Source organism: Dyadobacter sp. OTU695 (genome assembly GCF_038440355.1).
GTDB lineage: Bacteria > Bacteroidota > Bacteroidia > Cytophagales > Spirosomataceae > Dyadobacter.
The window spans coordinates 461,372-518,359 of record NZ_JASATN010000002.1 but is presented as its reverse complement, the minus strand read 5'-3'; the positions used below and the strand labels follow the sequence as shown (position 1 = coordinate 518,359).

Genomic DNA, 56,988 nt, shown 5'->3' with positions numbered 1-56,988 from the left:
CCCTGGCGGCGGGCCGGGGGGCCGCCAGACTGTCGGAAAAAATCAATTCCTTCCAGCGCCGGTGGGCAAACCGCCTGAATGCTGCCGCAGCTCATATGCCGGCCGCAAAGCTTAAAGCGCTGCTTATCCTGATTGGTGTGCTGGCCTGCGTGGCGGCAGCAGGCCTTCTTTATGGTGGCCTAAGTCCCCAAAAGCTGACCATACACCGCTTTGAGCTAAGCCTGCCCCGCCTATTGGAGCCCATTTCAGTACCTGAAAGCCCTGCCAAACAACAGGCCCTGGACCAGTATCTGGACAGCCTGGAAAAGGCCTTCATTTTAGATAGTCTCCAAAATTCTAAACCACAGATCAGCCATGACACATCCTGCCCACACTGAACAGTTTTTAAGACAGCGCAGGTTCTACCTGGTCTTACCGCTGCTTGCCCTGCCGTTTCTGACATTGATCTACTGGAAGCTGGTTGTGAAAAATCTGGAAAGACATCCAGGCCAGCACGATCAGGCCACCGGATTACAATTAAGTCTTCCCTCTGCGGAGCTAGAAGGCGAGCAAAAGATGGACAAGCTTGCTTACTACCGAAAAGCAGACCAGGATTCTGCCAGCTGGGCGCAGCAAATCAAAAAAGACCCCTACCGGCAGAATCAACAGCAGCCGGCAATGGCCTCTGCGGGCCCGGCTTTAATGGGCCTTGGCGCACCTGAGGGAGCGCTCAGAGCCGGCGGGGGGACGCCAGTCAAAACCGAAGACAGGACTTCTGCGGAAAAAAAAATCCATCAAAGGCTACGGGCGCTCGACAAAGCTTTGAGCTCGGCGCACACCCCATCCTCTGACAGCCGGCTCGACGGGGATGATCTGTCCGCCGAAGAGGATCCCCAGATTGCCCGACTCGAAAAGATGATGACCCAGATGCAAACCGATACAGTAGTGCAGGATCCTGAAATGGTTCAGCTCGAGGGCATGCTCGATAAGCTTTTGCAGCTGCAGGAAAGCGAAAAAAACATCCCGGAGAAAACCGAAGGGACAGCTACCGCGCCGGCCCTGGCTGTAAGTGCCGGCGCGCCTGAGGAGCAGATCACCCTTCTTGCGGCCAGCGCGGATTCAGCAGCTTTAAAACTGCCTGACAGCCGACAGGTAGCATTCTTTGGGTTGGATCAGGATTCAGCCGCCCAACCCGCCGCCCCTCTGACGGCTGTTATCGAGCGCACCCAGCAGCTGGTCTCAGGCGCTACCGTGCAGCTCAGGCTGACTAGCCCCTTATCGGTGGCTGGCATCAGGATCGCTGAAAACACGCTCATTTATGGCACAGCGGCCCTTTCAGGGGAGCGGCTCAAAATTAAAATCAGCTCCCTGCGCTCCGGCCAGCAGATCCTTACAGTCAGCCTTTCGGTCTATGATCTGGACGGCATCGAAGGAATCTACATCCCCGGCGCGCTACCGCGCTCGGTGGTCAAGCAGCAACTGGCAAGCCAAATCCAGGGCTATGATCTGAATACGAGCCCCCTTTCAGTCGGCGCGCAGGCAGCCGCCGCCGGCATGCAGATGGGCCAAATGCTGCTGAGTAAAAAAAGCAGGCTCACCCAGGTCACACTCAGGCAAGGCCACAAAGTGCTTCTCCATCAGACCAATACCACCCATCCATAACCAGCCGACCATGCATTCAACCATCCAAAAGGCATTGTATCTGCTCTGCCTGACCCAGCCACTGGCCGCCTTCACCACACTTTACGGGCAAGACCTGAAAATCTATGCAGTCGAGTCTTTGCCCTTAGAGGTCAGCGCCGGTCAGACCCTGTCTTTGAGCTTTGCAGCTCCGGTTAAAAGCGTCGACCGCGGCAGCGCCGAGCTTTTGGCGCAAGTAGCGAAGGGCACAGAAAACGTGGTGCTGCTCAAAGCAGCGCGTAAAGACATTCAACCCACGAGCCTGATTGTGATCACAGCCGACGGGGAGCTGCACGCCTTCCAGGTCTGCTACCAACAGCAGCCTTCCAGCATTGGGCTGCAGGTCATGCCCAGGCCACAGCAGCCGTCCGCAGCCCAGATACCAAAGACGATCCAGCTCAATCAAATCCAGCAAGGCCTAAGTCTTGCCACAGACCAGCCGCCGAACCTAAGGCGCAAAAGCACGGCAGGCGGCTTTTCGCTTGCCGTTGAGGGTCTTTACATCCGGGGGCCTGTGATGTATGTAAGATTGAGCCTTGAAAACCGCTCGGTGATCGACTACCAGATCGAAACGCTCCGGTTTTTCACTAGCGACAATAAGCAGATCAAACGCGCGGCCAGCCAGCAAAACGAACTGCCACTGCTCGGAGGCTCAATTCCGAGCGGTCAAATCAGGGCCTCAGAGCAAAAAACGCTCGTAGTGGCCCTTGCCAAAACGACGCTTCCAAAGAGCAAGAGCCTGCTTATCGAGCTCACAGAAGGCGGCGGCTCCCGGCATCTTACCGTGCGCCTAAAAGCCAGGCACCTGGCGAAACTAGCGCAGCTTCCCGCAGCGTCAAACCTTTAAAGACATTCAGATGAACCAGAAAAACTTCGAATACCTGACCGAGCAGCTCAAATACCACGGCTTTGGGCAAGGACTCAATCAACAGTTACTGGCCAGTATACAAAAACAGCTCCCCGAGTTCTCTTTGCAGCACAGGATGCGTTTTGGCAACGATGAGCTAACCGCTTCGTTGAACTTTCAAAGATCTGCCCTGCAAGATCTGTATTTCTTTCAAAGCTACCTGGCCAGCCTGAAAAACTACGACCAATCCCTGAGGATCAATCAGCTTTTTTACATGCAGGGCCCTGGTAGCATAACCCTAAAAGAAGCCTTCAACCTTTTACAGGGCAGAGCCGTCGAAAAACAGCTCGTCAACCGGCAGGGAGATCCCTACCAGGCATGGGTTCAGCTCGACTTTAAAAACACCGATCAGCAGGGCAATTTTAAGATCAGGCAGTTCCACCAGAATTATGGATTTGATCTGCCAGAGGTTCTTTCCAGGCTTTCGCTTAAAGAACTCGATCACCAACAAAGCAAGGCCAGCCTGCTTGCCTCGCTTCGAAAGGGAAACCGTCAGCAGGTCACCCTTGTTGACCAGGGTGTTGAGCATAAGTTCTTTATCGAGGCAAGCCCGCAGTTCAAGGGTATCATCGCCTACGACCACAACTCGGTCCGCCGCCACATCCACGCCCTGACCGGCTCGCAGCAGCTTCTCTCCCAGAAGAGCCCCCACCAGGCTTTACAGGCCGGCGATACCGACCGGCTGGCCCAGCAGCAGCACGGCCTTTCGGCCAACTAGCCATATGGCCGCGATGGCGGCCTGATACTGTCAAAAGCCATGGACAATTCTGTTTTCCAAGATTACATGCATAGGGTTCGTCAGACGGATATGGTCACCTACCTGTCCAGACTGGGGATAGAGCCCGCCAGGATCAGTGGCACAAACTACTGGTACCACAGCCCGTTTCGCAATGAGAAAACGCCTTCCTTCAAAGTGAACCGGGGTCTGAACCGCTGGTATGATTTCGGGGAAGGCGCCGGCGGTAACCTGATTGATTTCGGAATCCGCTACCACCAATGCTCGGTCGGTGATTTTGTAAGCGCTTTCAGGGAAGATATGCTGCTGCTGCCGGCCGCGCCCCCGGCCGAAAGAGCCCGGCCCGAGCAAAACAAAATCAGGATCCTTCAAGAATCCCAGCTGCAAAAACCCGCGCTGCTCTCATATTTGGCCCAGCGCTGTATTGATATCGAGATCGCCCGTCAGCATTGCCGGCAAATAGACTATGAGCTGTCCGGAAAAACCTACTATGCGATCGGTTTTGGCAACGACTCAGGCGGCTATGAGCTTCGCAATGCGTATAGCAAAATCAGCACCTCGCCCAAAGACATCACCACCCTTGGCCATACGGGTAGCATTCTGGCTGTCTTTGAAGGTTTTTTTGACTTTCTTTCCTACCGCTCGATGCATCGCAATGCCGGCATAGAAACCGAAAATTACCTGGTTCTTAACTCGGTGGCATTTTTCCCCAGGGCCAGGGGAGCAATCGAAGCTCACCGCCGGGTAGACCTTTACCTGGATCTGGATCAGACCGGAAAAAACCTGACCAGCCGGGCGCTGGCAGAGAACGGTCATCTGACAGACAAAAGCGGGCTCTATCAGGGCTTCAAGGATTTAAACGAGTTTCTGGTGGCCGCCCACAATCAGGCCCAAAAGAGCCGGTTCCGCGCGCCAGGACTCGATCTGTCAATATGAGGTGTCTAGACGGATTTGCCCCTAACCGATCTTGTTTACCAAAAGATTTCTCAACAAACCAATGAAAAAGTCAGCTTCCCAGCAAAGCCGCGCCATCTACTTCACCGTGGATCAAGCCCAATACCAGCGGATCAAAGACAGATGCGCTCAGACGAGCTGCCGCAGCCTGGCAGAGTATCTCAGGCGGCAAACGCTCGGCGAGCCGCTCACCGTAAATCACCGCAACGCTTCCCTGGATGATCTGATCACAGAGCTTTCACTTACCCGAAGGCAGCTATCGGAAGCCCTGCGGGCCTTTGAGCAGTCCGGTCAAAAGGTCTCTGAGATCCATGGCAACCACCAGGTGGCCATCTGGCTTGCAGAACATCAAAAAGACAGAGCTGTTATCGTTGGGCTGATCGATCAAATTCATCATTACTGCAAAAAGACCGCGCTTGTATGGTTGCAATAATCAGATCCTCAGCCTCGGTAAAGCGCTGCTGCCGCTACAATGAAAACAAGGTAGAGGCCGGACTAGCCAGCTGCATTTTGGCCGGCAATTATCCTTGTGAGGCCAGCGAGCTGACAGCCAGTCAACGTATGCTTGCGCTTCAAAAGCGGCTTGAGCTCAATGAAAGGTGTCGAAAAGCTTGTCTTCATATTGTACTTTCCTTTCTGCCTGAGGATCGGCTCACCCTGGGCCAGCTCAAAGAAATCTCACAGTTCTACATGGATCAAATCGGTCTTGGGGATCATCCATTTCTGGTTTATCAGCATCGGGACACGCTTCATCCGCATCTGCACCTTGTCACCGTAATGATAAAGGCCGATGGTTCGCGCGACACGGTCTTTCTCAGCAGGCAGGCAGCTGCCAAGAACTTGATCAAACAAATCGAGAAAGACTATCAGCTTACCCCATCGCAGGGAAGAATGATGCCGGCCAGCACGCTTGAAAGCGCTCAAAAACTGCGATACGGCAAAATTCCTCTTACCGCTGCGATCTCACAGGTACTTTCGGTGGTGCTTCCCAATTTCAAGTACAGTTCTCTTACCGAGCTCAACGCGGTGCTGCGGCACTATAACCTGGTGGCCAAGACTGGTCAGCCAGGCTCAAAAATCCGGCTTCACCAAGGACTGGTCTATCAGATGCTAGACGATCAGGGTAGAAAAATCGGAGTACCGCTTAAAGCCAGTCGCCTGCTGGGTAAACCTACGCTGAGGTATTTGCATGAGCGATTCGAGGCAAACAGGGTGGCTGCGCTGCCCCAGCAGCAGCGCGTGAAAACCCTGGTGGATCTGGCCCTTATCGCCCCTGGCACCCGCTCTTTGGCCGGTCTGGGTCAGCATCTTTCCCAGGAGGGGGTCAAAGCCGTATACGCCTTAGGACCCACCGGAAAGCTCTGTGAGATTATCTTCGTTGATTTTCGGACGCGGTCAGTCTTTTCGGCCAGTCAGCTTGGCGGGCGCTACACGCCTGCCCAGTTAGTGGAACATTTTGCCGCAGCCGGAAACAGATTCGAAAAGGGCGAGCGCATTTACCAACAGCCTCTGGTCACCGCTCCCCCAGGCAACGCTGCCCTTCAATCAGAGCCGGCCGGCGGCAAGGGAAAACAACTGGGTGACCCGCCAGCCGATGAGAGCCTATTGAAGCTGCTGCTTGATCCGGTGCCCCAGGCCGATCACCTGCCACGGGAGCTGAAAAGGCGCCTTGCCAAAAAACGCAAACAGATCTCATTACAACTTTAAATCGCTCCAACGATGAGCTCAGCTACGGCAGAAAATCAGCAGGCACTACAGCGGATCATGGACATGAGCCGGATGATCAGCCTTGCCATGCTGGCGCTTCACTACTACTATTACTGCTACGGTGCCTTTGAATCCTGGCAACTGACAACACCCTGGACTGACAAGGTGCTCGAACAGATCATCAAAACAAGCCTTTTCAGCCATTTTTATAAGACCAAGCTGGCTGCACTTTTATTTCTATTTATCTCACTGCTGGGAGCGAAAGGCAAAAAAGATGAAAAACTTTCCATGCGCTCGCCGGTCCTGTGGGCATTTACCGGCCTGGTCTGCTTTCATTTTTCTTTTCTGCCGCTTAGCCTGGGCTCAGGCGATCCGTTTGCGGCCGCAGTCTACATGTTTTGCTGCTCTGGCGGCTATCTGACCATCCTTTGGGGTGGGGTTCGCCTCTCGCGGGTGATCCGTCAAAAGATCTCCGTAGATATCTTCAATGCCGATAACGAGACCTTTCCCCAGCAAGAACAGCTTTTGGAAAATCCATATTCGATCAATCTGAAAGCACGCTACCGGCACGCCGGCAGAAGCCGCGAGAGCTGGGTGAATTTTATCAACCCGTTCCGGGGCATTCTGGTGGTCGGATCACCCGGCTCAGGAAAAACCTACTACGTGATCCGTCACATCATCACCCAGCACATCAAAAAGGGCTTTGCGATGTTCCTCTACGATTTTAAGTTTGATGATCTGACGCGCATTGCCTACAACACCTGGCTGAATATGCCTGAGAGCGAAAGGGGTGCCCAGGCGTTTTATTATGTGAACTTTGATGATCTTTCAAGATCGCACCGCTGTAACCCACTAGACCCCGGCTCGATGCATGACATTTCCGATGCGGCCGAATCCGCGCGCACGATCCTGATGGGGCTGAACCGGGAATGGATCCGCCGCCAGGGCGACTTTTTTGTCGAATCCCCCATCAACTTTTTAACGGCCATTATATGGTTTCTAAAAAAGTATCAAAACGGCACCTTCTGCACGCTGCCTCACGTGGTGGAGCTGATGCAGACTGAGCACGCCAAACTTTTTTCTGTGCTTAGAACCCAGAAGGAGATCCAGGTACTGATCAATCCATTTATATCCGCTTTCATTCACCACGCCAACCAGCAGCTGGAAGGGCAGATCGCCTCAGCGCAGATTTCGATGGCCCGCCTCTCTTCGCCGGCCCTGTACTATGTGCTTTCCGGCAATGACTTTTCACTGGATATCAATAACCCTTCTGAGCCCAAGATCGTCTGCATGGGCAATAATCCGGGCAAGCTAATGACGCTCGGAGCAGTGGTTTCGCTTTATATCTCGCGGCTGATAAAGGCGGTCAATCAAAAGGGCAAACAAAAGTCCAGCCTTGTCTTTGATGAATTCCCCACTGTCTATCTGAACCATATCGATTCGCTGATTGCTACCGCCCGGCAAAACAAAGTGGCAACCACCCTGGGTATTCAGGATCTGAGCCAGCTGCGAAAGGACTATGGAAGAGAGCTGGCCGACGTGGTCATGAACATCACGGGCAATATCATCTGTGGGCAGGTCACCGGCGAGACGGCCAAACAGCTCTCTGACCGGTTTGGAAGGATCAATCAGGACCGAAGCAGCCTTACGATCAACCGCACTGACACCTCCATCAACCGCTCCAAACAGCTGGACGCTGCCATCCCCCCATCACGCATCGCCGCTTTAAGCGCCGGCGAATTCGTCGGCATGTGCGCTGATAACCCTGACCAGCCCCTGGACCTGAAAACATTTCACTGCACACTGGTCAACGACCATCAGGCCCTGCAACGCCAGCAGGCATCCCAAAAGCCACTACCTGTCGTGCGGCAGGTCAACCCGGATGTAATCCAGGCCAACTACCGGCAAATTAAGGAAGATGTGGAAACGATTATTTTCTCGGAAATGGAAAGAATGCTCTCTGATCCGGAGCTGGCCCATCTGATCATCAGCAGATAAAGCCTTAACCCCTTCCACGGCAGGCCTGCGATCAGTGTCACTTTGAAACGATCCGGTCACAAACAGCCCGGGCCATAGGCTAAGCCAAACTTTCACGATCTTCGCCGGGCTGCTGCCTTATCAAAAGCTGCTCCTAGATCAGCTCTGCCGGGGGCTGATCTACAACTTCGGAGGCTGCTATTTTGGCCCGCTTTTTTGAGAGTTTCTCGCCTGGGGTAAATTCTCCGTGTATCCACCTTACAAAATTGCTAGCATGCGTCTGATAAACAGCAACTGAAAGGGAACTAAGACCAGATTGCCTCAGGTGAGCGAGGTAGTCTGTGAGCAGCCGGGAGACTTCCTGGCTCAAAGCGCTATTGATGTTCATGTTGATCTTGAAGGTTTATGAAGCTGTCTGCCAAAGCTAATGCTGGATGGAATAACTACCTTACCATCTACCGCTTAACGGCCTCAAGTCTTGGCAGTCAGCGCTAGTAAATTCTCACAAGCCGCTTTGAGCACTCATAGCAATGCCAGTAAAAAATTCGGCGGTTAACACTGTAAGTCCTTCCGGTGCTGCTAGAACCCATTTTGGGCCCGCCAGGCAAATGGCGCCGGTGAAAAACCCTGGGAGGAAAAATCAGCGGTGCTCCCAAACGTCGGCACCGGCCGTATGCCGAAATTTTCCACCTAAAACGGCACTTTATTCTTTGACACTCCGCCGAGAAGATACGCTGCATGGGAATGCTGATAGTTTTCCCAGACCCTTTTTGCAATATCGCCCTGACGCTTCCCACAGCAGATTTGATACTTCTGAGTAACAATAGGCCGTAAAACACCGCGCAGGTCCCACCCCGCCTGCACAGGTTAATTTGTCGCCAAACCGCCGCCCAGATCACTGCGATGATCACAATAAATGGATTTAGTAAAGCGGCAATAGCACAAAGCAGTTAGGGTGACCCCAAACTGCTCTTGCCCAAGGGGAGTAAGCAAATGACGGCATGGCACAACTCACTCGTGGGCGTGGGTCGCGATTTCTCACTGGTAACGGCAGGTCAAGCTCGATTTGAAGAGCGATTGAGAACGGGAGTTGATTTATCCAGGTAGTTGCGGGCATAGGGCCTGCAACTACCTGGCACCCAAGATGATCGCCTTTAGCCGATAAGAGTATATCCCAGGCGCGCTGGCCGCGCTGCTACGGTGGACTATGTGGCTACTTGCCAAACAGCCGAATCACCTACCGGCATCATTCTCCAAAATTGCACAATGACTGCTTCAAAGAAAAGCTAATGATGTATCTTCACAGCATGATGCGTTTCACGCAGCTTCCCTTCTCTGTTCGTTTTCGACCCTTGACAATTATCATCGCAACAACCAGTGACCAGCATCCATTACCTCCGCTTTTTTTTAGTCTGTGCGGTGAGCGCTATTTTTATCATTTTCCCTTCCACTGCCCAGACCGTCTCATCAGAGACGGTTCCGGGATACAATATCACCCATTTTACCGACGAAAACGGCCTGCCGCAAAACAGCGTCAAGTCCATTGTCAAAGATGAAAGGGGCTACATTTGGATGTCAACCGAACGGGGACTGGTACGCTATGATGGCCACCGGCTGGTTAAGTTCGACCAGTTTGGTGATTCCTATGCAAGCAGAAATATTTATGGCTTCCAACTGCACCCGGCAAATCCCAACAACGATCTGCTTGCGATGACCCACGAGGGCAAATGGATCAGAATTGCCCGTGGGGAAGCGCGAATTGATCCGAATTACCAGGGATATCCCGCCTACGAGCCCTCCAAAGATCCCGCCGCCCGCGAAGATCCGGTCATACAGAGCCTGCCATTCGTATTTGAAGACCAGTATACTAACATACTTTCCAGATTTATATCCATATACCCCTTCCCGGCAGGTGCACATTACATTCACTATCAAGACCGTGTAAGCTACTACCAAAAGAACAAATTGGTCAAACGGTTCGCTTTTCCCCAAAAAAATGTTTTCAATTTTTTCAGGCTGGATAATGACCTGTATTTCCTGGACAAGGGATTAAGTCTTTCCAAGTTTACTTCCGCCGGAAGCGACTCTTCGGTCCGCCAAATCCGCATTGAAGGAGAAATCCTGAGGCATAAAGCGGCCGGAGGCCAGAATGATTTTATGCTTTTCTGGAATAATGTATCCGAGCAGGCTTTCGTATTGTTAGATAAAAGTCTGTACCTGCTCAGCAGGAGCAAGTCTGGCGCTATCAGCGGGAAGCTGGTTCTGGATGGTTTTGATCTACGGGCGCACTCAGTAAAAGCAGTTTACTACGATGCTCTCTTCCAACGCCTCTATCTGGGAAGCCCCCTTGAAGGTCTTTACATTACCGACAAGCAGCCATTCTCTGTCGTTAGCGACTTGAATTTGAAAGCAAACAGTTTTTATGGCCAGACACTGTTAGCCGGCAATCAAATCCTTATTCCTGACGGGCTGACTTTTAAGAAAAATTCAGCTTCGGGTACAGTAGTTTCCGAACGTATTGAATCCATCTCAAAGCTGGTAAATTGGGATCGCATAAGCGTGCTGAAAAGCAAAACCGGGCATATCTGGACCAAACAAGGAGAAGAAATTTTTCAATTTGACAGTACGGCAAACCGCCTGATTTCGAAATGGCTGATAAAAGGAGGAGTCACCAACCTGTATGAAGGGTACAATGGCCGGATTTGGATCGGTACCACCACCAAAGGATTGTATTACCTGGACCCCGGCCGGCCGAAAGCCAACCCTTTGCCTTTCCCATGCAAACTTTTGCCACGCATCTCCTGGATAGAGCACCAGACTGCGGATTTTCTCTGGATCGGCACCGGCAGGGGATTATACGGCTTACACCTGCCGACAGGCAGGCTTTCCCCTATCAGAGGACTTGAAAACATCTACATCCGCAGCTTGCACATCCCCAAGGGTTTAGGAGAAGTATGGGTAACTACTTATACGAGCGGCTTCTTTCTTTTAAAAGAGAACAAGCTGACAAGATTTCCGCTGGATAAGCAGCAGCACCTGGCTAGCGCTCACTGCATCTTCCAAGACAAAAAAGGCTTTTTCTGGATACCTACCAACCGGGGCTTATTTCAAATCAAAAAAAGTGATTTGCTCACCTACGTTAAGAAGCCGTTTGCGCCCTATTATCACTACTACGCAAAAAGCGCGGGGTTCAAAACCAATGAATTTAATGGCGGATGCCAACCCTGCGCGGTCAGAATGCGCGATGGCACAGTCTCCTTTCCTTCTATAAACGGACTTGTCTGGTTTATACCCGAGCATATAGAACCCGAGCTGCCCAGCGCGCAGCTATTCATCGACAATTTGGATATCGACGGCAAGGCCTTGGCCTCTGATGTGAAACATATATCCGTTCCGGCCGGCGCTTCCGGCGCTGATCTGAAAATAAGCACTCCATACTTTGCCGATCGGTACAACCTTAAAATGTCTTACAGGGCTTTCAGGGATGGAGAAGCCCTATCAAACTGGAAGGAATTTGATGAAAACACGCCTGTATCAATCCCTTTTGCATCCGGAGGTAAATACACGGTCAGTGTCCGAAAATTGAATGGATTCGGACCTAATAATTATGGTTACAGTCATTTAGAGATTTTCGTAGACAAACAGTGGTTTGAAACCTGGTGGTTTAAAGCAATTTTAATCCTGGCCGTGTTGACTCTGTTTTATATTACTTTAAGACTAAGGGTCAGGGCAATAAAAAAGCGAAACCAGTTGCTGGAAACCAAAGTCAGCGAACGTACCCTTGACTTGGAGCAGACATTGAGGGTTCTCAATCATTCCGAAAAGCAACTTGAAGAGCAGCTAAGACTCCATATCCATATGATCGCCTCCATCTCACATGACGTGCGCACCCCAATCCGGCATATGTCCTATGCGTTGGATCACACCTATGCGTTGATGGAAAAGGATCAAATTAATGCTGCAAAAACCTTTGTAACAGAGCTAAAACAAGGGGTGGAAAGAATTTATTCAATGGTCGATAATATCGTTAACTTCATCCGTCCAGAAATTAGTGGCCCGGAAATTGGGCTCACCGCAGTCAGCCTAAGGGATGTGGTGGAAGAAAAAGTTTTACTCTTCAAGCAGATCGCAGGCCGCCATTACGGGCATATCGCCATGGGCATCCCGCCTGGCGCAACAGTCATGACCGATGCCAAACTTCTTGGCATCATCATTCACAACCTGATCGACAATGCGATCAAAATTCAATATAAGAACAAAATCAGAATCTATACCGAACGCATTAACGGGCAGCTGCATCTGATTTTTGAAGATCATGGTCCGGGCATGCCAGCAGAGCTGACCCAATGGCTGAATAGCAACGAATTCTTTAACCAACGCAACTTACAATCTCAATACGAGGGCATAGGTCTGCTGATGGTCAAGCAGATAACACAGAGTCTGAACCTGGACTTGCTTGTTGAAAACAAGCCCGGGGCCTGCATTCATCTCATTTTTAACGAAAAGACGGAATATCAAGCCCAGACTTCAACTGCGGGCTGAACCCTTTTTGGATCCTGAAACCCGCTGGCAAGTTCTTTCATTTTCCCCGGCATTGAGTTGATCGCGGCCCTTGCATTCATGTCCGTTTTGGCACGCCTGGCGTTCGAAAGCGGACATTTTCGTCATTGGGTTTTTCACAAAAAAGTGGCCATTATCTCCTTACAAGGCATTTCCCAAAACTGGCACAGCATTTGATCGGCATTACCATAGGAAATCCTTAACAGCATGAAACGAACGTTTTTAGGAGAGTTTGAAGAATTGGTCCTGCTCACTGTGGCTGTCCTCGAAGAGGATGCATACGGTGTTTCTGTGACCCAGGCGCTTGAAGACAAGACCGGCCGGACCGTCGGGTTCAGCACAGTCCATTCTACCCTTCAACGCCTGGAAGAAAAAGGTTACGTCTCTTCACGCATGGGCGGCGCGACAGCAGAACGCGGGGGGCGCCGCAAACGCTTTTTTACCGTCACAGCTTTTGGCCGAAAGGCTTTGCGTGAGGTAAAACAAGTTCGTGAGGATTTGTGGAGTGCACTCTCCCCTGCCGCGATGCAATTGATGGGAAGCTGAATGAAGCATTTAAGCAACTACCCGAAAACACAGCCACCGCAATGGCCTGCCAGACTGCTCAGGCTCTTTGCCGATCCGGTGACTGCCGAAGAAATTGAAGGCGACTTGCTTGAACTGCATGCCCGCTGGCTAAAAACCGGCAGCCGTACGCGCGCCGACCGGCGTTATATCTGCAATATCTTAAAGCTGATCCGGCCTTTTGCAAAACACAGACAACCAGCTGATTTTCATAAACCCCAAACTTTGAGCACAGCCATGATCCGAAACCATTTCAGGATTGCATTCCGAAACCTTTTTAAAAGCAAAGGATATTCCTTTATCAACGTCTCAGGGCTAGCCGTAGGCATGTGCTGCGCCACGCTGATATTTCTGATGGTGCTGCACGAGACCAGTTATGACCTGCACCAATCGCGCATCGGGCAGATATACCGGGTTGAAACCAAAAATATCCAGGAAAACCACACTTACCCGGGCACCTATACCGGCATGGCTAATGCCCTTCGGACCGATATGCACCAGGCCGAAAGGGTGGTACCAATTTTAAAGGTAAGCGGCACCGTGGCAGCAGCCGACAAGCTATTTAAGGAAGCTGTGGTTTTCGCGGATGCAAACTTATTTGAAACATTTGACTACCAATGGATTTCCGGCAGGCCAGTCAATGCATTCTCACAACCCAACACGGTCATACTTACCCGCAAATATGCCGAAAAGTATTTTGGCGGGACCGACGTGGTGGGCAAAACGATCAGGCTCGACAACAAACAGGATTTGACCGTTGCCGGCGTGCTGGAAGATTATCCTTCCACCACAAGTTTCCCGTTCGATATTCTGGTTTCTTTCCCGACGATCAAAAACGTCAATCCGGATTATGATCTGAACCGTTGGAATGGCTGGAATGACAACTTTCAGGTATTTGTTCTGCTCCAAAAAGGGATGAGTCCGGAGCAGCTCACCGGCCCCTTCAACGGAATCATCCGAAAGTATATGGGCAACGACCAGGTGGCAAATAAGCGATTTAAAGTCAGCCACTTGTCCACCATTCATTATTCGGGTAACCTCGGCGGGCGAAGTGCAAACGTGAGCATGCTCAAAACGCTCTCGCTGATAGGGCTGCTGGTTTTACTGATCGCCTGTTTCAACTTCATCAATCTAAGCACGGCCCAGGCTTTCAAACGGGCAAAGGAGGTTGGCATACGCAAGGCGATCGGAAGCAACCGGAGGCTACTGGTCTACCAGTTTCTGACCGAAGCCGGGCTCATTACCCTGCTTGCGGCCCTGTTCTCAGTCGCACTTAGCCTGCTTGCGCTGCCCGTGATGGCAAATGCGCTTGCGATTCCGCTCACCACAGCGGACCTGTTTACCTGGCAAAACCTGCTGTTCTCGGGCGTGCTGCTGATATTGACCACGCTGCTGGCGGGTGTTTATCCGGCGATGCGGTTATCGGGAATGGCCCCGATCTGGGCCCTGAAAACCAACCTGATAAAACCGGCAAATCAATGGTTCTCCATGCGCCAGGGACTGGTTGTAGTGCAGTTTACCGTGTCGCTGGTGCTTATCAGCTGCGCGATACTCATCAACCGCCAGCTGGACTTTTTCCGAAAAGCTGACCTGGGTTTCAATAAATCAGCCATTATCACCGTAGGGTTGCCCGACAATAAGCCGGAAAAACTGCAAATGCTCCGCCAAGAGTTGCTCCGCTCGCCGCAGATCAGGGATGCGAGCTTTTCGTTCAACAGTGCATCGGCCGAAAGTAACTGGATGCAGGGGATCGAGTACCGGACGGGCCCGGAGGTTATCCAGGTTAAAACCCAAATGAAAATGGCCGACTCGCATTACCTTAATACCTACGGCATCAAGCTTCTGGCAGGTGAGCCGCTTAGCGACAGCGACACGACGGATTTCAAGGTGCTTGTCAACGAAGTACTCCTGGGGCGTATCGGCATCAAGCGTCCCGCGCAGGCGATCGGTGAACGCCTGTATTTTGGTGACGGAAACGAGTTTGCCACCATCAAAGGTGTTGTCAAAAACTTCAACGTTAACTCGCTGCACCAGAAAATCGATCCTACGATCATTCAGGTCGTCCCTAACAACTTCTATCAGGCTGGTTTGAAACTGCAAGACGAGCATCCGAGCGCCGAATCGGTGCAGGCAGCGTTGGGTCATATCGAAAAAACCTGGACGGCCGCCTTCCCCGACCAGCTGTTCGAATACAGCTTTCTGGACGAAACGCTCGCTCAGGCATACAAGGCCGAAACACGCACAGCCTCGCTGATCGAGACGGCCACGTTTTTGGCTGTATTGATCGCCTGCATGGGCCTTTTCGGGCAGGCGACCTTCTCGGCCGAGCAGCGTACGAAGGAAATCGGTGTGCGAAAGGTGATGGGCGCATCGGTCAGAAGCATTGTCAGTCTTTTGTCCAAAGATTTCTTAAAGCTTGTCATGATTGCTTTCCTGGTCGCCTCCCCCATTGCATGGTATGCAATGCGCCTTTGGTTACAGAATTTTGAGTTCCACATTCAAATGGCGTGGTGGATATTTGTGGCTTCGGGTGTGCTGATGGCCCTGATCGCTTTGCTGACAGTCAGCTTTCAAAGTGTGAGGGCGGCGCGGCTGGATCCGGTCAAAAGTCTGCGCGTTGAATAAAGCATCGATTTAACCAATACAAAACAATGGGCGACCTTGGTTACGGTAAGTTTTCAGGCGATCCGGGCCGCATTGCCCGATCCTGTGCGCTCACTCAGGTCGGAATGATATAAAAACGCCCGGTGTTAACTTTCTGCCAGGTATTTTTACATTTACCCCACATGGGCACCCGACAGTATTAGCGGTTGAACAGTAGCAGACCTTTGGCCTGCCACTGTTCATAACTTTGACTTGAGCCATCGTCGGAGCCGTATTGGCTTTCGAGACCGGTTAAGCCGTTAATTATAGCCCTGATTTTGGACCAACTGCTTATTGACATCCATTTCACGCTGGGGAATGGGCAGGATAAGCTTGGGGGAATTATACGGCAAAGCACCTACATTCTGCCGCGTACGCCTGAGGTCGTGCAGCGTATGGCCCTCGAATGCCAGTTCCAAATGCCGTTCTTTGAGCACAGACTCGATCGTGGCCGCAGTAGCTGCTTGCAGGCCGGCGCGGGCGCGGATCAGGTTCAAGTCAGCGAGTGGCGCGGCGCCTGTCTGGCTATTGAGTCGCAGGTTTGCTTCGGCGCGGGTCAGATACATTTCCGCTAGTCGGAATTGCAGCACATTACCGAATTGATCCAGGTGTTTTTGGGTGAATGTGTTGTTGGTAGTCACAAAAAATGCACCCCGTTTGTCACCTGCTTCGTATAGGCTCCGGTGCTTGGCCAGCACGCGGATATCACCGCGGCCCCCAGTCCCCAAGATATCCTCAATGGCAGTTCCAAAGAAGGTATTCATGTCATTGGTACCATCCTGCTGGGTGACAATCATCGAAAAAATGTATTCCTTAGGATTGGCGCCACTATTGTCCAGGAATGTAAAAAAGAGCGATTCGAATGTAGAATTAAGAGAGAATTTACCGGAGTTGATCACTTGGTTAGCTTCGTCGCGCGCTGCGCCGTAATTGCCCTGCATCAGATACACGCGTGACAATTGCGCGGATGCGGCATATTTGGTCGCATAGATCGTATTGCTTTCGGGCAACAACGATTTGGCCGCCGTCAGGTCTTCCAGCACCTGGGCATATACTTCGGCCACCGGGTTCCTGGGTATTTTGTCGGCATCGGTAAGGACACGTGTAGGCTTCAATACCAATGGAACGCCCGGGTTGGAGGCATTGTCTCCGTCCCCCCAGGTCTTGGCATACAATCTTACCAAATCAAAGTAGATCGATCCGCGAATGAACCGGGCCTCGCCCTCTATGCGCGCACGCTTGTCTTCATCGACAATCGACAGTGCCGAGAGCACATTGTTGCAGCGGTTAATGGCCACATACGAGTCGCGCCAGGTAGCTGTGGCAGTCGCGTTGTTGGTGGTCATTTCTTTGTTATTCATTTCAAGAAGGTTCTGAAACGTACCTCCGAAACCCAGCTCGCCGGAGTTCCCAAGAAGCTCGGAAGCGTATTGGAACGCGCCGCCGTACACGTCCACGTCCTGCAAGCCGTCGTAGCATCCGATCAGGGTCACCTCGACGTCGCGGGAAGTGCTAAGGGCAACACTTTCATCGATACTTTGAGTCGGCTGCACGTCCAACTTGCTGTCGCAACCGGCGATGGTCAGCATGGCCGAAAGCAATGCCGCCTGGATGATATATCTGTTCTTTTTCATGATTTCTGCTCAAATATTAAAATCCGATATTAATACCCACCAGCAATGTGCGCGGCTGAGGCGCCGTGTAAAAGTCGTTACCCAGCGCGAACTTGCTGTCCTTTTCGCTCAGATCGTCGGTGTTGACCTCTGGATCCCAGCCTTTGTATTTGGTAAAAGTAGCCAGGTTGAGTGCCGAGACATAGATTCTTACCTTTTCCATCTTAATGCGGCGCACCAGTTCTGCTGGCAGGTTATAGCCCAGTGTCATCGAACGAAGCCGGAGATATGAGCCGTTGAAGATATAGCGCGTGGATGCCTGGTTGCCGTTGCCGCGGTAGAAACGGGCCTCGGGAACGTCGGTATCCGGATTTTCGGGCGTCCACGCATTCATCTGGTCGGCAGTCTGGTTGTCTTCGTAGATGCCATTGGCGGACGAATATTGTCCTACCCCGTAGAAGTTGATCTTGTTGCCTGAAACGCCGTTGAAAAAGACGCTTAAATCGAGCCCTTTGTAGGAAAAAGTATTGGTGATGCCACCCACGAACTTAGGGTTCGGGTTACCCGCAACTACCCGTTGCGCGCTGTTATAGCCACTGTTAGTGACAGTGGAGCGGTCTACTGTTCCGTCAGGGTTAGGCGTATTTTTATAGAACAACGCGTCTCCATTGGAGCGGTCCACTCCTGCGTATTCCACTGTATAGAACACGCCCACCGGCTGACCTTCCATAACGCGGCTCATGCTGCGGATACCGCCTTCGATCACCTGGCCTTGGATGTCGGTTACCTTGTTTTTGTTGTTAGCGATATTCAGCGAGGTCGTCCAGCGGAAGGCGCCCACCGTGTTTTGGGTATTCAACACAAACTCGAAGCCCTTGTTTTCCAGCTTACCCACATTGGCATACTGAACCGAAAAGCCGGAAGTGGCCGGCACATTCACTTCCAACAGAAGCCCGTTCGTCTTTTTGACATAATAATCGATCTCTCCATTGATCCGGTTATTGAACAGACCGAAATCAACACCGAAATCGGCCTGCCGGGTAGTCTCCCATTTCAGGTCGGGATTGCCGATCTGCGACGGACGTTGCCCGGCAGACCCCGCATAACCCGCATCGCCGGCAAAAAGTCCGAGCTGTGGGAAATCTCCGATCTCAGAGTTACCGGTCGATCCGTAGCTTCCGCGGAGTTTCAGGAAGCTGAGAATGTTGTTGTTCTTAAGAAAAGCTTCTTCGGTAAGCACCCAACCCAATGAGGCTGACGGGAAGAAACCGTAACGTGAGTTGGCCCCAAAACGCGACGAGCCATCGATACGCGCGCTGGCAGACAACAGGTATCTATCGGCAAACTTGTAGTTCATGCGAAGGAAATAAGACAGAAAACGGAAATTGGTTTCCGTAGTGCTTCCATCCGACTTGGTAGCAGCGCTGGCGATTTTTTTATAGGAATCCGATGGAAACTGAGTGCCTTCCACAAAGCTCATCTTTCGTTGCGATTGTTGGTAGGACATCCCCAGCGTAGCCCCGATGCTGTGCAGGCCGAGCGTCTTGTCGTAGGAGAAAAAGTTGTTGGTGTTATAGTTGGTGACAAATGTGGCGTAGTTGTTACCCAACCCGCTGGTGGCCTCGGTCACATTCCGCACGTTCTGGCTTTGGTAATAACCCTCCTCATTCTGGTTCAAAAGGTCGATACCCAGTTCGCTGCGGAATTTCAGCTCGGGCAGAATATTGAACTGTGCATAAGCGTTGGTCAAGTTCCGAAATGAGGTCGCTTCGAATTTCGCGTAGTTGATCGAGATCATCGGGTTGAAATAGAGCGGCACATTCAAATCGCCGGGAGGCGTTCCAGTGGGCAGGCCCGTTTCGGGGTCGGTGAATGGCGTCAGCGGAGTCAATGCGGCCATTTGAAGGGGGTTAGAGAATGCATTGTCACCCGGCAAACGGTGGTTAACCGTACGCGCAAGGCCCATCGACAATCCCACCTGCAACCATTTGTAAGCCTGATGATCCAGGTTCATGCGCCCGGAAATGCGTTGGAGCTCGTTTCCCACCAAAGTGCCCGTCTGATCCAGGTATTGCCCCGAAAGAAAAAACTTCGTTTTCTCACTTCCACCGTTGACTTGCAGGTCGAGCTGCTGCATCGGGCCTTTCTGAAACGCCTGATCCTGCCAGGAATAGTTCTGCTGCTGAGGGGTATTGTAAGTGCCCAGGCTGTAATATTCCAGGAAACCACCCGGCCCGAGCATGTATTGAGTCTGGGAATCGGGATCCTGGGTATCGATACCGTTTATACGATCGCGGTTATTAGCCGCCATCGTGTAGAACTTTATGTACTGATCCGCATCGAGGAATTTCACACGACGTGTCGCTTCCGAGGAGCCCAGTTGGTAGTTCAGGCTCACGTTGGTCTTCCCGGCCTTTCCGCGTTTAGTCGTAATCAACACGACGCCGTTGGCCGCACGGGAGCCGTAAATAGCCCCGGCAGAAGCATCTTTGAGGATTTCGATAGACTCAATGTCGTTAGAGTTAATGTCCGACAATGGATTGGTTGCCCCGCCATTGTTGCTCAGATCCGCTGTGGTGACGGGCATCCCATCGACCACATACAACGGCTGGCTGCTGGCGCTGATGGAGGAATTCCCTCTCACCCTTACGTTGATCGCCTGTCCGAGCTTGCCCGTACCGCTATTGACGTACACCCCAGCTGCCCTTCCCTGGATGGCCGCATCGACGCTGGTCACAGGCATATTCTGGATTTCTGTCCCTTTCACCTGGGCGATATTGCCGGTAACGTCCCTTTTGATCTGCGAACCGTAGCCGGTCACGACCACCTCGCTAAGGCTGCGGGTGTCGCTTACGAGCTTGACATCAATAACGCTTTGGCTGGCTACGGTTATCTCCTGAGCAACCATCCCTACAAAGCTGAATACAAGAACGGCATTGGAGGAGGGCACCTCAATCGCATAAACTCCTTCCGCATCAGTCTGCGTGCCGATGTTGGTGCCCTTTAGCTGCACTGAGGCTCCCGGCAGGTTCGAAGCATCTTCGCTGGTAGTCACCCTTCCGGTAATCCTGATGCCCTGTGCTGCCACAGGTAGCCAGCCAGTCAGCCACGCCAGAAGCATTATTGGAAAAATCCTTTTCATAACAAGTTAGGTTTGGTTAATCGTTGGTTACTACTAGCAAATATATTTCCAGAGCCCAAATAACCAAATTTTATTATGATTTTCTTTTATTTCTATTATAATTTATTTTGATATTTTGCTAATAAAAAATATAAAATTTTGATTAATGAATTTTAAATACTGGCTATTTTCTCCTGGCAAACCGGGTAACCTAAACCACTATACGTGAGCAAAGCCTGGGCTGAGCGTCACCTCGCTGCATTGCTCTGAAAGACACCCTCTTTGGGAAAGCGTCTTTGCCTCACTTGTTCCGTATTTCGATATGCGTGACGAGCTGCCCTCAGAACTGGCAGACATTCGCTTTCAAAAAACAATAAGGGTACAGCCCGGCGACAGTATCTAAATAACCCCGGATTATCGGAAACATTCAGCAGGACTGCCATCCTAGCATCGTCATTTCAATCGTAAAAAGCCGCAATGCACCTGGACCGCCAATAGTTCACTGCTTTTCATCAAAGGCCAGCTTTTCATTAACGAAGGGAAGCAGCCGAGAATAAAAGCGACCATTATCTGTCCAGGTTTTATTGAAAGGGTTACCAGCATATTCTTCTGCCTCGTGCTCGATTCCCATATCCTCGAATATGCGACTGAGATCACGGTTCGAGCTTACATGCGCACGGGTTTCGTCAAAACGCCCCCAGTCAAAAAATATACCACGTAGTGATTGCAGATCCGCTAACGATTCTTCAACACTCGCATCCAGTAAGAGTCCCTTTTTTAATTTGGTAAGATTTTGAATGCTTAACCTGGGTTTTCCCTCTTCAAGCTCCATGAAAAAGTCACAATAGAAAGGAGACCGCATGGGATTTGGGAGATAAGCTTGACAAAAAGTGATAAAAAGTTTAGTTCTGCCATCAGTGACTTCACTTGCCGTTGTGGCGTTCAATATTTTGTTCCAATCAATGCCAACGTGCGTCCATGGTATATCCCCGGTGCCAGCCGCTACCGGGTTCAGGGCATAGACCGATCCAAAAACTTTGGCATTAGTCATGGCCAACCTGAGTGCTCCCCTGCCACCCATGAAATCGCCTGTAATCGCACGGCTGTCCCGGTGAGGGATGGTTCGAAACTTATTGTCGACAAATGCGACCAACTCATGAGCGGTGAAGTCGAGCCAACGCCCACTGGTTGTCGAATTTTCGTATATACTTCCCGTTGTCGGCGTGCTGTAGTCGGCCGCGACGAAGATGAATTCTTTGACCACACCGTTAACAAAACCACGTTCAATGAGCGTGGATAAGCGGCCATCATTAAATAGCTTTTCGGCGCTCCAAAAAATATTGTGACAATAATACACCACCGGGTATCGCTTGCCAGATGTTTCGTAGCCAGGAGGCAACAATACCCAAACATCTCGAATCGGGTCGATGTTGATCTTGTTTTCGCGAAGAACGGATGAATTGATTTTCTCGGTTACCACTCTGCAATGTTTTACAACCTGCGCTATGATTTCCACCGAAGAGGTAATGCTCAATACTACGCACAATCCCAATAATTTTGTTCGGCCCATTTTGATAACATTTTGGTGAGTCTCCAAGCTATGGAATCGGCAGATTTAACAAAAATTTGATTGATGATTGCATTACCGCAGTATATAAGCTACCGGTAATTATTGATCAGTAGTAGGCCATGATTGCTCAGGAGTAAGATCTAACCGGGTATTCGGACATATGAAAGTAGCATCTTCGATGTTTTTCAAATTTGGCTTTTTTAAGAATAATACATTATTGATAGAAGCCGACTTTGCTAAGTGGCTAAACAAGTTTTAACAGTACATTTATCAAAATGACAGGCCGGTTGGGCAACAGCAGCGACCCAATTTTCAAATCAAGCCCATTAATAGCGAATTACACAAACAAATTAAAGTTACCGGCTGTCGGCAGTTGGCTTCCGGCGTATCACGTATTCGTCCAGGGGCTGGTAAACCAGCGGGTATTTCTCATAAATAACATTGCTTTCATCAAGGCCAAAATTAGCCCCTTCCTGTACACCGATCATTTTCAGGTTGTAATAGGATTTGATCAGAAGGTTCTTCCAAAACGAAAGAGCGTTGTCATAGGAAAGGTAGGAACTACCTACAATGAAGCGGTAATCCCCCATGTCGCGTCTGTCGTATTTTTTTTCCTCTGCCTGCTCATACACCAGCTCTCCCGTTGCCAGCAGGTCCTGTACAATGCGGCGGAAAAATAAATCGACTTTGGGCTCTATGCGAAAACCAACATGTATGTTGATAAAGTAGGCATCGTTTTGCGAGATCGTTTTTACATCATATTGCAGCGTGTAGGGTTCATCGGCCACCTCGACGTGAATAAACCAATAGATATCCGCCCGCTTGGCAGGGCTGTTAAAAATGGAATCCAGCGCCCTGGTTTCGATCAAATCACTCTTACTACTTGAAGTCAGGTAGATAAGGTTGGTCGCGTAGCTTCTGATTGCATAATTCCTAGACAAATCGCTTAGCTTCTGTGCGACGATTGGCGTAACGGAGGAAAAAGCGACCAACTTCTCCTGCATCCGGCGCCCCTGTTGCCAGGTGAGCATGGTCAGAGAAAGGATAGCGCCGACCACCAGCATGATCCAGCCTCCTTCATGGAGCTTCTGCAGGTTGGCGGTCAGAAACGAGCATTCAACGGCCAGAAATACCGCCGTAATGAGCGCCACCAGACCCGTGTTTACCCTGCGAGTAACAAGGTACAGGGCCATTAAGAATGTGGTTATCAGCATCGTCAACGTCACGGAAAGGCCGAACGCTGCTTCCATGTTCTTGGATTCCCTAAAGTGCAAAACCATCAGAATGCAGGCGCACATCAAAAACCAGTTGAAGAATGGAATGTACATCTGCCCGCGGATCGTGCCTGGGAAGATCACGCGGTTTCGAGGCCATACCCCGAGCCGGATCGCCTCGTTTACCAGCGTGAAACAGCCCGATATAAGCGCCTGGCTGGCGATCACGGTCGCCATCGAAGCAAGGATGACAGAAGGAATGTAAATACCCTGAGGAATGATGTTATAGAAAGGGCTTAATGCATTGGCCTTTCCCACGCCCAGTAGCCACGCCGTCTGTCCGGCGTAGCTTAAGATCAGACAAATCTTTACATAGATCCAACTTAGACGAATATTATTCCGGCCGACGTGGCCCATGTCGCTGTAAAGCGCCTCCGCCCCTGTGGTACACAAAAATATGCCGCCCAAAAGCCAGAAACCAGCAGGATAATTTACCAACAACTCATACGCATACCAGGGATTGACCGCTCTGAGAACAGACCAGTCGGAAGAGAGCGCCATCAGGCCTATTATGCCAATGAAGGAAAACCAGAAAAGCATCACCGGGCCAAAGAACTTGCCGATTTGTTGGGTCCCCAGTTGCTGGATCAAAAACAAAACGATAATAATGGCGATGACAATCGGGACCGTATCCAGTTGGGGATCGAACTTTTGGAGACCTTCGATGGCCGAGGCCACAGAAATCGGCGGGGTAATGATCCCGTCCGCAATCAAAAATGCCCCTCCCAGGATCGCGGGCACAATCAGCCACTTGCCAAAATAGCGTCTAATCAAGGTATAAAGCGAGAAAATCCCCCCCTCTCCATGATTATCCGCCTGCAAGGTGATCAGAATGTATTTTAAAGTGGTTTGAAGGGTGAGCGTCCAGATAATGCAGCTGAGAATACCCAGGGCTTTGGTTTGGGAAACAACTTCACCTTCATGGAAAAGAGCGTTTAGTGTGTAAAGTGGAGAGGTCCCGATGTCCCCGAACACGATCCCGATGGCTATCAAAAGTCCTGCGGGCTTAATCTGTCTGTGAAATGCGTGATAGTCTGCGCTGTGTTCCAAAGTGAAAATAGTTTTCGATTTTTCTTGCGAAATAAATCAACTTTCAAAGGAATCCGCAAGATTTAAGATGTTTGAGCGCTCGAATAGGCACTTTTTCCGCCGATACCACAGCTTCTAAGCCAATAACAACCAGAAGTAGCATAAATACAACCAAGAGTAGTTGCTTTTTTGCAAGCCATAGAGCCTCTCCCATATAGTTTTGCGATGTCGAAAAACAAAAACGAAACACAACTCGCATGGACAGTAAAGTAATCGGCGAAAAGATCGCCAAAGCAAGAAAAGACAAAAGTATGTCGCAGGCGCAGCTCGCCCAACACATATTCATCAGCCCGCAGGCAGTCGGCAAATGGGAACGCGGAGAATCGATGCCCGACATTACCACATTTGATCGGCTGGCAGAAATTTTGGGGGTAGACCTCAATTATTTCTCCGAAAATGCACCGTCGGCAGCCGATAAAACAGCCAATGCTGGGGAAGCTATCACGCCGCCTGCGCATTCAAGTGAAAAGGTTGCCGGTCAGCAGGGCCGCCAGGTCTTGGTTAACCTAACTGCGGCCGATCTTCCGGAAAGTGATTTTGCAGGGGTTGTTTTGCATAAAGGCACATTTAAAGCCAGTTCGCTACGCGGGGCCGACTTCTCCAACGCCGATCTGACCAGCAGCTCTTTTGATGCAACAGATGCACGTGAAGCAAATTTTGACGGGGCGGACCTGACCGGATGCAACTTTTCGGCTACAGACCTTACAGGAGCGAGCTTTGGCAAATCCGTGCTTGTAGGCACTATCCTGAACATGTCGGGCCAGGGCGCAAAGTTTGTCGATGCAAAACTGGTGGATGTCAAGCTGATCAAAACAGACCTTAGAAAGGCGATCTTCGAAAACTGTACGTTCACTGGTGTAGATTTCAGCTATTGCGACCTGCGCGGAACCGACTTTGGCAGCCAAACCTTCGATGGTGTCCGATTTGACAAGTCCGCGCTCACTGACGTTTCTTTCCAGGGTGCGACACTCAGAAATGTGTCGTTTACCGTGCCTTTCTCGCTGACCAACAAAGCACACCTGTCCCTGAAAACCATACGCTTTGACGGAGCGAGGATGGACAAGCTTACCTACCTGGCGCTCAAAGGCCTCAGAGTCGTCGATTTGTCAAATGTTACGATCATCTAACCGCCAATAATCATGCAAAAGCTGGCAATACAAGTGGAAGGGCTGCAAAAGTCCTTCAAGGGACTTCATGTGCTTAAAGGTGTGGATTTCCAGGTGGAAAAGGGCAGTATTTTCGCCTTGCTAGGGACCAATGGGTCGGGAAAAACCACGATCGTCAAAATCCTGACCACCTTGCTTAAACCCGATGATGGAAAAGCAGTCGTCAATGGGTTTGAAGTTACGGCAAATCCCGATCAGGTGCGCCGGTCGATCAGCCTGACGGGCCAGTTTGCCGCCGTGGACGAAATGCTTACTGGGCGAGAGAACCTGATCCTGATAGCAAGGTTACGGCACCTTCCAAATCCGGGTCAAATCGCCGACGAACAATTAAAACGTTTTGGTCTTACCGAAGCGGCCGGCCGGCTGTCATCCACTTACTCAGGCGGTATGCGCCGAAGGCTCGACATTGCTATGAGCCTGGTCGGCAACGCTCCGCTCGTATTTCTGGACGAGCCTACCACCGGTCTGGATCCGGAGGCGCGTATCGAGGTGTGGAAGATCATCAAAGAACTGGCCGCCGGTGGCACCACCGTGTTTCTGACCACCCAGTACCTGGAAGAAGCCGAACAGCTGGCTGACAGGATCGCCATTCTTGACAAAGGTAAAATTATCATCAGCGGAACACTCGCGGAACTGAAAAAGCGCTTCCCGGTCGCAACAGTGGAATACATCGAAAAACAGCCAAGCCTGGAAGAAATCTTCCTGGCGATCGTCGGCGCTAACCAGGAAAAATGAAATGGAAACGACAAAAACCTATTTTTTTACAGACACCGCCGTCATGCTGGGCCGTTCGTTACGGCACGTTTTCCGCAGCATGGATACGATCATCACCGTTACCATAATGCCTATTGCCATGATGCTGCTATTCGTCTACGTGCTGGGTGGCGCGATCCAAACCGGCACAGATAACTATGTGAATTACCTATTGCCAGGCATCCTGCTGATCGCCATCGCCAACAGCATCGGGTATACATCCTACCGACTATTTTTAGATATGCAGAAAGGGATATTTGAGCGGTTCCATTCCATGCCGATTGCACGTTCGGCTGCATTGTGGGGGCATGTGCTGACTTCTCTCGTTTCCAATATGCTCTCCCTTTTCATTATAGTACTGGTAGCGCTGATCATGGGTTTCCGCTCATCCGCGGGCGTGATCGAGTGGTTGGGCGTAGCGGGCATGCTTGCGTTATTCACACTGACATTAACCTGGATCGCTGCCATCGCCGGTTTGTCGGCCAAATCAGTCGATGGCGCAGCTGCAATCGCTTACCCAATCCATTTCCTGCCGTTGATCAGCTCCGCATTCGTGCCCACTGCCACCATGCCGCCGGCAGTCCGGGCATTTGCCGAGAATCAGCCTGTGACCCCGGTTGTCGAGACGATCCGTGCACTGCTGTCCGATCAGCCTGTTGGCAACGAACTGTGGCTTGCGCTTGCATGGTGCGGAGGAATTGTGCTTTTGGCTTATTTTCTGGCGATGAGGGTGTATCGAAGGGCTAGTTGATCAGTTGTCCTGGCCGATATCCAACCTATCCACTTTTCCAGAAGCGTCGAAATGGAATTTAAAATAAGTTCTGAAATCTCCCCATTTCTCTGTGGGGAAGTTCCCAAAAATGTCCTTTCCCTCGTTTTCCACCCTATCAACTGTGATAAACTTCTCGTGACCGCAAGCCTCTTTAACAAATCCGGGAAAATTACGTGGGTTTCCATCGTCATAGAGTTTTGCATCGGCCGTAAAAAATGAGAGAAATACCTTACTATCCCCTGTTTGCCAGGCATCTAAGGCTGCCTTTACTGTCTGGTTGGTTAGTTTGCTCGTGTCCACTGTCTGGGTTATTTGATTGGCTGATTTTTGTTGTTGCCGCTACCCAAAGGCAATTGAGCCATGGCTGGATTTATTTTGCCCTGCGCCCGGCGTTGGTCTATGCTTTCGGCCTGACTTTCAGATTCAGTTTTGGAGGGAATGGGCGGGTCTTGCCCACCCATCTCACTTAGTTTCCGAACTAATTCTTCCTTTCTTATACTACTGGTCAAATAGATATCCATGCAATATTGAGATTAGCTTTTGCTTTGATTTCTCTAGTGGTGAATGAGCCGATCACCCGAGTTATGTCCAAAACGCTCCGGTGATTGGCTCAAAGTGTTTTACAATACCGGAATCCGCAGCACCTGGCCGGGATATATTTTATCCGGGTCTGAAAGCATGGGGCGGTTCGCTTCGAATATCAAAGGAAACTTATGCATGTCACCGTACACAGCTAATGCTATTTTGGAAAGTGTATCCCCGGCTTTCACCGTGCGGTAAGTTGCCGCAGGAGCCGGATTAGTAACTTTCAGGCGGTTGTCGACCGTTTCAACCCCTTCAACGTTTCCTACTGCCAACGCAATTTTCTCGGCATCTTCTTGTTTTGCCACTTCTCCCTCCAAGATCACCGCGTCGGCCGACACTTTTACAGCCAGATTGTTGTATGCCAGCCCCAGTGATTTCACATGGGCCAGCAAGGCGCTCGCACGCAGAGGCTCCACTCCATGGGCGGGAACGGCCACCTCTTCTTTTTTGAATACTTTCTCCCCTACTCCTTTGATAAATGATAATAGACCCATTTTGATAATATTTAAGTTAAAAAATCTGATTCCGGCCTATACCAAATCGCGCTATTTTGAAAAAATGGCTATGGAAGACTTACTTCACCCAGGACTTACCGTTCTAGTTATTTTTAACCACTTTATAACTAGTAACAACGCCTTGGGATGTCGTGACCTGTACCAGGTAAATACCGTTGACAAGCTTGTCCAGAGAGATGAGCTCTATTGCGGCTTTGGCCCTGGTCTGTAATACTACCCTGCCCGCGAGGCTGAATACCTTGATCTCTTCTGTACCCGAAAGCCCATCAATGTTCAAGGTTTCCGATGCAGGATTTGGATACACCTTGTTTGGAGTGCTGAACCTCACCTCCCGTATGCGGCTGTATAGATATTTGCCGTCAAAATCGGATTGCTTAAGACGATAGTAACTTATGCCGGACAGCGGAATCTCATCAGAAAAGCTGTATTCCTGTTTCAGGTTCGTATTCCCGTTTTCCGCCTTGCTGCTAAGTGAACCGATGCGCGTCCAATTTCTCCCTTCCGGGCTTCTTTCAATATCAAAACCTTTGTTGTTGCTCTCGCTTGCCGTAACCCAAACCATCTTCACGGCATTGCTCTCTCTGCGGGCATCAAAACTGACAAACCGCACCGGCAATGGACTATCGGGGTCGCTGGCTTTGGTATACCAGGCATAATCCGTCGCTGTGAGTTGAATTCCTACGCCTATTATGTCTGATTGAGCAAAAACTTGGTTCGCATGAATGCCCGCAGATACATAATCGGTGGCTGTTGAAGTGCTCCATGTGCCGCCACCCTGATACTGGGTGATGAACGCATCGGTATCAGTATAGGCTGCACCGTCGGTAGCGTTGTTGTGCTGAAAAATCATATTCTGGGCAAAGCCGCCATATATGTGCCACGTACGGTCCATTCCTTCCTCGGGCCTGTCGATCTGCGCAGTACTGGCTGCATAGTCTGTTACGCTTACATGATATGTGACAATGCCTGAATACCCCAGGGTTACCGGGGTATAATCGCCCTCCGCAATGCCCACGGGGAAGGTAAAACTCATACTAGGCCCCTCGTTCAGAACCTTCACCATATGGCCTTGTATACTGTTGCTGGTAACTACCATACGGTTAGCTCCGTAATTGGTAATGGTGGCATTGTCTGAGCCAAAAATAAAATCGGTAATACTTGCCGAAGTGTTTCCCGCTGTCCCGTCGTCAAACACTTTCCCCATAATCACATCGCCATTGTCGACTGCGAGATTAAAATCCTTTTGAACGTTTAGCGAAGCATTATCAACGACGGACGGGCCGTCGTTAAAACCAGGGTCAGATATATTTGCCAAGACCATATTATCAGCGTTACGCAATTCAAGGTTTACGTGAAACAGCGCATCATTACCATCGATATAGGTGGCCGAAGCTATTCCGCCGGCGTCGGAGGGGTTATAAAACTGGATGGTTCCGGCACCGCTCATCACAGCATCAGGACTGACATAAACATATTTGGCATAAATTTCCCAGGTACCGTCGATCTGGTAAGTACCTGGTCCCAGGTAAAGTGATTCGCTAATGTCCGCCTGGATTCCGCCCGCGGTGACGGCCAGGCCCATGTACACCGATGAAGTGCCAGGAGCCTGTCCAGCGGCTGGTTCTGCCAGGATAATATTACCGATAAGCAGCCCTGTGGCTAGCAGCGTTTTTATTTTGATCATTTTTAGATGGCTTAAAGAGTTTTAAAGTCATGGGGAGGGATTTACAACAAGATTACCTGGCTTTGCGCTACATTCTGCCGACAACAAACCAATTGGTACCGTCCAACTGAACAATTCATCGGATATGGGGTAATACTGCGGCGTTCCATCGGTAGATAATTTGCAAAAAACTATAAAAGCCACAACCACCGGTTATAGCTATACGTTACCTGATACCACATCATCGATGCGGCCGCGTAACAAGCCATGTACAACATCACATTCTTGGTATAGACGCCTACGGAAAAGTTTTATCTGGTTGTGTACCCCCCGTTGGCAAAAATCGTCTGTCCAGTAATCCACCAACCGTCCGTGATAAGAAACTCGATCAAAGGAGCGATGTCAGCGATATTCGTTAGCCCGCCCAGTGCTGAGGCTGATTTATGGTAGGCTACCGCGTCAGGTGTTTCCTGTCCATAGAAAAATGGTGTATCCATCGGGCCGGGAGCCACCGCTGTCACTGAAATTCCTCGTGATCCGAACTCCTTGGAGGCAGCGCGCGTAAAGTGTTCGACAGGAGCTTTCATCCCTTCATAAGTCGAGTAGAGCCCGGTAAAGGCGGCAAGCAAAGAAGTTACGACAGTACAAATCTTACCGTTATCGCTTAATTTTCGTCCGGCTTCCTGGATAAAAAAATAGGCGATCTTCGAATTGATATCGCTCATGCTGTCATATTCCGCTTCTGTGGTTTCCACAATGGGCTTCTTTAGTACCTTGCCTACTGTGTTGATTGCAATGTCTATTCTGCCAAATTGCTCAATTGTCTCATCAAAAAGGCGGGTAATGTTGCCAATGTGTGTTAAATCCCCTTGAAATAGAAATGCTTTTGCCCCAAGATCTGTAACGTCTGCCAGAGTTTGAACCGCATCTGCTTTGCTGTGCTCTGTGTTGTAATGGATGGCCAGCTTTGCCCCTCTGCTCGCTAAATTCCTTGCCAGAAGACCGCCCAGGTTCTTACCGCCGCCTGCGATCAAAACAACTTTGTCTTTCAAATCCGATTTTGCCATTTTTTGTAAATTATAAGAACAAATGAAATCTTTTATGAACATCACTGCTACACCAGCCATGCGGCTTATGGTCAGCAACATCTTTGCTACGTAATCAGGTTATAGCAATTTCACCAGCAGCTCTGTTGGTATATAGCGCATACCCGCACTAACCACCTTCATGCATTCCCCAAGCTCTTCACCGACGCTCTTTGCAGGCAGATAACCGCTGGCACCCGTCCTAAAATACCTAGGGGTTATCGTGCGGTTAAAGGTTTCTCTCATAACAACGACCTTTGCGAGAGGCCAGCACTTGGTAGCAAATTGAATGTTGGCCATTTGTTGCGGCACATCCATTTCGTCCAAACTCAAAAGAATTACGTCAAGGGGTGAGTTGGCAAATTCATCATACAGGTTTATCAAATCCCTAAACGCGTATACATTCGTACGGTCAAACTGAAAATTTAATTCATTAATAAGATCGGTTCTAGCCTTTGAGCGCTTTTCAATAACGGCCGTCTTCATAAAACAATCAATATTATATTTTTGCGATAGAATAATCTAACGACAAAAATCGACCACCTTCTTGAATTACATGGGTTGTTTTCTTACCAGAATGGGGGCAAAAACCTCCAATCTCACTTTCTAGACAATATCTCATGAAAGGTCGCTATCAGTACCATGCCTGCGTACTTCGTTTGGCGTTTTGCCATAAACCTTTTTGAACTCCCGGCCGAAATATTTGCTGCTTTCATAGCCAACAATTGTCGCAACCTCGCTTACATTATACTGGCCCGACTCCAATAGCTGCAATGCGCGCGCCATCCGGATCTTCTTCACAAAATCGTTAACAGTCAAACCGGTCAGATCCCGGAGCTTTCGATATAGCACCGCTACGCTGGTTCCTATTTCAAACGCCATTTCCTTCACACCGAAATCCGGGTCTGATATGTTTTCCAAAATCAGGTTTTTGAGCCGGATGACGAATTCACCGTCAAAATTTCTGACAAAAACGTGATCTGGTTCCATCAGCACGGACTGGCTGTACCAGTGCCTGAGAACTTGCTTGGCGCTGATAAGATTCCGGATCTTGGTTTCAAACACATTCAGATTAAATGGCTTAATCAGGTAATCATCAGCCCCTGCCTGCAGTCCCTCCAATATCTGCGGAGCCGTTGCTTTCGCAGAAAGGTGAATAACAGGAATGTGACTTGTGAGAATATCTGATTTAAGCTTTCGGCATACTTCCAGGCCGTTTAAACCGGGAAGCATCACATCACAGACAATCAGGTCCGGCAAATACTCCCGTGCAATCGCGAGTCCGTCCTGGCCATTGTCCGCTTCCAGAATCTGGTATTGCCCCCGTAATGTTTCCCTTTCGAATGCGCGAAGCTCATCATTATCCTCGATCAAAAGCAATACAGGGTGCTGCCCCTCCCCATGAACATCGGCCCCCTCCACTGTTATTTGCGGTATAGCTGCCAACGCAGGTTCAATCGGCGCTGCATCTGCCAGAACTTCTGACGGCAGATGCTTCCGGCCTTTGGGCAAAATCATCGTAAAAATCGTTTCACCGGTATTAAGCCCGCTGGCTTTCCGGCTGGTTACCGATAACGCCCCGGAATGGCGGTCGACAATCCCTTTTGCCAGAGCCAAGCCTATGCCGTACCCGGTGTTTGATTGGGCGCCATTTTCATAAACCTGGAAGAAGTTTGTAAACAATTGCGGCAGAAATTCGGCTGCTATGCCCGGCCCGTTGTCGGCAAAGCTGACCGTAACTCTGTCCTCATCCTGGGAAACAGAAATAGTTACCGTTCCCCCCTCGGGCGTATACTTGACCGCATTGCTTAACAGATTATAGAACACCTTCTGCATCTGAAATGCATCGATCCAGACCAGGACAGGGGAAGCAGGAAAGTTGAGTTGCATATTAATCTGCTTTTCGGACATCACGTGTTCGAAGGCTGCCAATACATGGCGAAGATTGTGCACCAAGTCCTGTTCAGCAAAACTAAATCTGGCGCTCCCGGTCTGTATTTTGCGAAAATCGAGCAGTTCCTCAACCAATGTCATCAGCCGGTCGGAGTTATTTTTGGCAGTATCAAGAAATCCCCTGATCACCGAGTCTACCCTTAAAGACCGAAGCGCTTTTTCCAACGGACTGCTTATCAAAGTAAGGTGTGTGCGTATCTCGTGGGAAATATTGGTGAAAAAGTCGAGCTTGGCCTGATACAGCTCATTTTCCTTCTTGAACAGTGTACGCAGCCAGAAAAACCGGCCAATACCATACAAAACGCCAGTTGAGATGAGCACATAAGCAAGATACGCGTACCATGTCTGCCACCAGGGCGGCAAGACGGTTATCCTTACCCGCAAAGGCTTGTTAGACCAAAAACCGTCGCCATCGGCCGCCTTTACAAGAAAAGTGTAAGTTCCGGGGGAGAGGTTAGTGTAGGTGGCCGAAGGATAATCGGCCAGATTCCATTGTTTGTCAAAGCCTTCCAGCTTGTAGGCGTATCGATTCCTGTCGGAGCGGAAATAGCTAAGCAGCGCAAAATCCAGAGAAAAGACATTCTGGTCGTATTCAAATACCAGGTTCTGGTAGCGGTCTTCACCCTTGCTTAAAATACCTTGGTCATTCAAAGCGGTTATCTCACGGCTGAAAACCTTGACAGCAGTGATCACGATGCGCGAAGGTGATCGGTTCAAGCTGACTTTGCCCGGATCAAAAGAAAATACCTCCTTATTGGTACTAAAAAACAATACCCCTTTGGAATCCCGAATCGAGGTTGCCGCCCGCAACACCGCCTGGTTTGGCAGCCCGTCCTGGGCATCATAGTATTGAACGGTATGTCTATCCGGGTGATATCTAACGAGCCTGGCCGCATTATTGATCCATAAAAAGCCGGCGGCGTCCGTCTGCACATCCAACACATTCTCAACCGGGCTTGAAGCCTTTACGATTCGCCCGGTTTTCGGGTCGTAAACATACAAACCACTCATCGCCATCGCAAACCAGATTCTCCCGGAATTGTCTTCGGTTATCCGCCACACCGTCGAACCGTCTTCGAGCGTCCCCTTAAGCTGTATACGTTCAAATCTGGCCGCACCTGCCCGCAACAGAAAGACTTCGCCGCCGCCCCCAAACCACAAGTTATGTTTAGAATCTTCGGCGATACAGCGGATGTTCCGGTTTGAAACCGTCTGTCCGCCCGCATCCTGGCCAATAAAATGTTCTTCAAAAGCCCCTTTTTGCCTATTGAACAAACTCAATCCAAAAACACCTCCAACCCAAAGGCGCCCCTTGTAGTCCTGATGAAGGGAACTGACCAGGCCAATCGAGAATTCCCCCGGGCGAGCGCTAGGGATCTGATAGTCAATGCGCTCGTGTGTTTTTAAATCATATCGGCTAAGCACGGAATTTCCACCGCACCAAAGCACTTTACTGTCATCAACATGAAAGGTGTTGTAGGTAACTGCAAAAGGAAGTCGCAATTTCGTGCTTGAATAACTTTCCGTTGCTTGGTCGAGAAACGTAATGGCGCTTCTGTCATGATTAACTCCCCAGATCTCTTCATTTTTAAAAATGCCAAGCCATCCGGCTTCAAATGAATTCGCGGTCAAACTTGTTGTGCCGCCGGTAGATTTTGAGCTGAAATTGCATGAGGCTGGATGCATATAGCTAATGCCTGCGTAGTAGCTACCGGCCCAGACGCCTCCCTGCTTGTCGATGCACAATGCATACAAAACATCGTCGGGAAGGCTTTGCGGTTTTTGAGGATCATTATAAAACCATTCGGACTTTTGCGTCTGCGGGTCAAATTTTGACAAACCGGACCAGGTGCCTACCCAGAACTTTCCCAGGCCATCGGGTATGATAGACGAGACATTGGGCAACTTATCGGCGGGACGATGAAACTTTTCAATCACCTCAAAGCTTTCAGTGCCCGTATCGAACCGGATTAGCCCTCCCCTGTTGGACCCCAACCAGATACTTCCATCATTGTCCGCGTAAATTGCAATAAATTCATTAATAGGGGGATGCCTTCCTTCGGCGCCGAACTTGAAGACCTTTCTTCCTTTTCCATCTTTTTGAATCCGGACTAAGCCATCGTAAGTACCCAGCCATAATATTCCATTGCGGTCCTGGGCAATACAGCGCACCATGTTGGTCCAGCCCGACTCCCCTTCGAGACGAAATCTGGAAAAGGTTGGCTTTCCCTTTGAAAAAGTGAGATGGTTGAGCCCATTGGCGGTCCCCACCCAATACCCCTCCTTTTTATCCTCCATCACAGCAAACACCAAGTTACTACTCAGTGAGTTATGCCCAGACGAATCACTTCGAAAATTGGTAAAGGTATCAGTTTCCCGCTCGTATCTGCTAAGCCCCCCCCAAGTGGCAACCCAAATTTCCCCCTTCGAATCGCAAATCACGCTTTGGCCGGTGTGCGAGGCAATTGATCCGTCCAACCCTTTCTTGGGGGTATACTTTTTAAATGTGCGGCCATCGTAGCGAACCAATCCCTCAACAGTTGCAAACCACATAAATCCCAGCGAGTCCTGCGCAATACCTTGAACTGTCGCCACAGGAGCCCCTTCTCTCACAGAAAAGCGTTGAAATACCTGGCCAAAACTGCGGGGTACCAAAAGTAAAAAAACAGAAACAAGCAGCCAAAACAGCCTGGCGTCTGCGCCTTGTCTAAGGGCAAAAATGAAGTTTTTCACGATGAGGGGTAATAAGTCGATTGGGACAAACCAAAGCTAGGAATTCGCCCAAACGCATCGGGTAGAAAACCTACTACAAGATAAGATTTTATACCGCAATTGATAAGAAAACACCCCATAATCACGAAGAATGTCGTCGAATTACCGGGCGTTCCGATAATAAATGCGCGCTGGCAGGCTGGCCAAAGATGGGGTTCCGACTCCGTAAAATGTCAGAATTGCCAGACTCAAGAGCATCTTTTAAACCCGCACTTTTGACCCAATAAGATATCTGCCACACATTGAAAAGTTAGCGCCCCTCTTACCTGGTCAACTTAGTCCACATTTGTATCAGTTCACTCCATAACCGCCCAGGCAGTAGGTTCATCCACACCACAAAACCTGGTAAAACGCTCAGCTAACGAAGCTAAGATACCAACCAGCCCTCAACTAGCCCAAAAGACATATTACGCGAATCGGCAGTTCCTGCCGACGCCTCTCATATCAGTTTCACGCATCAACACAGAAAACCAATGACAATTTTAAACCAAATCAGCGAAGCCTATGCAGAATGAAAAGCAAAACAAGTGACACTTAATCGACACGAACTTAAATCTCAATTTAAATGAAAGAAAATTCTACTATCACAGCCCATTGGATATGCAATAAAAGAATGGGCTTGAAAAGAATAACCGCTGCCTTTCTGGCGGTTATTCTTTTTTCCGCATCGCTTTTCGCGCAGGACAGCGCCGTACCTGCTAACCAAGTCCCCCAAGCCAACACTGCCTGGGTACAAAACACATTTCCTGTTTCGGTAAGCAATTCAAACGGCCTGTGGGCGAACGCCGGAAATGTCGTTAACAGCTCCTTGTCCGACTACGCATCCACCTCCGTAGGAAGCACGTTTGGCGCATCCTTTACTAACAGATCGATCAAGGTGCTGGATGCGATCAATGCGTATAGCACTACTCCCTTCACCGGCTACTGGGTTGGCGTCAAGCTGAGCAGGACCGGGGTCTGGACAGCGCTTAACAGCTCGTTCAACGCCGTCATCACCACCTATCTGGACGGGGTTATCCAGGAAACCTCCCCTTCGCTGGCTTATGATGATAACATCGGCTTTTACGCGCATCTTGATTTTGATGAAGTGCAGGTTTCATTTTCAGGCAACTTTGCCGGAGGAACTCCCGAAATCCGTGTTTGGAACGTGGAGCTTCGCCGCTACACCCGAAGCCAGCCGTGCAACACCCCCACGCCACTGGTTGGCCCTGGACTGAACGCCACTACGGCCGGAATTGGCTTATGGACCGGGACCGGGAATCTGGAAGATAACGATCCGCTCACCCATGCCAACTTCACAACAGTACTTATCAGCGGTGCCTACACGATCACCATGCGCGACGATGCAGTGGTATTTCCGGTCGGCTCTTACGGGGGGATCAGGCTCACTACTGCTTCTGCATTTGCGGGCAACCTGATCAATCTGGCCACGCTGACCTTGCTTAAAGACGGTACACCGGTTACCACCGTTACCGGCGCCTCGCTGCTTTCCGGTTCTTTGCTAAGCTCCGACGGATCGGTGACAGTCGGCACAGTTTCAACCGGTGAGTTTAATGAAATCCAATACACCGTGCTCAGCCCGGGGTTTGGAGTGGTTAATACGATCGAGGTTTCCTACCCAGTCATTACCAATTTCTGCGACGGTGACCTCGCATGTAACACACCGACTAAAATGATCGAAGGTGATGGAACAAACGTCAACCACCCGGTTTATGTAACGACCAACCTTTCCGCCATCGGCTGCCTGCAATGCAGCATCGAATCACCCAACAATGCCGTCGATACCGATCCGGACAATTTCACTTATATGTCACAAGCGATTACCGGCGTTTCAACCTATTACGTAGGTGTCAGATCGCATCAGACAGGCGGCTATCCGGCCGGCACCTTTGCGGGGCTTGAAATTCAGGACGTGTATCTCGCGTCCGGCGGAGCGGGTATCGGACATTCGATCAGTACCTATTTGAACGGGGCACTTCAGGAAACCTACAGCGACGGCGGGGGCGTTGCGGCGACCAAGTTTTTTGTCAGCACCGGACGCCATGTAGTAGGTTTCAAAACAACGAAACAATTCGATGAGATCAGACTCACGATCAATTCCGCGTTCAGCGCCGGTATTTACGGCACGAGAATATATGGCGCGGTTTTCGAGAAATTCTGTTCGACAGGCACGCCCGCCTGTAATACTAATACAGCGCTTGTCCGCGACACTTTCCCCGTATTTATCGACGGACGCCATACCGGTGTAACGGATTTAACTTCCGTGAACAATTACATCGAAAACCCTGATAATGTTACCGACGCCTCTACAAGTAACTTCGCATCCATTAACCTGGTTGGCTCTGCAACTGTAACCGCCACGCTAGCCGTACAAGACGGCGCAGCCATCTCGACGGGCGGTACGCCCACGTATCCTTCGGGAACATTCGCGGGTTTTGATATCTCTAACAACCAGCTTGTTGGCCTGAACTCGCTCTCGGGCGTTACAGTCTCCACGCTCGATGAAACGGGTGCGGTGCTTGAAACCGTAAACGCCAGTGGCGGACTGCTCTCACTAAACTCTTCGGTTGTGAGTGGCACTCAGCGCCAGATTATCGGATTTGTGGTAAACCAACCATTTACAGGAGTTCGGATTTCATTCGCTCAGGGCCCGGGGCTGAGTCTGGGCGAGATCAGAATTTACTCAGCAGTCATCAAGAAGTTTTGCGTTGCCCAGGAGCTGGTTTGCCGGCAGCTCACGCCGGTCACTAATCCCGATTATCCGGTATACGTCGACGGAAAAGAAACGGGCTTCTTTGGAGTAGCTTCTGCCGGAAACGCGATCAATAACTCCGAATATGCGATCGACAACGACGCCAATAGCTATGCGGGCATTACCCTGGGCGCCACACTTGGCGCAAGCGCAAGCTTTGCCATCGCAAACGCCGTTGAAACGTATCCGGCCAGTACCTACGCGGGTTTCGACATTGGCAGCGCAAGTCTATTTAACGCAGGAGTGCTTTCATCGATGAGCATTCAGCTCCTCAATGATGGCGTGGTGGTACAGAATGGGGCCGCCACAGCACTTTTAGGTGGTATCACATCATCACTGGTTACGGGTGGCTACCAAAGGCAGGTGATCGGCGTCGTAGGCCATGTTCCGTTCGATGAGGTAAAAATTACCTTTGCCAATGGTGCCGCTGTGGATCTTGGTGTAATCAGAATTTACGGGGCCGTCTTTCAGCCATTCCTGGATGAAACGAGTGCCCAGATATGCACCGAGCTCATCGACTGCCAAAGCACCTATGTGCTGACCAACTCGATATCCGGTGGGAAAAACGTTTCGGCAGTCGTGAACTTTGAGCGTACGGGGACAACTGGCGCGCTCGCTGCCGGATATGGTGTTGAAAACCCCTGGAACGCGGTAAGCACCAGTACCACTGATTTTGCGACACTACACAATGCTGCGAGTGGAGCCAACACGGTTTCTCTTGCGATTGCCACCCCAGGTGTGGTCTACCCCAAGGGAACTTTCGCCGGGTTCACGATCAAGAAAAACGCCTTCCCGGTTTCAGGTTCGATATTTCCTAATATCACCATCTCAACCTATCTGAACGGCGTCCTTCAGGAAAGCAACCCGACAGGCGCATTGGTAGATCTGACCGTTGTAGTTCAATGGTTTGGAACACCCACCGATTTCTATAATCCTGGCTTTAAAACCACCAAACCGTTCAATGAAGTAAGGATTACAGTAAGTTCGCTGGCCACCGCATTGCAGCAGTATGTAGATGTATATGGTGCTTATGTGGATACCCGCGAGGCGGCACCTGAGCCGGGCGACGGTAGTACCCCGATCGTATGTACGCCGGATCTGACCCCGACAATCACGGTGATTCCAAGCAGCATCATTGGAAGTACAGCGATCATCCTGCGCATCCGGGTAACGGAGCTAAAAAACAAACCAACCTCTGGAATGTTGACGCTGAATATCAGGCGCTCGGCCGACTGGGTGATAGGCGTTACACCCGGCACAACCATTAACGGATGGACATACAACGGCCTGGTTGGCATTCAACATCAATTTGTGTCTGCCACAGTGCTCGACAACAGCTATTCCCAATTCAACGTGCCGGCCACTTTTAACCCATCAGGCGCTAACGGGAAATATGTTTTCACAGTCAGCATTCCGACAGGTTCCGGAGGAGAATCACCAGACACCAATAACACCGACCAGGAATCGATATCCTATCAACCGTAGTGATTAAACATTAAACAGCAATCCAAATGAAAAAGACATTATTGACAATTATAGCCGTTTTGGCATGGGTATTCAGCTACGCACAGGAGCCCGACGTAGGTGGCACTATCATCCAGGGAACGGGTGTGGGAGATAATCTGACGGCTTCGCCCTTTGCCCCGTCCGAGGCGGTTTCCTTCACCATCGACGCGGGAAGTTCGGTGGGGACCCTGAATTGGCCGCCGCCGGGGGGATCCGAATTCCAGGTCAATATTACGGTGCGGGGCATGGGTATTCCCGTCGTCTCTGTGGAGCCGGGGTTTGTCAATTACTTTGCAGCACCAGAGATTATAGACCTGGGCGGTGGCGTGTATTTTATCTCGCTTCTGCAAGACAAGGCTATTCCCGGTGGTGAATATACGGTCTTCAAGATATCCGGATCGGCAATCGGACCAAATGGGACAGTGGTCGGCTATCAGGCCAATGGAAATCCAGGTGGATACAACACGACCAATACGGGGAATGACGATCCGAGCTCCTTTGGGGTGATAGATACTAATCTACCCGTGACGCTGATCGACTTTCAGGCCACGAAAGAAGGCAGCATCGCCAACCTGCAATGGGCGACCACCGAAGAAACCAATAGCGATTATTTCGAAGTGCAACACAGTACTGATGCAAAGGCGTGGAAGGTCCTGGGTAAGGTCAAATCCAATGGAGAAAGTGCTATCCTGAGAAAATACGGCTATACACATACTACACCTTCGGGTGGGGTCAACTATTACCGTCTCAGGATGGCCGATAAGGACGAAACCTTCGCATATAGCGCTATCCGGTCCGTAATACTGGAAGGGGCTGGTGCCATGGCAGCCTACCCCAATCCGGCATCGGCTACCCTCCGTTTAAAAGGTGTAGATTTAAGTCAACTGAGCGGAATTTTCATCTACGACATGAGCGGACGCACCGTCATGAAGCTAAATGCTAGACTGACCCAGGAGATCGATGTAAGCAGGCTGCCTTCGGGAATCTACCTGTTGACGGCCAAGTCCAAAGACGGAACAACCAGCAGTCACAAAATAAGTATACAAAAGTAAGCGATAACAAACTAACAAGAGCAAGCCAGCCAGCGCGAAATGCTGTCTGGCTTGCTCTTGTTTAAATACAATACAAAGCCCTTTCCCTACATGGTAGAAAAAGGGCCTTACTTGCAGTCAACCTCTGAGATGGAACCTCAGCCGCCCGACCTTAACACTCTCCTTAACTGAAGCGCCGAGCCAACGTCAAGCTTTCGGAAAATAGTTGACTTCATCATAGTGACGCTAACCTGTTTTTTGCAAAAAAAATCGGCAATCCATTTCAACGGCATACCGTTTGCAATGCAAATAGCAATTTCCAGCTCCTGGCGTGTTAACTGGCCCTTGAAAAGTGTAGCCGGTCGATTTCCGTTCGGCCTGGTTCCCATCTCGGTAAGCATCCAGATCAGCGCATCCGGAGAGATGTGCCGCTTCCCCTTCATCACAAGCCGGATACAATCGACCAACTCCGATAATGGGGCATCCTTAGCAACGTACCCCATTACTCCCTCGCTCAAGAAAAAATGCGCCATGGCCGGATTTAACATATAATCCAGGATTACCACCGGCGCGACGGGGTACAACCTTCTGATTAGTTGCATTAGCTCCGCCGGCCTATCAAGACCTAGCTGGTCCAATCCAACTATAACGATTTCCGCAGTAGAACCAAGGTCCAAGTCTCGTAGCTCAAGAAGCTTATCCGATTCAGTCACCTCAATATCCGTAAAATTCGCGTCCAGCTCGGCGATAAGTCCCCTTCGTAGCAACGGATGTTTGTCAACCAATGCGATCTTCATTATAAAATCTAGTATTTAAGCGTGCTATAGAGTGAAATCAGAGCAGTAGTCCCTTACAAAATCACTTCTCCCGGAAACTCCGGGAGATTGATCCATTTACTCAACGTATGCCTGCCGGTACTACCCTCTCACTTCCTTTATCTCCTCTACCCTGCAAGTCAATATCTGATATCTTCTGCAATAACTTTGACACTCCGGTTAAATCACATCTCCCGGAAACCCGGGAGACTGATTTAAGTTACCAAACGTCTACTGCGTAGTCCCTAAGACTTCTTCTGTGTCTCAACCTGAGCCGATACCAGCCCGGGCTTGACAGAAACTGATATCGTCACGGATACTCTGACAAAGATGAAACAATGTAATCAGTCGCATGGGACAAAATCTGATCAAAAATGCGGCTCCCGCCGGCAACGACGATTATCAGGGAAAAGAATATGGGCACCGGTAGATTTTGACCCATCTTTACGAAGATTTTAACCCATTAAATGCGACAGTAAGACTTACCTTGCAAGTCAATTCGACCGCGCTATGTTTGCTGGAAAACCGCTCAAAGCCCAAATAGCGGCGAATCCCTTAGTTTACTATTTAATCGCTCCTTAATAAATGGCATACCTGGCGCTGGCAATCTTAAATTCATTATTTTTCGCCTCACTTGCCCTTATACATCTGAACTGGTTGCTGGGAGGTTCTTTCGGCAGCCATCTATTGATACCTACCGATGGTAATAACCGGTTGCTTTATAAACCCAACGGAGCAAAGGCAGCCGTCTTGTGCGCCGGGTTTCTACTTTTTATATTAGTAAACCTGACGCGGACCGGCATTTTGCCTGAGTCGACAGTCGAACCCATGTCGCGTTACGGCGTTGCCGCCATCGGCCTGCTACTGTTACTTCGGGCCATCGGAGATTTTGCTTATGTCGGGTTTAGTAAGCGCTTTTATAATAGTCGCTTTGCATACACGGATTCATGGATTTTCAGCCCCGTTTGCCTGGTGATGGCTATTTTTCACTTTGCATTGTTATGAGAATATACACCAGCTGTTTGCAGCTAAAAACATAATTATCTATGGTCATAAGGACAATTAGCACATTGCTGATGCTTGGCGCCGTTTACATGGGGTTAAAACAAGGCTATGCGATGCTTGACGTAAAACCTCAAATGCTGGGTATGTTCAGCAAGTGGGGCTTCAACAAAACAGGAATAATGATTAACGGCGCCGTTACCATTATTGCCGCTTTATTGATTTTGCATCCAAAGACTTTTCTATGGGGAAATTTCCTGATGGCAGCGGGCATTCTGTTGATCATCTGTTTCCATCTGCTCGACCGGGACCTGAAAGGTGTAGCTATCGAGTTGCCGTTCCTGTTATTGAACCTGGTGATTCTGTACCTGGGGCATCCCCTAAAACGATAACCGGAAACGCGCCTCACCAAACTGACTTCTATGGGTATCATAAAAAGGCTTGAAAAACGAAAATACGAAGTGCTTTTGCTGGTACTGGCGCAGCATTTATTCATTGGTATTTTTCTGACCGATTTTGATTTTTATACCAGCACGATCTGGCCGATCAACATGCTGATTTTGGGCATGGGCAGTATTTTTATTTTCATTGGCAAACACAGCTGGCAGCACTGGCTTCGAAACTTTCACTTCGTTATCATCCTGTTGCTTCCGATCGGTATTCCGTTTTTCAAGGATGTAACCTGGTATTTCACCCTGCTTAACATCAACTATGTCGTGTTTTTTTGCCTGCTTTTGGTAGAGGTGCTGCGTTTCCTGGTAAAGCCGGGCTATATAAACACTGACATTATCTCAGCAGCCGCCTGCGGATATTTTTTACTCATTGAAATTTCAGTCTTTTTATTACAGTATTTCGAATACGAGAACCGACAGGCATTCAAAGGCCTTGATACGTCCTCGCCCGCGCATACATTTATTGATTTGGTGTATTTCTGCTCGATTACCTTTACCAGCATCGGTTTCGGTGATATCACACCTAATCTACCTGTTACGAAATTGACAACCGCCTTCATCGGTATCGCCGGGCAGTTCTATACCGTGGTACTGGTAGGCATTTTAATCAGCAAATTTTCCTCAGACAATAAATAATCAGATGAACACTGCAAGCCACTACAAACTTCATCATTTCATTCCCTGGACCCGAACAAAAATTTACAAAATGTTCCTGATCAGCAGTGTTCCGACCATGCTATTCTATTTTCTGGATTGGAAATGGCTGGCATTCCCCTGGGTTCCGGTGGCACTACTGGGCACTGCTACCGCATTTATTTCAGGGTTCAAGAACACGCAGACTTACAACCGGGCCTGGGAAGCAAGACAGATATATGGAGCTATCATCAACATTAGCAGGGCGTTGGGGATCATGGTCCGGGACTTTGTAAGAACACAGGATAAAACGATGGAGGCGGCCATCCACCGGCAGATCTTTTACCGGCATTTCGCCTGGCTTACTGCATTGCGCTTCCAACTGCGGGAAATCAAAAGCTGGGAAAATGTAAAAACCCGGAGCTACAACCTGCAATATCTAAAACATTATAAAGTTCCTGAATGGGAAAGCAGCCTGGAGCAGGAGCTGAATGCCTTTTTAGATGAAAGCGAGCGTGACTACATCATGGGTACCAAAAACAGGGCCACACAACTGATCGCTACCCAATCCGCGCAGCTAAAAACACTCAACGAGGATGATATGATCAAAGATTACAACTATGTCGCTTTGCAGAACCTGCTCAAAGAACTGTATGAACAGCAAGGTAAATGCGAGCGCATCAAGAATTTCCCCTACCCTCGCCAGTTTTCCAGCATCAATCTGTACTTTACCAACGCACTTTGCCTGTTGTTGCCCTTGGGTTTCCTGGGCGAGCTTTCAAAGCTCACCGAAAAATTGGGAGAAAACATTATCTGGCTCACCATCCCGCTAAGTGTCTTGCTGGGTTGGGTTTTCCTCGTATTAGAACAGATTGGCGAATCAACCGAGAACCCTTTTGAAGGAAACGCCAATGACATACCCATCACCCAGATCAGCCGCAATATTGAGATAGATCTCAGGGAGATGCTTGGTGAAAAAGACCTTCCCGGGCCTATTGCCGCAATCAATCACATCTTAATGTAGGCCTGACAAAAAAACCATTTTAGAAATGCCAACTATGAACAATCAACATCTGGATACCGTCCGTCAATGGTATCCCAACGCCCTGACATCCATTGAGACCATTGACCGCCTGCTGGATACCATCGAAAAATACCTGGGATTGAAGCCTGAGCAGCTCATGCATGCCGATAGTATGTGTTGCGACGATGTGAACGCGATTCAATATCCTCCCCGAGCTTATCAAATGCTCGGTCCTTTCAAAATGGGTGGACTAAACGGCTATCCTTTTGCAGGTTTGACCGGCATGAATGCCTTCGCCCATCACGTTCCGGAGAACGGTGCCGTAGTCGTTTTCTATGCACCCCATATCGGCATCACCAATCAGGGTGTGATCGGTGAAATCAGCAGGATCGGCCAGCATGTAAACTCAGCCTGCTGCGGGGCAGCCAAAGGTGCTCTTGGCAAACTTTTGAGCGGCCAGATCATTGAAGGCAATATCAATTCGCTGGACTTTCAGATGAATACGATCGAGCAGATATTTCTACACCACAAAGAAAGGATATTAGCTGCTCAAAATCAGATATTCGAAGCGACCCAGGTCATGTACGAGGCCATAGACGATCGTATAGAAGTACTCGTGAAACAAACCCATTACCCCTGCAAATATGTCATCCTGGTGGGCGCCATTTTCATTAATGGGGATAAGGAAATGGGCTCTTTCTGTCAATACAAAAAATTCGACTATATCAACCTTGAATCAGGTGAACGCAATAGCCTGATGACGGAATACTACCTGTGAAAACGGCGACAGTGGTTCTTACCTAAACACAAAACTTCTTGTTCTAATGGTCTGTGCGCAGAAATAGCCCATAGCGCCCCCCAGTATATTTGTTTTGGGATTAGAGATCACTGCTGAGTTTTGCTTCAAAGCTTGGTCCAGGGTGTAATAGAAGTCATACACGTCGGCATCAATGCATTGTAACTTCACAGTAATCGTATCGCCCGTTTTGACATCTATGTCATTGTTTAAAACGTGGTTCACGCTTGACCCATTGTTAATTTTATCGTTATGCAAGTATATCTCTTGCGACAGGCTATCCTGAATAGTTAACTCGAGGCGATAAAAATTCCCCAGCCCGACGGGGTCATTATATATGGCAACAACGTCTGTCCCGTCGCCAAATGAAGCTGATTTCGTGTATAGGCTATCCAGAGCCTGGGGCGTTGGCATGGTAGAAACGGAGGAAAACATTTCCTCGCCCAATATCACCAGCAGTTTGTATGTGTGCCTTGGGACGCCCTTCAAAACATGTGTCCGGTATCTGCCCGGGGCTACCTCTGTCAAAGTATCTGTTGACGACGCGTTCTGATCTGTAATATATACTTTGGCACCACTTACTGCCGGGAAATTGTTGTCCTGGTCGAAATTTATTGAGCTTGTTATTTTTATCTCATACGGCCCAGGCTGGTCTGTGATATTCCCGGTGATGACATATTTGGGAGACGACGGGTTTAGTTCGACTTCAATCACTTTTTGACATGAATAAAACGCGATTACGCAAAATACGAGCATCCAAACCGATGTTTTCATAAGGCTAGAATTTGAAATTATATGAAATAGAGGGTACCCATCTGAATAATGAGGTCTGGAGCGCTTGGGTCTTGGTAGGATCGTCAGGATCAGTCTGGAAGGTGATGACGTAAGGGTTTTGTCTCCCATATGCGTTATAGATGCTGAATGAAAGTTCGGGGGAAAAACGCTTGCGCTCCTTTAATTTGACCGTAGCACCTACATCCAGTCTATGGTATGCTGGCCTTCTGTATTGGTTTCGTCCTGTATAGTAAGGTATTGCCTGGTTGTCGATCTCATATTTGCCACTTGGAAAGGTGGCCGCATTGCCAGTGTAGTAAACAAAATCGGCTGACACTGTCCATTTCCTGGACACTTTATACATTCCCACAAGAGACAAGTCATGGGTACGGTCTTGGGTGGCAGGATACCATTTGTTATCATTTACGCCGTTGATCCGAAGCTCTGTTCGCGACAATGTATAAGACAGCCAGCCTGTTAACCGGCCCTCATTCTTTTTCATACTGAATTCAATACCATACGCACGACCCTGCCCAAATAGAAGTTGTGGTTCTATTGGTTCGTTGCTGTTCAAAATTTGAGCGTTGTCTTTGTAATCAGCTACGTTGTGCATCGCCTTATAGTAGGTCTCCACACTGGATTCATAGGTATTCTCCTTTAAATTCCGGAAAAAGCCGAGCGAAATCTGGTCAGCGACTGTCGGTTCGATAATGTTATTGGTCGCAACCCATTTATCGATGGGATTGCTCGTTATGAAATTAGAATACAGGTGCAGATACTGCGCGTTTCTCGCATATGCAGCCTTGATCGATGACGAATTTCCTAACTGATAACTGGCCGATATCCGGGGTTCAAAATTTACATAGGTCTTAAATACGTGTCCCGACGGGAATTGAAGTGTGTCAACGATTTGGCGGTTGTCATCCAGTGTGTAAAATTTGGAATTGCCGCCAAGGACCAGAAAGGCGCTTAATCGCACTCCGATATCGATGTTAAGTCTTTTTGTCGCCTTCCAACTATCGCTAATATAAACCGCATTTTCCCACGTTTGTGAATTTGCAGTGTCGGAGACGGCAGGACTGGAGCTGATTATTCCCGGAGCGATTGAATGGTGAATAGCATTGAATCCAAAATGCCAGGAATTATTGGTGTTCAAATAGTAATCGAACCCTTGCTTGAAATTCCAGTCTTTGATGGACGACAACATATTACCGTTAACGCCTGCCGTATTTACTTTGACTTTGTAACGGTAGTCGCTGTAAATAAGGGAGGTGTTTGAGAATAGTTTCGGATTAAAAATATGATTCCATCGAAGGGTGGCCGTGGCATTACCCCAGTCAATGCTCAAAACGTCCCCGAATGACAAAATATCCTTGCCATAATAACCGGAGAGATAAATCCGGTCTCTGTCGGTGATTTTGTAGTTCAATTTGGCGTTCAGATCATAGAAGTACAGGCGGTTATTCCGAACAGTCGAGTCACCGGACAGCCCGAGAAATGCATCTGCATAAGTCCGTCTGGCGCTCACTAAAAATGACCCTTTGCTTTTTACGATTGGCCCCTCCACGTTTAGCCGGGCGGCAATCAGGCCTATTCCTCCGCTTGCGTGATAGGACTGATCATTGCCGTCGTTCATTTTCACATCCATGACCGATGACAGCCGACCGCCATACTGCGCGGGCTCATTGCCTTTATACAAGGTAAGGCTCTTGATCGCATCTGAATTAAAGACAGAGAAAAAGCTCAAAAGATGTGAAGGGTTATACACTATGGCCTCGTCCAGCAGGACAAGATTCTGATCCGCGCCACCTCCTCTTACATAAAAGCCGGTGCTACCCTCGCCGGCACCTTTCACTCCCGGCAACAGCTGCACGATTTTCATTACGTCCTTCTCTCCAAATAATACGGGTAGCGAAGCCAATTGTTTCACATTTAAATTTTCCCTCCCCATCTGCGCCGAAGTCACCGCTTCATTTTTAGCTTTATCATTGATAAGCACTTCCTGTAATGTGTTACCTTCGGCGGCTAACATTATCTTTAATTTATGGTCCTTGTCGAGCAACACTTTTTCAGAGTATCGCGCATATCCCAAATAGCTGGCATTGATAGTGTAAGAGGCTGCTGGCAGGGAGATAGAGAAAAAACCGTATTCATTAGTTACCGTACCGTCGTGAGTACCCTCGACGCTGACGGTGGCCCCAATCAGTGACTCGCCGGTCGCTTTGTCGATTACCGTTCCACTAATCGAATACATTTTCTGCCCGATGCTGCTCAGACTGGCAAAAAGCAACATGCCAACTATCAGTAGTTTGTTCATAACATAGGATTGAAGTCGGACAAAACTACTTTTCTATACCTGAGGGGCTTGTGCGAATTATAGGAAGAAGGCTAACTTTTATACCAAAGATGCCAGGCATTATAGAACCCCGACCTGTGTTCGGGCAATAGAAGTCGGGGAGCTGTGTTGGTATAATAAAGCAAGCGGTTTGTATAATTCAGCATTTTCGCAGCATTCCGAGTGTTATCTTGGCGTTGCTAAGGTGAAGACGATAAGATGGGAGCAGCCAATAGACTTTCAGCCCGCGATAAATATATGGAGCTTCTGATTGCGCCAAGGTACCGGCTATACAGGCACCTGATACTGGTATTTATGCTCGGTGCTTTTGTGTTGAGCATGGAGCCGAGCGGCAACGATACCTCCGAGGATCTGTTAAAGCTACGCTTTTTCATTTTTTTCATGTCCCTTCTTTATGCGAACATGTATTTGCTGGTCCCGCATTTTCTTTTTAAGAATAAACATGTCCAGTTTGTAACGGCTATCGCATTGTTTATCGCCTTGGCATATCCCCTGGTATTTTTCAACTATAAAGCAAACGACTTTTCGACCACGCCGTATTGGGGAGTGGCAAAATATGTATTCATTTCCCTGGTATGGGTTGCAGCCTGCACTGCAATCAAACTATTTCAACGTTGGTTAATCGATTCCCAACGTATCAGCGAACTGGAGCACCTGACGAAATCTGCCGAATTGGAGCAGTTAAAAAATCAGATTAATCCTCATTTCCTGTTCAACATGCTCAATAATGTGAATGTACTCACGCAAAAAGATCCGGAAAAGGCGTCGCAGGTACTCGAAAAACTCAGCGACTTTTTGAGGTATCAGTTATATGACAGCGCCAGGCCTAAGGTGTTGTTAACGTCTGAGATACGCTTTATCCAGGACCTTCTCGCTATGGAGAAAATAAGACGGGACAACTTTGAATTTACCATTTCAAATGAAGGAATGCTCGCCGGTATCCAGGTGGCTCCCTTGCTGTTTATAGCCTTTGCAGAGAATGCTGTTAAGCACAGCCTCGATGCCGACAATGAGTCCTGGGTTCATATCTATTTTGGCATCCACGAGGGTGAATTGGACTTCAAATGCACCAACTCAAAACCGCAATTGATGGCAATAATTCAAGGTCCCGGAGGACTTGGGCTGGCCAACGTTAAGCGCAGGCTTGCCTTGCTTTACCCCGACAGGCACAGTATAAAAGTGGAGGATTCCGCAGAAACGTATTCGCTAAGTTTAACCATAAAGTTATGAGATGCATCATCGTCGATGATGAACCACTGGCAAGAGAGGGAATTGCGTCCCTGGTAAGTAAAACGTCAGGAGTAGAACTGGTCGGAAGCTTTAACAGTGCTAATGCCGCTGCGAGGTATCTGTCCGACGAAGCGGTTGACCTATTGTTTCTGGATATTCAAATGCCGGGAATGAACGGGATCGATTTCGCTAAATCCGTACCCCAATTGACATTGGTGATTTTCACCACAGCGTACGCGGACTATGCTTTGGATAGCTATGAAGTTGAAGCGGTAGATTATCTGATCAAGCCGATCAAAATCGAGCGTTTTCAAAAAGCTGTTTATAAAGCATCGAACTACCTGGATCTATTAAAATCGAGCTCCACCTCAACCAACCGCATACAACAGATAACAGACGACTATTTCTTTGTAAAAGCCGAAAGACGCATTTTCAAGATACAGTTTAATGATATCCTTTTCATAGAAGGGTTAAAGGACTACGTAGTCATTCAGACCGTATCGCAAAAGGTAATCACTGCAATGAATATCAAAACCATTTATGATCAACTGCCCCAAAATACGTTTGCGCGCGTAAGCAAGTCATACATTATCAACATGAGCCAGGTAACATCCTTTGATAACAACACCGTTTTTATCGACAAGTACGAGATCCCGATTGGAGATGCCTATCGGACCCAGTTCTTTGACGGGTTTGTAACAGGGAAACTATTGAGCAGAAACAAGTAAACAGCTGCTTCTGCTTCCGCCATCAGACAACGGCATTTCAATATTGTTAAGTCTTTCATTTCGCGAAATGGGCCAAAAACGAAGCAGCAAGCATATTACGAATCCTGGCGAAAAAGAACCCGGAGATGCCGGGCAAAAAGCATCTGACAGGACACTAGAATTGATGGTATACATGTTCGAACCTAATCCATGGCTTGAAATTAGTTATCTAATCCAGACAGATTCAATCGACATACTCCCGGGATTTCCAAAGGAAGAGAAACCCTGACAAAATCGGCCGAAGTAAACGCTCCGGCCAAAGTTACCCACCACCTCAAAAATCCGGAAGGATTTCTTCCTGCCTGCTACGCTTTTGAGTAGATCAGGGCTTCGCTCCACTTGTCATAGAACCTTCCCTCGGGACGCTTTAAAGTGGGCGAATGATCAAAAGTTTTGTATTATTTCTTATACTACTGTACCCGACGTATAAAGTAATGGGACAGGCGAGTAATCGATTTCCGGCACCGTTCTACGCACTCCGCACAGACGGCGAAAAAGCATTTTACCTAAAAAAAATAATCAGTGATTCAATCGGTGTACGGGCCTACTCCCGGGTCCCTGAATGGTGCCATATTGCGCTAGGATTTGCTAAAAAGTCGAAGAAGGACACATTAAGCCCAATTTTATATCAATATCTGGGTGATGCGTATGATGCGAGCCGCCCGGATAGCGCAGCCATTTATTTCCGGAAATCTCTGGCGGCCTACCAGAATATCCCGTTGAAAAAGAAATTATACCTCTTACAGTCGCTGGCCTACAACTATCAGGCGCTCAACAAGAAAGATTCCCTTATCGCCTACATTCATAAACTTGAAAAAGCGATTAAACCATTGTCTGACAAGGATCGCCGGAAGATCAGTGCTACAACCACCATTGCGAGCAGCTATGCAGCACTGAACGAATATGAAAACGCCATCAAAAACTACCGGCTTTCGGTAAGACAGAGTATGCTGACCAAAGATTCGGCCGGCATCGTGGCCGCGTTAGTAAATATCGGGCTAACTTATAATCAGCTGGATGATAACAGGTTGGCCATTTACTATACCTTGCAGGCCTTGCCCTATCTGGGAAAAAACGATTATCACAGGTTGGTGACCTACTTCAATCTGACGGATTATTATACAAACATTGAGAATCAGGATTCTGTCCGGTACTTTTTAACAAAGGCGAAGGTTATCGCAGTCAAATTGAAAGACGATGAGGCGATCCATGCGATAGGGATCAAAGAAGCCCGGGTGCTGATGGCCGAAAAAAACTACGCGCCCGCCAAAGTCGCGTTGCAAGAAGGTCTCAACTATCTGTTAAAAAAAGAACCAGGCACGGAATTGATCAATTGCCTGCTGACTTACGCTTCACTGGATACGGCCCAAAATAACTACGGCGAGGCCGACAGGCATTTGAATCTGGTGCTGGATTTCGCAAAAAAAATAGATGTGAAGGTCTACCAATTGGAAGCCCTTCGATTACACATTGCAGTGAAACAGCATTTGGGGCAGTATAAGCAGGCTTTCGAGCTTCAAAAAGACTTCATTGCGATCAACGATTCGATCAAAACAGAAAACGCGCAAAAAGAGCTGGCAGAACTTCAAACCGAGTACCAGACTTCCAGAAAAGAGGAAAAGATCCGGCTGCTGCAAAAGGAAAATCAGATCAAAGATCTCGAAATAGAGGCTTCATTCCGTAATAAAACGCTGCTCATCACGCTAATACTCAGCTTGATTTTTGTGTTTGGGGTGGTGTATTACATTCGTCAGCTTCGTGGTAAAACTGCGCTTCAAAATCTAAAATCGACACTGGAAATGAAGGCATTGCGCAGCCAGATGAACCCACATTTCATTTTCAATTCATTAAATTCCATTCAAAAATATATTTGGGAAAACCGCCAGGAAGACGCATCCGAATATCTGACGAAATTCGCGCGGCTGATCCGGCTGGTATTGGAAAATTCGCTTTACGAATCCGTGAAACTGACCGACGAACTCGCATCCCTGAGGCTTTACGTAGAAATGGAACACCGGCGCAATAATCAAAAATTTTACTATACCATTTCCGTGGCTGAAAACATTGACACCGAATCGACGCTGATACCGCCACTACTGCTGCAACCATACATTGAAAATGCGATCTGGCATGGTTTAAGCCAGAAAGACGGGCACGGCCGGCTCGACATTGTCATAGAAAAAACAGCAGAAAGCCTGATTTGCCGCATCGAGGACGATGGCATTGGTAGAGCAAAATCGGCGGAGATAAAGGTGGATGGTATTCAGAAAAAATCGCTGGCGATGAATATTTCGAGCCAAAGGATCGAATGGTTGAAAAACGATTCCAATGTGAGATCTTCTGTGGAAATTATAGATAAGTTCGACGGCAACGAGTCTACCGGAACGATCGTTCTCCTTACGTTACCACTCCTGCAAAAACATGATTAACTGCCTGATTATCGACGACGAGCAGCATTGCATTGACACATTAGCCGCCATGCTGGAAGCCAGATTTTCCGCAAAAGTATCCATTGCCGGCTCCACTACCGATAGTCGCAAAGCAGCTGAATTGATTGAGCAGCATCAGCCGGACCTGCTTTTTATAGATGTTGAAATGCCCTATTTCAATGGTATACAGGTAGTTGATGCTATTCCAAACAGGAATTGCGCGGTAATTTTTACAACCGCCTACGATCGGTATGCATTACAGGCGCTCAAAACCGAAGCTGTGGACTATTTGCTTAAACCGATCAGTCTGCGGGAACTGGGTGAGGCCATCGAAAAAGCGGCCCAGCGATTACAGTTTTTGCGTGCAGAAGTTGTAAAAAAGGACCTGCCGCTGCCTCAGAAGTTGCTTTTACCCACCAGCAAAGGTCTGCTGGCGGCCAGTATTCCCAATATTATCCGGGTGGAGGCCGACAGTAATTACTGCCGTTTTCACATTGACGGAAAACCTGAAATAGTGGTCGCAAAGACATTGAAAGAGTATGAGGAAATACTGGCACCCTACGATTTTTTCAGGGTACACCAGTCTCATTTGATCAATCTGCATTATGTCGAATACTTTCACCCCGGCCTGGAAGAATATGTGATCCTGACTAATGGCGAACAAATAGAGGTCTCCAGACGCCGCAAAGCCGAATTTCTTCAAAAGCTGGCTGCCTTATAACACAATATTAATTTTCAGATCGACCAGTTTCCGGACAAACCGTACCGGATTCTAGGAATTGTATGCCATCTGCTCAAAGCCCGGAAAACTGATTTTGGGCTGGTTTACCTTGCATTGAATCTAATCACAAGAGCTAAACTAAATGATCGTCATGAAACGTAACTCTACCTGGACAGCCTGTATACTCGCATCGCTTTTGATTGTTTCCGGTATTCGTCGCACATTGGTGCCGGCTGGTAAAATCGCCACCGTGCAATCCGGTAGTCAAATCGCTCCATATGCTGCATTTCAACCTAAACTTCCCGCATTTCCCGGCCAGACTGCCTTGTCGAATAGTGGTAAAGGTGAACCAGGTGAGGACATTGAAACTTTGAAAGGCGGCGATTGGTACAAAAAGGTTATCAGCGACATGGAGCGTAAAAGTTACTTTGTGGCATCCTCGGGTGACAGCGTAAATAGCATTAATCCAAAACAGAAAATGCAGGCTGTTTATAGATCCGAAGGTTTTACATTGTCGAATATGCCGGATCGCCAGGATTCTGAAAAACCAGGAAACAGCGTTTTAAAAGAGTCGTCACAGCAAAACTGGAAACTGAATATGATCGTGCAGGGCTTGTATACGGACGGTGTACTGGCCATTTCAAATGATCAAAATTCAAAGGTTGCTACCGATGCCAGTGAAGTCACATTTACCCATCATGATCAGCTGGTCGTTCAGTACCAGAACCGGGAAGATGGTGTGCGGCAAAATTTTATTGTAAAAAATAAACCTTCCGTTAATGCAAAAGAACTTCGGGTTAAAATGGGGTTTTCGCAAGAATGGACGGTTAACCAGGCAGATCAGAACGAGCTTCAATTTGCATTGGAAAATGCGGAAGCAGGCCTGAGTACCAAAGTCATTTACAAGGACATTAAGGCCTGGGACGCAAACGGAAAGATACTGGCTGCTAAAATGGAAACGGGTAATGATCACGATTTTAGTTTGGTAGTGGCGGTTGCGAATGCAGCTTATCCGGTGACCATTGATCCACTGTCTACCACTGCCAATACTACATTAACCGGCCCGTCGGTCAACGCCAGTTTCGGGTGCAGCGTAGCTAGCGCGGGCGATGTGAATGGAGACGGCTATGGAGATGTGATCGTGGGTGCTTACGGGCTGGCCGCCAATGCGGGCGCAGCTTACATTTATATGGGTAGCGCGACGGGATTGTCCACCAGCCCGGCCAGGATATTGAACGGGCCGGCAAACAGTTATTTCGGCTATGCTGTGGCAAGTGCAGGTGACGTGAATGGTGATGGACGCAGCGATGTGATCGTGGGCGCCTATCAATATTCAAACAACGCCGGGGCAGCCTACATATACTACGGATCTTCAACCGGACTCAATGCCACGCCAGCCACCATATTAACCGGGGCGGCTGGTAGTGCGCTCGGTATCAGTGTATCAGCGATTGACCTGAATGCTGATGCATATAGTGACATTATAGTCGGCGCGCCCAATTTCAATGCAGGTACAGGTCGCGCGACGGTTCACCTGGGCACGTCCGCAGGCATTTCGCAGACACCGGATTATATCTTGAACGGTACCGTTGCCAATGGTCGTTTCGGACGGAGCGTCGCCGGTGCTGGTGATGTAAACGGGGACGTTTTCGGAGACATAATAGTCGGAGCGAGCGAAGCGAACAAGGCATATGTTTACCACGGCAATGCGAATGGCGTGAACACTTCGGTCGCATCTACATTAACCAGTCCAGCGTTTAATGCGTCTTACGGTGCGAGCGTTTCGGCTGCTGGTGATGTGGACGGCGACGGGTACTGCGAAGTGATCGTGGGTGCCTCGGCAAATAATGCGGCTTATGTGTACAAAGGCACCGCTACCGGAACGCAGGCGTCGCCGGTAAAAACCCTGTCCGGTTTCGGGGGCGTAAGTGTTGCCGGCGTCGGCGATATCAATGGTGATGGATATGCAGACATTATGGTCGGTGCGAGCGGCACCGGCACAAACACAGGCTCGGCTTATCTTTTACAGGGCAGCGCATCGGGATTACCTTCCGCACCCAGCCAGACTTTTCAGGGTTCTGCGTATTACAGCTATTTTGGAGTCAGCGTCGCTGCTGCGGGAGATATCAATGGAGACGGTTACAGTGATGCTATTGTCGGTGCGTCGGGTACTTCGTCCAACACGGGCTCGGCTTATATTTACCTCGGCGGCCCGGTCATGGTCACATCGGTGGCAACGCTTTTGACCGGTACCGGCGACTTTGGGTACAGTGTGGCCCATGCAGGGGATATGAATGGCGACGGATATGGTGATGTGGTCGTCGGAGCTTACTATAACAGCTCGCGTTATGGCTTTGTTTATCTCTATCTCGGCAGCGCTAACGGCTTGTCTACCAGTTCATCGTCTGTGGCAGGCACGTTTGCAGATTCGGACTTTTACGGATTTAGCCTAGCCCGCGCCGGAGATGTGAATGGGGACGGTTTCAGCGATATCATTGTGGGTACACTCAACGCCGGAAAAGCTTATGTAGTGCATGGAAACGCACAGGGGCAGTTGGTACTTGGTGCAACGTTGCAAAAAACCAGCGAAATACGCTTTGGGTTTATCGTAGCCGGTGCCGGGGATATCAATGCTGACGGTTACGATGATGTGATCGTTGGATCAGGCACAGTTTCCAAAGCGTATGTTTACATGGGATCTGCATCCGGTGTCGCCACCACGCCCACCACCACACTCACCCGCCCGGATACAAACTTTGGTCGTGGCGCTGCGGGAATAGGAGACGTCAACGGCGACGGTTACAGCGATGTAATGGTGGCAGCCATCCATGAGACCAGCGGTGAAACATTTCCTGAAATGGGTTATGTATACCTGGGCAGCGCCATCGGCTTGTCCAATGTTCCATCGACCGTTATTTCCGCTCCTTCCGGATCAAACGGCTTCGGCATGCGGATCGCAAATGCGGGAGATGTGAATGGCGATGGGTATGGTGATTTCATCGTCGGTGCATCAAGTTCTTATTCAGACGCTGGCGCAGCCTATTTATACAAAGGAAGTTCAA

41 protein-coding genes (1 of these 41 running past the window's edge) are annotated in these 56,988 nt (G+C 49.3%); 26 read left to right on the top strand and 15 right to left on the bottom strand.

Annotated features, from left to right (window positions below; all coding sequences use genetic code 11):
- From AAHB90_RS07925 to mobC, 8 genes are all read left to right on the top strand, one after another.
- The coding region (locus AAHB90_RS07925) for a hypothetical protein (protein ID WP_342084394.1) at positions 1–377 on the top strand (377 nt) is incomplete at its 5' end.
- A complete protein-coding gene (gene traM / locus AAHB90_RS07920) occupies positions 355–1,641 on the top strand; it encodes a conjugative transposon protein TraM (RefSeq protein WP_342084393.1) in 1,287 nt (428 codons plus the stop codon). The genes AAHB90_RS07925 and traM, both read left to right, overlap by 23 nt.
- Before the next feature lie 10 nt (positions 1,642–1,651).
- Positions 1,652–2,506, top strand: coding sequence for a DUF4138 domain-containing protein (locus tag AAHB90_RS07915; RefSeq protein WP_342084392.1), 855 nt, complete (start codon positions 1,652–1,654; stop codon positions 2,504–2,506).
- Between the two features lie 10 nt (positions 2,507–2,516).
- Positions 2,517–3,284, top strand: a complete 768-nt coding sequence (locus AAHB90_RS07910) for a hypothetical protein (protein WP_342084391.1) — start codon at positions 2,517–2,519, stop codon at positions 3,282–3,284.
- Positions 3,285–3,323: 39 nt separating this feature from the next.
- The gene (locus AAHB90_RS07905) at positions 3,324–4,238 is read left to right on the top strand and encodes a toprim domain-containing protein (RefSeq protein WP_342084390.1); all 915 of its coding nucleotides are present in this window, start codon (positions 3,324–3,326) and stop codon (positions 4,236–4,238) included.
- Between the two features lie 61 nt (positions 4,239–4,299).
- A complete protein-coding gene (locus tag AAHB90_RS07900) occupies positions 4,300–4,689 on the top strand; it encodes a hypothetical protein (RefSeq protein WP_342084389.1) in 390 nt (129 codons plus the stop codon).
- On the top strand, positions 4,677–5,963 hold the full coding sequence (locus tag AAHB90_RS07895; protein ID WP_342084388.1) for a relaxase/mobilization nuclease domain-containing protein: 1,287 nt from the start codon (positions 4,677–4,679) through the stop codon (positions 5,961–5,963). Before AAHB90_RS07900 ends, AAHB90_RS07895 begins: the two co-directional genes overlap by 13 nt.
- Before the next feature lie 12 nt (positions 5,964–5,975).
- Positions 5,976–7,961: a conjugal transfer protein MobC gene (mobC, locus tag AAHB90_RS07890; RefSeq protein ID WP_342084387.1), complete on the top strand. Its 1,986-nt coding sequence runs from the start codon at positions 5,976–5,978 to the stop codon at positions 7,959–7,961.
- A gap of 133 nt (positions 7,962–8,094) precedes the next feature.
- On the opposite strand, the gene AAHB90_RS07885 is transcribed toward mobC, so the two are convergent.
- Positions 8,095–8,328: a hypothetical protein gene (locus tag AAHB90_RS07885; RefSeq protein WP_342084386.1), complete on the bottom strand. Its 234-nt coding sequence runs from the start codon at positions 8,326–8,328 to the stop codon at positions 8,095–8,097.
- A gap of 989 nt (positions 8,329–9,317) precedes the next feature.
- Here AAHB90_RS07885 and AAHB90_RS07880 point away from each other — a divergent pair.
- The 3 genes from AAHB90_RS07880 (at position 9,318) to AAHB90_RS07870 (ending at position 15,689) form a co-directional block, all read left to right on the top strand.
- Complete coding sequence (locus AAHB90_RS07880) at positions 9,318–12,482, top strand: sensor histidine kinase (RefSeq protein WP_342084385.1); 3,165 nt, start codon at positions 9,318–9,320, stop codon at positions 12,480–12,482.
- Between the two features lie 225 nt (positions 12,483–12,707).
- Positions 12,708–13,046, top strand: coding sequence for a PadR family transcriptional regulator (locus AAHB90_RS07875; RefSeq protein ID WP_342084384.1), 339 nt, complete (start codon positions 12,708–12,710; stop codon positions 13,044–13,046).
- The gene (locus tag AAHB90_RS07870; RefSeq protein ID WP_342084383.1) at positions 13,047–15,689 is read left to right on the top strand and encodes an ABC transporter permease; all 2,643 of its coding nucleotides are present in this window, start codon (positions 13,047–13,049) and stop codon (positions 15,687–15,689) included. It begins immediately after the preceding gene.
- A 278-nt stretch (positions 15,690–15,967) separates the two neighbouring features.
- Here AAHB90_RS07870 and AAHB90_RS07865 read toward each other — a convergent pair whose 3' ends face one another.
- The 4 genes from AAHB90_RS07865 to AAHB90_RS07850 form a co-directional block, all read right to left on the bottom strand.
- On the bottom strand, positions 15,968–17,341 hold the full coding sequence (locus tag AAHB90_RS07865) for a RagB/SusD family nutrient uptake outer membrane protein (RefSeq protein ID WP_342084382.1): 1,374 nt from the start codon (positions 17,339–17,341) through the stop codon (positions 15,968–15,970).
- A 16-nt stretch (positions 17,342–17,357) separates the two neighbouring features.
- Positions 17,358–20,462, bottom strand: a complete 3,105-nt coding sequence (locus AAHB90_RS07860) for a SusC/RagA family TonB-linked outer membrane protein (protein ID WP_342084381.1) — start codon at positions 20,460–20,462, stop codon at positions 17,358–17,360.
- Positions 20,463–20,940: 478 nt separating this feature from the next.
- Positions 20,941–22,011 (bottom strand): alpha/beta hydrolase, encoded by a 1,071-nt coding sequence (locus AAHB90_RS07855; protein ID WP_342084380.1) that lies wholly within the window; start codon positions 22,009–22,011, stop codon positions 20,941–20,943.
- 356 nt (positions 22,012–22,367) lie between these two features.
- Positions 22,368–24,335 (bottom strand): KUP/HAK/KT family potassium transporter, encoded by a 1,968-nt coding sequence (locus AAHB90_RS07850; protein WP_342084379.1) that lies wholly within the window; start codon positions 24,333–24,335, stop codon positions 22,368–22,370.
- A 236-nt stretch (positions 24,336–24,571) separates the two neighbouring features.
- On the opposite strand from AAHB90_RS07850, the gene AAHB90_RS07845 reads away from it, so the two are divergent.
- Genes AAHB90_RS07845 through AAHB90_RS07835 form a run of 3 tightly spaced genes read left to right on the top strand, consistent with a single transcriptional unit; the run spans position 24,572 to position 27,044 of the window.
- On the top strand, positions 24,572–25,501 hold the full coding sequence (locus tag AAHB90_RS07845; RefSeq protein ID WP_342084378.1) for a pentapeptide repeat-containing protein: 930 nt from the start codon (positions 24,572–24,574) through the stop codon (positions 25,499–25,501).
- A gap of 12 nt (positions 25,502–25,513) precedes the next feature.
- Entirely contained in the window at positions 25,514–26,275 is a 762-nt protein-coding gene (locus AAHB90_RS07840; RefSeq protein WP_342084377.1) for an ABC transporter ATP-binding protein, read from the top strand.
- 1 nt (position 26,276) lies between these two features.
- Positions 26,277–27,044, top strand: a complete 768-nt coding sequence (locus AAHB90_RS07835) for an ABC transporter permease (RefSeq protein WP_342084376.1) — start codon at positions 26,277–26,279, stop codon at positions 27,042–27,044.
- Here the strand turns inward: AAHB90_RS07835 and AAHB90_RS07830 are convergent, their stop codons facing one another.
- The 7 genes from AAHB90_RS07830 to AAHB90_RS07800 all read right to left on the bottom strand — a co-directional run bounded on the left by AAHB90_RS07830 (position 27,045) and on the right by AAHB90_RS07800 (position 35,599).
- Positions 27,045–27,365 (bottom strand): hypothetical protein, encoded by a 321-nt coding sequence (locus AAHB90_RS07830; RefSeq protein WP_342084375.1) that lies wholly within the window; start codon positions 27,363–27,365, stop codon positions 27,045–27,047. It abuts the gene before it with no gap.
- Between the two features lie 8 nt (positions 27,366–27,373).
- On the bottom strand, positions 27,374–27,586 hold the full coding sequence (locus tag AAHB90_RS07825; RefSeq protein WP_342084374.1) for a hypothetical protein: 213 nt from the start codon (positions 27,584–27,586) through the stop codon (positions 27,374–27,376).
- Positions 27,587–27,685: 99 nt separating this feature from the next.
- Positions 27,686–28,144 (bottom strand): peptidoglycan-binding protein LysM, encoded by a 459-nt coding sequence (lysM, locus tag AAHB90_RS07820; protein ID WP_342084373.1) that lies wholly within the window; start codon positions 28,142–28,144, stop codon positions 27,686–27,688.
- Positions 28,145–28,247: 103 nt separating this feature from the next.
- A complete protein-coding gene (locus tag AAHB90_RS07815; RefSeq protein WP_342084372.1) occupies positions 28,248–29,849 on the bottom strand; it encodes a T9SS type A sorting domain-containing protein in 1,602 nt (533 codons plus the stop codon).
- 290 nt (positions 29,850–30,139) lie between these two features.
- Entirely contained in the window at positions 30,140–30,955 is an 816-nt protein-coding gene (locus AAHB90_RS07810) for an SDR family oxidoreductase (RefSeq protein ID WP_342084371.1), read from the bottom strand.
- 39 nt (positions 30,956–30,994) lie between these two features.
- Positions 30,995–31,399, bottom strand: a complete 405-nt coding sequence (locus AAHB90_RS07805; protein WP_342084370.1) for a hypothetical protein — start codon at positions 31,397–31,399, stop codon at positions 30,995–30,997.
- A 132-nt stretch (positions 31,400–31,531) separates the two neighbouring features.
- A complete protein-coding gene (locus AAHB90_RS07800) occupies positions 31,532–35,599 on the bottom strand; it encodes a two-component regulator propeller domain-containing protein (RefSeq protein ID WP_342084369.1) in 4,068 nt (1,355 codons plus the stop codon).
- A 604-nt stretch (positions 35,600–36,203) separates the two neighbouring features.
- Between AAHB90_RS07800 and AAHB90_RS07795 the strand changes: the two genes are divergently transcribed.
- Entirely contained in the window at positions 36,204–39,875 is a 3,672-nt protein-coding gene (locus AAHB90_RS07795; RefSeq protein WP_342084368.1) for a hypothetical protein, read from the top strand.
- Between the two features lie 26 nt (positions 39,876–39,901).
- The gene (locus AAHB90_RS07790; RefSeq protein ID WP_342084367.1) at positions 39,902–40,948 is read left to right on the top strand and encodes a T9SS type A sorting domain-containing protein; all 1,047 of its coding nucleotides are present in this window, start codon (positions 39,902–39,904) and stop codon (positions 40,946–40,948) included.
- 137 nt (positions 40,949–41,085) lie between these two features.
- Here the strand turns inward: AAHB90_RS07790 and AAHB90_RS07785 are convergent, their stop codons facing one another.
- Positions 41,086–41,724, bottom strand: a complete 639-nt coding sequence (locus AAHB90_RS07785; RefSeq protein WP_342084366.1) for a response regulator transcription factor — start codon at positions 41,722–41,724, stop codon at positions 41,086–41,088.
- Between the two features lie 603 nt (positions 41,725–42,327).
- Between AAHB90_RS07785 and AAHB90_RS07780 the strand changes: the two genes are divergently transcribed.
- The 5 genes from AAHB90_RS07780 to AAHB90_RS07760 all read left to right on the top strand — a co-directional run bounded on the left by AAHB90_RS07780 (position 42,328) and on the right by AAHB90_RS07760 (position 45,631).
- Positions 42,328–42,747: a DUF3995 domain-containing protein gene (locus AAHB90_RS07780; protein WP_342084365.1), complete on the top strand. Its 420-nt coding sequence runs from the start codon at positions 42,328–42,330 to the stop codon at positions 42,745–42,747.
- Between the two features lie 41 nt (positions 42,748–42,788).
- A complete protein-coding gene (locus AAHB90_RS07775; protein ID WP_342084364.1) occupies positions 42,789–43,136 on the top strand; it encodes a DoxX family protein in 348 nt (115 codons plus the stop codon).
- A 30-nt stretch (positions 43,137–43,166) separates the two neighbouring features.
- Complete coding sequence (locus tag AAHB90_RS07770) at positions 43,167–43,832, top strand: potassium channel family protein (protein WP_342084363.1); 666 nt, start codon at positions 43,167–43,169, stop codon at positions 43,830–43,832.
- A 70-nt stretch (positions 43,833–43,902) separates the two neighbouring features.
- On the top strand, positions 43,903–44,853 hold the full coding sequence (locus AAHB90_RS07765) for a bestrophin family protein (protein ID WP_342084362.1): 951 nt from the start codon (positions 43,903–43,905) through the stop codon (positions 44,851–44,853).
- A 34-nt stretch (positions 44,854–44,887) separates the two neighbouring features.
- Positions 44,888–45,631, top strand: coding sequence for a hypothetical protein (locus AAHB90_RS07760; protein WP_342084361.1), 744 nt, complete (start codon positions 44,888–44,890; stop codon positions 45,629–45,631).
- Between the two features lie 18 nt (positions 45,632–45,649).
- On the opposite strand, the gene AAHB90_RS07755 is transcribed toward AAHB90_RS07760, so the two are convergent.
- A complete protein-coding gene (locus AAHB90_RS07755) occupies positions 45,650–46,423 on the bottom strand; it encodes a DUF4249 domain-containing protein (RefSeq protein ID WP_342084360.1) in 774 nt (257 codons plus the stop codon).
- 4 nt (positions 46,424–46,427) lie between these two features.
- Complete coding sequence (locus AAHB90_RS07750) at positions 46,428–48,740, bottom strand: TonB-dependent receptor (RefSeq protein ID WP_342084359.1); 2,313 nt, start codon at positions 48,738–48,740, stop codon at positions 46,428–46,430.
- Positions 48,741–49,073: 333 nt separating this feature from the next.
- Here AAHB90_RS07750 and AAHB90_RS07745 point away from each other — a divergent pair, with 333 nt between their 5' ends.
- The 5 genes from AAHB90_RS07745 to AAHB90_RS07725 all read left to right on the top strand — a co-directional run.
- Positions 49,074–50,009 carry a sensor histidine kinase gene (locus AAHB90_RS07745; RefSeq protein WP_342084358.1) on the top strand — a complete coding sequence of 312 codons (936 nt, stop codon included), beginning with the start codon at positions 49,074–49,076 and terminating at the stop codon, positions 50,007–50,009.
- Positions 50,006–50,737, top strand: a complete 732-nt coding sequence (locus AAHB90_RS07740) for a LytR/AlgR family response regulator transcription factor (RefSeq protein ID WP_342084357.1) — start codon at positions 50,006–50,008, stop codon at positions 50,735–50,737. Before AAHB90_RS07745 ends, AAHB90_RS07740 begins: the two co-directional genes overlap by 4 nt.
- Before the next feature lie 419 nt (positions 50,738–51,156).
- The gene (locus AAHB90_RS07735; RefSeq protein WP_342084356.1) at positions 51,157–53,205 is read left to right on the top strand and encodes a histidine kinase; all 2,049 of its coding nucleotides are present in this window, start codon (positions 51,157–51,159) and stop codon (positions 53,203–53,205) included.
- Positions 53,198–53,926 (top strand): LytR/AlgR family response regulator transcription factor, encoded by a 729-nt coding sequence (locus AAHB90_RS07730; RefSeq protein ID WP_342084355.1) that lies wholly within the window; start codon positions 53,198–53,200, stop codon positions 53,924–53,926. The genes AAHB90_RS07735 and AAHB90_RS07730 overlap by 8 nt, the downstream gene beginning before the upstream one ends.
- A gap of 151 nt (positions 53,927–54,077) precedes the next feature.
- Positions 54,078–56,988, top strand: partial view of an FG-GAP-like repeat-containing protein gene (locus tag AAHB90_RS07725; RefSeq protein ID WP_342084354.1) — the 5' portion only. Its footprint extends 1,037 nt past the window's final position; only the first 2,911 of its 3,948 coding nucleotides appear in the window; it begins with the start codon at positions 54,078–54,080; its stop codon lies beyond the right edge, outside the window.

Coding starts and splice junctions, on each gene's coding strand:
- AAHB90_RS07780 (WP_342084365.1), top strand. CDS start 42,328: ATGGCATACCTGGCGCTGGCAATCTTAAATTCATTATTTTTCGCCTCA.
- lysM (WP_342084373.1), bottom strand. CDS start 28,144: ATGGGTCTATTATCATTTATCAAAGGAGTAGGGGAGAAAGTATTCAAA.
- AAHB90_RS07760 (WP_342084361.1), top strand. CDS start 44,888: ATGAACAATCAACATCTGGATACCGTCCGTCAATGGTATCCCAACGCC.
- AAHB90_RS07770 (WP_342084363.1), top strand. CDS start 43,167: ATGGGTATCATAAAAAGGCTTGAAAAACGAAAATACGAAGTGCTTTTG.
- AAHB90_RS07870 (WP_342084383.1), top strand. CDS start 13,047: ATGAAGCATTTAAGCAACTACCCGAAAACACAGCCACCGCAATGGCCT.
- AAHB90_RS07775 (WP_342084364.1), top strand. CDS start 42,789: ATGGTCATAAGGACAATTAGCACATTGCTGATGCTTGGCGCCGTTTAC.
- AAHB90_RS07835 (WP_342084376.1), top strand. CDS start 26,277: ATGGAAACGACAAAAACCTATTTTTTTACAGACACCGCCGTCATGCTG.
- traM (WP_342084393.1), top strand. CDS start 355: ATGACACATCCTGCCCACACTGAACAGTTTTTAAGACAGCGCAGGTTC.
- AAHB90_RS07790 (WP_342084367.1), top strand. CDS start 39,902: ATGAAAAAGACATTATTGACAATTATAGCCGTTTTGGCATGGGTATTC.
- AAHB90_RS07840 (WP_342084377.1), top strand. CDS start 25,514: ATGCAAAAGCTGGCAATACAAGTGGAAGGGCTGCAAAAGTCCTTCAAG.
- AAHB90_RS07865 (WP_342084382.1), bottom strand. CDS start 17,341: ATGAAAAAGAACAGATATATCATCCAGGCGGCATTGCTTTCGGCCATG.
- AAHB90_RS07885 (WP_342084386.1), bottom strand. CDS start 8,328: ATGAACATCAATAGCGCTTTGAGCCAGGAAGTCTCCCGGCTGCTCACA.
- AAHB90_RS07810 (WP_342084371.1), bottom strand. CDS start 30,955: ATGGCTGGTGTAGCAGTGATGTTCATAAAAGATTTCATTTGTTCTTAT.
- AAHB90_RS07795 (WP_342084368.1), top strand. CDS start 36,204: ATGAAAGAAAATTCTACTATCACAGCCCATTGGATATGCAATAAAAGA.
- AAHB90_RS07765 (WP_342084362.1), top strand. CDS start 43,903: ATGTTCCTGATCAGCAGTGTTCCGACCATGCTATTCTATTTTCTGGAT.
- AAHB90_RS07915 (WP_342084392.1), top strand. CDS start 1,652: ATGCATTCAACCATCCAAAAGGCATTGTATCTGCTCTGCCTGACCCAG.
- AAHB90_RS07785 (WP_342084366.1), bottom strand. CDS start 41,724: ATGAAGATCGCATTGGTTGACAAACATCCGTTGCTACGAAGGGGACTT.
- AAHB90_RS07900 (WP_342084389.1), top strand. CDS start 4,300: ATGAAAAAGTCAGCTTCCCAGCAAAGCCGCGCCATCTACTTCACCGTG.
- mobC (WP_342084387.1), top strand. CDS start 5,976: ATGAGCTCAGCTACGGCAGAAAATCAGCAGGCACTACAGCGGATCATG.
- AAHB90_RS07805 (WP_342084370.1), bottom strand. CDS start 31,399: ATGAAGACGGCCGTTATTGAAAAGCGCTCAAAGGCTAGAACCGATCTT.
- AAHB90_RS07755 (WP_342084360.1), bottom strand. CDS start 46,423: ATGAAAACATCGGTTTGGATGCTCGTATTTTGCGTAATCGCGTTTTAT.
- AAHB90_RS07750 (WP_342084359.1), bottom strand. CDS start 48,740: ATGAACAAACTACTGATAGTTGGCATGTTGCTTTTTGCCAGTCTGAGC.
- AAHB90_RS07825 (WP_342084374.1), bottom strand. CDS start 27,586: ATGGATATCTATTTGACCAGTAGTATAAGAAAGGAAGAATTAGTTCGG.
- AAHB90_RS07910 (WP_342084391.1), top strand. CDS start 2,517: ATGAACCAGAAAAACTTCGAATACCTGACCGAGCAGCTCAAATACCAC.
- AAHB90_RS07905 (WP_342084390.1), top strand. CDS start 3,324: ATGGACAATTCTGTTTTCCAAGATTACATGCATAGGGTTCGTCAGACG.
- AAHB90_RS07855 (WP_342084380.1), bottom strand. CDS start 22,011: ATGGGCCGAACAAAATTATTGGGATTGTGCGTAGTATTGAGCATTACC.
- AAHB90_RS07745 (WP_342084358.1), top strand. CDS start 49,074: ATGCTCGGTGCTTTTGTGTTGAGCATGGAGCCGAGCGGCAACGATACC.
- AAHB90_RS07815 (WP_342084372.1), bottom strand. CDS start 29,849: ATGATCAAAATAAAAACGCTGCTAGCCACAGGGCTGCTTATCGGTAAT.
- AAHB90_RS07845 (WP_342084378.1), top strand. CDS start 24,572: ATGGACAGTAAAGTAATCGGCGAAAAGATCGCCAAAGCAAGAAAAGAC.
- AAHB90_RS07895 (WP_342084388.1), top strand. CDS start 4,677: ATGGTTGCAATAATCAGATCCTCAGCCTCGGTAAAGCGCTGCTGCCGC.
- AAHB90_RS07740 (WP_342084357.1), top strand. CDS start 50,006: ATGAGATGCATCATCGTCGATGATGAACCACTGGCAAGAGAGGGAATT.
- AAHB90_RS07730 (WP_342084355.1), top strand. CDS start 53,198: ATGATTAACTGCCTGATTATCGACGACGAGCAGCATTGCATTGACACA.
- AAHB90_RS07860 (WP_342084381.1), bottom strand. CDS start 20,462: ATGAAAAGGATTTTTCCAATAATGCTTCTGGCGTGGCTGACTGGCTGG.
- AAHB90_RS07875 (WP_342084384.1), top strand. CDS start 12,708: ATGAAACGAACGTTTTTAGGAGAGTTTGAAGAATTGGTCCTGCTCACT.
- AAHB90_RS07735 (WP_342084356.1), top strand. CDS start 51,157: ATGATCAAAAGTTTTGTATTATTTCTTATACTACTGTACCCGACGTAT.